53 protein-coding genes (1 of these 53 only partly in view) are annotated in these 56,565 nt (G+C 62.0%); 31 read left to right on the top strand and 22 right to left on the bottom strand.

The genetic code is table 11. The features are described from left to right. The 5 genes from LPA34_RS18565 to LPA34_RS18545 all read left to right on the top strand — a co-directional run. Positions 1 to 251: the 3' end of an alpha/beta hydrolase gene (locus LPA34_RS18565; RefSeq protein WP_228980911.1), read on the top strand. 601 nt of this gene lie to the left of the window's left edge; only the last 251 of its 852 coding nucleotides appear in the window; its start codon lies beyond the left edge, outside the window; its stop codon occupies positions 249 to 251. A gap of 34 nt (positions 252 to 285) precedes the next feature. Beyond that, positions 286 to 1,518 carry an efflux RND transporter periplasmic adaptor subunit gene (locus tag LPA34_RS18560; RefSeq protein WP_228980909.1) on the top strand — a complete coding sequence of 411 codons (1,233 nt, stop codon included), beginning with the start codon at positions 286 to 288 and terminating at the stop codon, positions 1,516 to 1,518. Between the two features lie 70 nt (positions 1,519 to 1,588). Next, positions 1,589 to 4,780, top strand: a complete 3,192-nt coding sequence (locus tag LPA34_RS18555; RefSeq protein WP_228980907.1) for an efflux RND transporter permease subunit — start codon at positions 1,589 to 1,591, stop codon at positions 4,778 to 4,780. An 11-nt stretch (positions 4,781 to 4,791) separates the two neighbouring features. Continuing rightward, entirely contained in the window at positions 4,792 to 6,360 is a 1,569-nt protein-coding gene (locus LPA34_RS18550) for an efflux transporter outer membrane subunit (RefSeq protein ID WP_228980905.1), read from the top strand. Positions 6,361 to 6,565: 205 nt separating this feature from the next. After that, complete coding sequence (locus LPA34_RS18545; protein ID WP_228980902.1) at positions 6,566 to 7,894, top strand: Nramp family divalent metal transporter; 1,329 nt, start codon at positions 6,566 to 6,568, stop codon at positions 7,892 to 7,894. Between the two features lie 131 nt (positions 7,895 to 8,025). Here the strand turns inward: LPA34_RS18545 and flhC are convergent, their stop codons facing one another. The 4 genes from flhC to LPA34_RS18520 all read right to left on the bottom strand — a co-directional run bounded on the left by flhC (position 8,026) and on the right by LPA34_RS18520 (position 11,485). Further along, positions 8,026 to 8,589 (bottom strand): flagellar transcriptional regulator FlhC, encoded by a 564-nt coding sequence (gene flhC / locus LPA34_RS18540; RefSeq protein WP_228980899.1) that lies wholly within the window; start codon positions 8,587 to 8,589, stop codon positions 8,026 to 8,028. 11 nt (positions 8,590 to 8,600) lie between these two features. Then, complete coding sequence (gene flhD, locus LPA34_RS18535; protein WP_228980887.1) at positions 8,601 to 8,921, bottom strand: flagellar transcriptional regulator FlhD; 321 nt, start codon at positions 8,919 to 8,921, stop codon at positions 8,601 to 8,603. A gap of 767 nt (positions 8,922 to 9,688) precedes the next feature. Beyond that, complete coding sequence (locus LPA34_RS18525) at positions 9,689 to 10,483, bottom strand: 2OG-Fe(II) oxygenase (protein WP_228980884.1); 795 nt, start codon at positions 10,481 to 10,483, stop codon at positions 9,689 to 9,691. Between the two features lie 102 nt (positions 10,484 to 10,585). Continuing rightward, positions 10,586 to 11,485 carry a helix-turn-helix domain-containing protein gene (locus tag LPA34_RS18520; RefSeq protein WP_456093796.1) on the bottom strand — a complete coding sequence of 300 codons (900 nt, stop codon included), beginning with the start codon at positions 11,483 to 11,485 and terminating at the stop codon, positions 10,586 to 10,588. A gap of 167 nt (positions 11,486 to 11,652) precedes the next feature. Here LPA34_RS18520 and LPA34_RS18515 point away from each other — a divergent pair, with 167 nt between their 5' ends. The 4 genes from LPA34_RS18515 (at position 11,653) to LPA34_RS18500 (ending at position 13,709) form a co-directional block, all read left to right on the top strand. Beyond that, positions 11,653 to 12,021, top strand: a complete 369-nt coding sequence (locus LPA34_RS18515) for a nuclear transport factor 2 family protein (protein ID WP_228980878.1) — start codon at positions 11,653 to 11,655, stop codon at positions 12,019 to 12,021. 203 nt (positions 12,022 to 12,224) lie between these two features. Beyond that, positions 12,225 to 12,740: an RbsD/FucU family protein gene (locus tag LPA34_RS18510; protein WP_228980874.1), complete on the top strand. Its 516-nt coding sequence runs from the start codon at positions 12,225 to 12,227 to the stop codon at positions 12,738 to 12,740. A 153-nt stretch (positions 12,741 to 12,893) separates the two neighbouring features. Beyond that, positions 12,894 to 13,325: a DoxX family protein gene (locus tag LPA34_RS18505; protein WP_228980871.1), complete on the top strand. Its 432-nt coding sequence runs from the start codon at positions 12,894 to 12,896 to the stop codon at positions 13,323 to 13,325. Between the two features lie 111 nt (positions 13,326 to 13,436). Further along, complete coding sequence (locus LPA34_RS18500; RefSeq protein ID WP_228980868.1) at positions 13,437 to 13,709, top strand: hypothetical protein; 273 nt, start codon at positions 13,437 to 13,439, stop codon at positions 13,707 to 13,709. Positions 13,710 to 13,830: 121 nt separating this feature from the next. On the opposite strand, the gene LPA34_RS18495 is transcribed toward LPA34_RS18500, so the two are convergent. Then, a complete protein-coding gene (locus tag LPA34_RS18495; protein ID WP_407672530.1) occupies positions 13,831 to 15,288 on the bottom strand; it encodes an MFS transporter in 1,458 nt (485 codons plus the stop codon). 205 nt (positions 15,289 to 15,493) lie between these two features. On the opposite strand from LPA34_RS18495, the gene LPA34_RS18490 reads away from it, so the two are divergent. After that, positions 15,494 to 16,210, top strand: coding sequence for a response regulator transcription factor (locus LPA34_RS18490; RefSeq protein WP_228980861.1), 717 nt, complete (start codon positions 15,494 to 15,496; stop codon positions 16,208 to 16,210). 80 nt (positions 16,211 to 16,290) lie between these two features. Here LPA34_RS18490 and LPA34_RS18485 read toward each other — a convergent pair whose 3' ends face one another. Continuing rightward, complete coding sequence (locus tag LPA34_RS18485; protein WP_228980859.1) at positions 16,291 to 17,196, bottom strand: dihydrodipicolinate synthase family protein; 906 nt, start codon at positions 17,194 to 17,196, stop codon at positions 16,291 to 16,293. Between the two features lie 243 nt (positions 17,197 to 17,439). Between LPA34_RS18485 and LPA34_RS18480 the strand changes: the two genes are divergently transcribed. The 6 genes from LPA34_RS18480 (at position 17,440) to LPA34_RS18455 (ending at position 22,306) form a co-directional block, all read left to right on the top strand. Continuing rightward, on the top strand, positions 17,440 to 18,387 hold the full coding sequence (locus LPA34_RS18480) for a 4-hydroxyproline epimerase (protein ID WP_228980856.1): 948 nt from the start codon (positions 17,440 to 17,442) through the stop codon (positions 18,385 to 18,387). Further along, a complete protein-coding gene (locus LPA34_RS18475) occupies positions 18,384 to 19,511 on the top strand; it encodes an NAD(P)/FAD-dependent oxidoreductase (protein WP_228980996.1) in 1,128 nt (375 codons plus the stop codon). Before LPA34_RS18480 ends, LPA34_RS18475 begins: the two co-directional genes overlap by 4 nt. Next, a complete protein-coding gene (locus LPA34_RS18470) occupies positions 19,504 to 19,770 on the top strand; it encodes a 2Fe-2S iron-sulfur cluster-binding protein (RefSeq protein ID WP_228980853.1) in 267 nt (88 codons plus the stop codon). The genes LPA34_RS18475 and LPA34_RS18470 overlap by 8 nt, the downstream gene beginning before the upstream one ends. Next, positions 19,767 to 21,065 carry an FAD-dependent oxidoreductase gene (locus tag LPA34_RS18465; protein ID WP_228980850.1) on the top strand — a complete coding sequence of 433 codons (1,299 nt, stop codon included), beginning with the start codon at positions 19,767 to 19,769 and terminating at the stop codon, positions 21,063 to 21,065. Before LPA34_RS18470 ends, LPA34_RS18465 begins: the two co-directional genes overlap by 4 nt. Positions 21,066 to 21,192: 127 nt before the next feature. Then, positions 21,193 to 21,960 carry an AraC family transcriptional regulator gene (locus LPA34_RS18460; protein WP_228980847.1) on the top strand — a complete coding sequence of 256 codons (768 nt, stop codon included), beginning with the start codon at positions 21,193 to 21,195 and terminating at the stop codon, positions 21,958 to 21,960. Positions 21,961 to 21,970: 10 nt separating this feature from the next. Next, entirely contained in the window at positions 21,971 to 22,306 is a 336-nt protein-coding gene (locus LPA34_RS18455; RefSeq protein WP_228980844.1) for a hypothetical protein, read from the top strand. A gap of 93 nt (positions 22,307 to 22,399) precedes the next feature. Here the strand turns inward: LPA34_RS18455 and LPA34_RS18450 are convergent, their stop codons facing one another. From LPA34_RS18450 to LPA34_RS18440, 3 genes are all read right to left on the bottom strand, one after another. Further along, positions 22,400 to 22,663, bottom strand: coding sequence for a hypothetical protein (locus LPA34_RS18450; protein ID WP_228980842.1), 264 nt, complete (start codon positions 22,661 to 22,663; stop codon positions 22,400 to 22,402). Positions 22,664 to 22,850: 187 nt separating this feature from the next. Beyond that, on the bottom strand, positions 22,851 to 23,180 hold the full coding sequence (locus LPA34_RS18445; protein WP_228980839.1) for a hypothetical protein: 330 nt from the start codon (positions 23,178 to 23,180) through the stop codon (positions 22,851 to 22,853). 198 nt (positions 23,181 to 23,378) lie between these two features. Next, positions 23,379 to 25,298: a bifunctional sugar phosphate isomerase/epimerase/4-hydroxyphenylpyruvate dioxygenase family protein gene (locus LPA34_RS18440; protein ID WP_228980837.1), complete on the bottom strand. Its 1,920-nt coding sequence runs from the start codon at positions 25,296 to 25,298 to the stop codon at positions 23,379 to 23,381. 280 nt (positions 25,299 to 25,578) lie between these two features. Between LPA34_RS18440 and LPA34_RS18435 the strand changes: the two genes are divergently transcribed. Next, entirely contained in the window at positions 25,579 to 26,433 is an 855-nt protein-coding gene (locus LPA34_RS18435) for a shikimate dehydrogenase (protein ID WP_228980834.1), read from the top strand. A gap of 6 nt (positions 26,434 to 26,439) precedes the next feature. Here LPA34_RS18435 and LPA34_RS18430 read toward each other — a convergent pair whose 3' ends face one another. The 3 genes from LPA34_RS18430 to LPA34_RS18420 all read right to left on the bottom strand — a co-directional run bounded on the left by LPA34_RS18430 (position 26,440) and on the right by LPA34_RS18420 (position 29,997). Beyond that, a complete protein-coding gene (locus tag LPA34_RS18430; protein WP_228980832.1) occupies positions 26,440 to 27,681 on the bottom strand; it encodes an esterase/lipase family protein in 1,242 nt (413 codons plus the stop codon). 247 nt (positions 27,682 to 27,928) lie between these two features. Beyond that, on the bottom strand, positions 27,929 to 28,609 hold the full coding sequence (locus LPA34_RS18425) for a TetR/AcrR family transcriptional regulator (RefSeq protein ID WP_228980830.1): 681 nt from the start codon (positions 28,607 to 28,609) through the stop codon (positions 27,929 to 27,931). Positions 28,610 to 28,719: 110 nt separating this feature from the next. Next, complete coding sequence (locus LPA34_RS18420; protein WP_228980828.1) at positions 28,720 to 29,997, bottom strand: NAD(P)/FAD-dependent oxidoreductase; 1,278 nt, start codon at positions 29,995 to 29,997, stop codon at positions 28,720 to 28,722. A gap of 343 nt (positions 29,998 to 30,340) precedes the next feature. Between LPA34_RS18420 and LPA34_RS18415 the strand changes: the two genes are divergently transcribed. Together LPA34_RS18415 and LPA34_RS18410 are read left to right on the top strand one after the other, a co-directional pair. Then, a complete protein-coding gene (locus tag LPA34_RS18415) occupies positions 30,341 to 31,351 on the top strand; it encodes a zinc-binding alcohol dehydrogenase family protein (protein WP_228980827.1) in 1,011 nt (336 codons plus the stop codon). Between the two features lie 48 nt (positions 31,352 to 31,399). Further along, on the top strand, positions 31,400 to 32,332 hold the full coding sequence (locus LPA34_RS18410; protein ID WP_228980825.1) for a LysR family transcriptional regulator: 933 nt from the start codon (positions 31,400 to 31,402) through the stop codon (positions 32,330 to 32,332). On the opposite strand, the gene LPA34_RS18405 is transcribed toward LPA34_RS18410, so the two are convergent. Continuing rightward, positions 32,299 to 33,399, bottom strand: a complete 1,101-nt coding sequence (locus LPA34_RS18405; RefSeq protein WP_228980823.1) for a LacI family DNA-binding transcriptional regulator — start codon at positions 33,397 to 33,399, stop codon at positions 32,299 to 32,301. The two genes, LPA34_RS18410 and LPA34_RS18405, sit on opposite strands and share 34 nt — an antisense overlap. Before the next feature lie 196 nt (positions 33,400 to 33,595). Here LPA34_RS18405 and LPA34_RS18400 point away from each other — a divergent pair, with 196 nt between their 5' ends. The 5 genes from LPA34_RS18400 (at position 33,596) to LPA34_RS18380 (ending at position 39,931) form a co-directional block, all read left to right on the top strand. Continuing rightward, positions 33,596 to 34,783, top strand: coding sequence for an ABC transporter ATP-binding protein (locus LPA34_RS18400; protein WP_228980820.1), 1,188 nt, complete (start codon positions 33,596 to 33,598; stop codon positions 34,781 to 34,783). Between the two features lie 9 nt (positions 34,784 to 34,792). Continuing rightward, positions 34,793 to 36,754, top strand: coding sequence for a beta-galactosidase (locus tag LPA34_RS18395; RefSeq protein ID WP_228980818.1), 1,962 nt, complete (start codon positions 34,793 to 34,795; stop codon positions 36,752 to 36,754). Between the two features lie 27 nt (positions 36,755 to 36,781). Continuing rightward, positions 36,782 to 38,044 (top strand): ABC transporter substrate-binding protein, encoded by a 1,263-nt coding sequence (locus LPA34_RS18390; RefSeq protein ID WP_228980817.1) that lies wholly within the window; start codon positions 36,782 to 36,784, stop codon positions 38,042 to 38,044. 88 nt (positions 38,045 to 38,132) lie between these two features. Further along, positions 38,133 to 39,068, top strand: coding sequence for a carbohydrate ABC transporter permease (locus LPA34_RS18385; RefSeq protein ID WP_228980812.1), 936 nt, complete (start codon positions 38,133 to 38,135; stop codon positions 39,066 to 39,068). A gap of 11 nt (positions 39,069 to 39,079) precedes the next feature. After that, positions 39,080 to 39,931 carry a carbohydrate ABC transporter permease gene (locus tag LPA34_RS18380; RefSeq protein ID WP_228980810.1) on the top strand — a complete coding sequence of 284 codons (852 nt, stop codon included), beginning with the start codon at positions 39,080 to 39,082 and terminating at the stop codon, positions 39,929 to 39,931. A 33-nt stretch (positions 39,932 to 39,964) separates the two neighbouring features. Here LPA34_RS18380 and LPA34_RS18375 read toward each other — a convergent pair whose 3' ends face one another. The 5 genes from LPA34_RS18375 to LPA34_RS18355 all read right to left on the bottom strand — a co-directional run bounded on the left by LPA34_RS18375 (position 39,965) and on the right by LPA34_RS18355 (position 45,521). Continuing rightward, entirely contained in the window at positions 39,965 to 41,185 is a 1,221-nt protein-coding gene (locus LPA34_RS18375) for an ROK family transcriptional regulator (protein WP_407672531.1), read from the bottom strand. A 28-nt stretch (positions 41,186 to 41,213) separates the two neighbouring features. Then, positions 41,214 to 42,011: an ATP-binding cassette domain-containing protein gene (locus tag LPA34_RS18370; protein WP_228980805.1), complete on the bottom strand. Its 798-nt coding sequence runs from the start codon at positions 42,009 to 42,011 to the stop codon at positions 41,214 to 41,216. Positions 42,012 to 42,029: 18 nt separating this feature from the next. After that, entirely contained in the window at positions 42,030 to 43,007 is a 978-nt protein-coding gene (locus LPA34_RS18365) for an ABC transporter permease (protein ID WP_228980804.1), read from the bottom strand. A gap of 120 nt (positions 43,008 to 43,127) precedes the next feature. After that, a complete protein-coding gene (locus LPA34_RS18360; RefSeq protein ID WP_228980803.1) occupies positions 43,128 to 44,123 on the bottom strand; it encodes a sugar ABC transporter substrate-binding protein in 996 nt (331 codons plus the stop codon). Positions 44,124 to 44,561: 438 nt separating this feature from the next. Further along, on the bottom strand, positions 44,562 to 45,521 hold the full coding sequence (locus LPA34_RS18355; RefSeq protein WP_228980801.1) for a LysR family transcriptional regulator: 960 nt from the start codon (positions 45,519 to 45,521) through the stop codon (positions 44,562 to 44,564). A gap of 130 nt (positions 45,522 to 45,651) precedes the next feature. Between LPA34_RS18355 and LPA34_RS18350 the strand changes: the two genes are divergently transcribed. From LPA34_RS18350 to LPA34_RS18340, 3 genes are all read left to right on the top strand, one after another. Further along, positions 45,652 to 46,818: a mandelate racemase/muconate lactonizing enzyme family protein gene (locus LPA34_RS18350; RefSeq protein WP_228980799.1), complete on the top strand. Its 1,167-nt coding sequence runs from the start codon at positions 45,652 to 45,654 to the stop codon at positions 46,816 to 46,818. Between the two features lie 163 nt (positions 46,819 to 46,981). Then, complete coding sequence (dctA, locus tag LPA34_RS18345; protein WP_228980797.1) at positions 46,982 to 48,337, top strand: C4-dicarboxylate transporter DctA; 1,356 nt, start codon at positions 46,982 to 46,984, stop codon at positions 48,335 to 48,337. Positions 48,338 to 48,893: 556 nt separating this feature from the next. Continuing rightward, complete coding sequence (locus LPA34_RS18340) at positions 48,894 to 49,379, top strand: universal stress protein (protein WP_228980795.1); 486 nt, start codon at positions 48,894 to 48,896, stop codon at positions 49,377 to 49,379. A 139-nt stretch (positions 49,380 to 49,518) separates the two neighbouring features. Here LPA34_RS18340 and LPA34_RS18335 read toward each other — a convergent pair whose 3' ends face one another. Further along, complete coding sequence (locus LPA34_RS18335; RefSeq protein WP_228980994.1) at positions 49,519 to 50,427, bottom strand: LysR family transcriptional regulator; 909 nt, start codon at positions 50,425 to 50,427, stop codon at positions 49,519 to 49,521. A gap of 174 nt (positions 50,428 to 50,601) precedes the next feature. Between LPA34_RS18335 and LPA34_RS18330 the strand changes: the two genes are divergently transcribed. Next, a complete protein-coding gene (locus tag LPA34_RS18330) occupies positions 50,602 to 51,306 on the top strand; it encodes an SDR family NAD(P)-dependent oxidoreductase (protein WP_228980792.1) in 705 nt (234 codons plus the stop codon). Between the two features lie 79 nt (positions 51,307 to 51,385). On the opposite strand, the gene LPA34_RS18325 is transcribed toward LPA34_RS18330, so the two are convergent. From LPA34_RS18325 to LPA34_RS18315, 3 genes are read right to left on the bottom strand one after another with little or no spacing between them, the layout of a single operon-like run. Further along, entirely contained in the window at positions 51,386 to 51,817 is a 432-nt protein-coding gene (locus LPA34_RS18325; RefSeq protein WP_228980790.1) for a carboxymuconolactone decarboxylase family protein, read from the bottom strand. A gap of 51 nt (positions 51,818 to 51,868) precedes the next feature. Then, positions 51,869 to 52,513 (bottom strand): FMN-dependent NADH-azoreductase, encoded by a 645-nt coding sequence (locus LPA34_RS18320; RefSeq protein WP_228980788.1) that lies wholly within the window; start codon positions 52,511 to 52,513, stop codon positions 51,869 to 51,871. Next, positions 52,510 to 52,968: a GNAT family N-acetyltransferase gene (locus LPA34_RS18315; protein WP_228980786.1), complete on the bottom strand. Its 459-nt coding sequence runs from the start codon at positions 52,966 to 52,968 to the stop codon at positions 52,510 to 52,512. The genes LPA34_RS18320 and LPA34_RS18315 overlap by 4 nt, the downstream gene beginning before the upstream one ends. A gap of 90 nt (positions 52,969 to 53,058) precedes the next feature. Here LPA34_RS18315 and pdxR point away from each other — a divergent pair, with 90 nt between their 5' ends. From pdxR to LPA34_RS18300, 3 genes are all read left to right on the top strand, one after another. Continuing rightward, entirely contained in the window at positions 53,059 to 54,483 is a 1,425-nt protein-coding gene (pdxR, locus tag LPA34_RS18310; RefSeq protein ID WP_228980783.1) for a MocR-like pyridoxine biosynthesis transcription factor PdxR, read from the top strand. 74 nt (positions 54,484 to 54,557) lie between these two features. Continuing rightward, positions 54,558 to 55,472, top strand: coding sequence for a LysR family transcriptional regulator (locus LPA34_RS18305; protein WP_228980781.1), 915 nt, complete (start codon positions 54,558 to 54,560; stop codon positions 55,470 to 55,472). Between the two features lie 211 nt (positions 55,473 to 55,683). Further along, a complete protein-coding gene (locus LPA34_RS18300) occupies positions 55,684 to 56,451 on the top strand; it encodes an SDR family NAD(P)-dependent oxidoreductase (RefSeq protein ID WP_228980779.1) in 768 nt (255 codons plus the stop codon). The last annotated feature ends 114 nt before the right edge of the window (positions 56,452 to 56,565 follow it).

The raw sequence follows: 56,565 nt of genomic DNA, 5'->3' as shown, positions 1-56,565 counted from the left end.
ATCCGTATGCCGCGCCGCTTGAATCGTCACGTCTTGCCGGCTTGCCGGAGACGCTGATCATTACCGCGCAAAACGACGTGCTGCACGTCGAGGCGGAGAAATACGCAAGCAGCCTGATCGATGCAGGCGTGCTGACGCAGGTCGTCCGCTACCCCAGTGTTTCGCACGCGGCGCTGGCAGAACATCCGGCTGCGTTGCAGGAAGCAGTCCGGTTTCTGCAATGCCGTTTCGCCGCGCGCACCCAAAGATAACCACAACTTCAATCAACGAATCCGGGAGTCTGTCATGTCCATCTTCAATCTTTCTCGTTCGCGTCTAACGATCGCTGTCGTTTCAGTTCTCGTTATTGCCGGCCTCGGTACGCTCGGCGCGATTCGCGTCGATGCGCGCGCACCCGCGCAGGCCGCGCCGACCATCGTGCCCGAGGTCGACGTCGCAACGGTTATCGAAAAGACCATTACCGACTGGCAGACCTATTCCGGCCGGCTCGAAGCAGTCGAAAAGGTCGAAATCCGCCCCCAGGTGTCGGGCACGATCGTCTCGGTGAACTTCAAGGACGGTGCGCTGGTGAAGAAGGGCGATACGCTCTTTGTGATCGATCCGCGTCCGTATGCCGCTGAAGTCGATCGTGCCGAGGCGCAGCTCGCCGCGGCGCAGGCGCGCACGGGCTACACGCAAAGCGACTGGGAACGCGCACAACGCCTGATCGCCGATAACGCCATCGCTAAACGCGATTACGACGAGAAGCAGAACGCGGCGCGTGAAGCGAGCGCGAACCTGAAGGCCGCGGCCGCCGCACTCGAAACCGCGAAGATCAATCTCGGCTATACGAACATCGTCGCGCCGGTGTCGGGCCGTGTTTCGCGCGCGGAAATCACGATGGGCAACGTCGTCTCGGCCGGTGCCGGTGCTGCGCCGCTGACGACGCTGGTCTCCGTTTCGCCGATCTACGCATCGTTCGACGCCGATGAGCAGACGTATCTGCAATACATCAGTCACGTCAAGGACGGCCGCAAGGTGCCGGTCGATCTCGGCCTTGCTGACGAAAGCGGCTATTCGCGCTCGGGTTGGATCGATTCGGTGGATAACCGCCTCGATACGTCGTCGGGCACGATCCGCGTTCGCGCGCGTTTCGATAACAGCGACGGCGCGCTTGTACCCGGCCTTTACGCGCGCATCAAGGTGGGCGGCAGCGCGCCGCATCCTGCGTTGCTGATCGATGACGCTGCCGTGGGTACGGACCAGGACAAGAAGTTCGTGTTCGTCGTCGACAAGGACAACCATGTTGTGTATCGCGAAGTGCAGCTGGGCGGACAGCAGGGCAATCTGCGTGTCGTCACGGGTGGCCTCAAGAGCGGCGATCGCATTGTCGTGAACGGTACGCAACGCGTGCGTCCGGGTGCGGAAGTCCGCGCCCACATGGTGCCGATGACCGGCGATACCGACCCGAACGACGCACCGCTCGCGCAGACGCAAACGCAAACGCCGGCACACGCTACGGCTGCGAAGAAGTCGTGAGCGAAGACCTGAACGCGATCCGCGCATTCGCTTTCATTTCGCGCAAGCTCTCCAATATCAAGAGCCCTCAATGAACATATCCAGATTCTTCATCGACCGGCCCATCTTCGCGGGTGTGCTATCGGTCCTGATCCTGCTGGCAGGCGTGATTGCGCTCTTCCAGCTGCCGATTTCCGAATATCCGGAAGTGGTGCCGCCTTCTGTCGTCGTGCACGCGCAGTATCCGGGTGCGAACCCGAAGGTGATTGCGGCAGCCGTGGCTGCACCGCTCGAAGAGCAGATCAACGGTGTCGAGAACATGCTGTACATGCAGTCGCAGGCGAATAGCGACGGCAATCTCACACTGACGGTCACGTTCAAGCTCGGCACGAACCCCGACCTTGCGACGCAGCTCGTGCAGAACCGCGTCAACCAGGCGTTGCCGCGTCTGCCGGAAGACGTGCAACGCCTCGGCGTCACGACGATCAAGAGTTCGCCGACGCTGACGATGGTCGTCCACCTGATCTCGCCAAACAACCGCTACGACATGACGTACCTGCGCAACTACGCGCTGCTGAACGTGAAGGACCGGCTCGAGCGGATCCAGGGCGTCGGGCAGGTGCAGCTGTGGGGCGCGGGTGACTACGCGATGCGCGTCTGGCTCGACCCGACGAAAGTGGCGCAACGCGGGCTGACCGCGACCGAAGTCGTCAACGCGATCCGCGAGCAGAACATCCAGGTGGCCGCGGGCACGATCGGCGGGTCGCCCTCGGTGCCGGGCACGGCGTTGCAACTCTCGATCAATGCGCGTGGACGTCTGACGACGGAAAAAGAATTCGGCGACATCATCGTCAAGACCGCACCCGATGGCGGCGTGACGTATCTGCGCGATCTGGGCCGGGTCGAACTCGCGGCTTCGGAATATGGCTTGCGTTCGCTGCTGGATAACAAACCGGCGGTTGCGCTCGCGATCAATCAGGCGCCGGGTGCGAATTCGCTCGCGATTTCCGATGAAGTCCGCAAGCAGATGAAGGAGCTGCAGGCAGACATGCCGGCAGGCGTCGCCTACAAGATCGTCTATGACCCGACGCAGTTCGTGCGTTCGAGTATCGAGGCGGTCATTCACACGCTGCTTGAAGCCATCGCTCTCGTCGTGATCGTTGTGATCGTGTTCCTGCAAACGTGGCGCGCGTCGATCATTCCGTTGATCGCCGTGCCGGTGTCCATTGTCGGGACGTTCTCGCTGCTGCTGGCGTTTGGCTTTTCGATCAATGCCCTGTCATTGTTCGGCATGGTGCTGGCAATCGGCATCGTGGTGGACGATGCGATCGTGGTCGTCGAAAACGTCGAGCGGAACATCGAAAGCGGGTTGAGTGCGCGCGAGGCGACGTACAAGGCGATGCAGGAAGTGAGCGGGCCGATTATCGCCATTGCGCTGACGCTCGTTGCCGTGTTCGTGCCGCTTGCCTTCATGACCGGTCTGACCGGACAGTTCTACAAGCAGTTCGCGATGACCATCGCGATTTCGACGGTGATCTCGGCGTTCAACTCGTTGACGCTCTCGCCTGCGCTCGCCGCCATGCTGTTGCGTGGCCACGGTGAAAAGGAAGACTGGCTGACGCGTGTCATGAACCGTGTGCTTGGACCGTTCTTCCGCGGCTTTAACAAGGTGTTTCATCGCGGTTCGGAAGGCTATGGCCGTGGCGTAAAGGGTGTGCTCGGCCGCAAGGGCGCGATGCTCGTCGTTTATGCGGTGCTGCTGGGCGCAACGGTGCTGGTCGCGCGCATCGTGCCAGGCGGCTTCGTTCCGGCGCAGGACAAGGAATACCTGATCGCTTTTGCGCAATTGCCTAACGGTGCAACGCTCGACCGCACGGAAAAAGTGATTCGCGAAATGAGCGATATCGCGCTGAAGCAGCCGGGCGTTGAAAGCGCGGTGGCGTTCCCGGGTCTTTCGGTGAACGGCTTCACGAACAGTTCGAGCGCGGGCATTGTGTTCGTCACGCTCAAGCCGTTTCATGACCGCGGCAGCAAGACGCTTTCGGCAGGTGCGATCGCGGGCGCGCTGAACGGCAAGTACAGCGCGATCAAGGACTCGTTCGTTGCCGTGTTTCCACCGCCGCCGGTGCTGGGACTCGGCACGCTGGGCGGCTTCAAGATGCAGCTGGAGGATCACGGCGCGCTCGGCTACGCGGAACTGAACAAGGCCACCGAAGCGTTTGTGAAGCGTGCAGCGACCGCACCTGAACTGGGCCCGACGTTCTCGAGCTATCAGATCAATGTGCCGCAGCTGAACGTCGATCTGGATCGCGTCAAGGCGAAGCAGCTGGGTGTGCCGGTGACGGACGTGTTCGACACGATGCAGATCTATCTCGGCTCGCTGTATGTGAACGACTTCAACCGCTTTGGCCGTGTGTATCAGGTGCGGGTCCAGGCCGATGCGCCGTTCCGTCAACGTGCCGACGACATCCTGCAACTGAAGACGCGTAACCGGAATGGCGACATGGTGCCGCTGTCGTCGCTCGTGACAGTCACGCCGACGTTCGGCCCCGAAATGGTCGTGCGCTACAACGGCTACACCGCCGCGGATATCAACGGTGGTCCGGCGCCTGGCTACTCATCGGGCGAAGCGCAGGCCGCGGCTGAGCGCATCGCGGCGGAGACGTTGCCGCACGGCATCAAGCTCGAATGGACCGATCTGACGTATCAGCAGATTCTGGCTGGCAACGCTGGCATGTGGGTGTTCCCGATCAGCGTGCTGCTCGTGTTCCTCGTGCTCGCCGCACTGTACGAAAGCCTGACGCTTCCGCTCGCGGTGATCCTGATCGTGCCGATGAGCATGCTGTCCGCGCTGACCGGTGTGTGGCTCACGAATGGCGACAACAACATCTTCACGCAGATCGGTTTGATGGTGCTCGTGGGGCTCGCGTCGAAGAACGCGATCCTGATCGTCGAGTTCGCGCGCGAACTCGAACACGACGGACGCACGCCGCTTGCCGCCGCAATCGAGGCGAGCCGGATGCGTTTGCGCCCGATCCTGATGACGTCGATTGCTTTCATCATGGGTGTGGTGCCGCTCGTGCTGTCGTCGGGTGCGGGTTCGGAAATGCGTCACGCAATGGGTATTGCCGTGTTCTTCGGCATGCTGGGTGTCACGCTGTTCGGCCTGATGTTGACGCCGGTGTTCTACGTGGTGCTGCGTACGCTGGCCGGGGGCACGATTCACGTCGCGCAGAAAGACGCGCCGCGCTTCAAGGGCGGCGTGCCGGCGACGGACGCTTGAGGGAGAAAACAATGAAACGGTTTGAATCCATGCGCGGGTGGGGCCGCGCGGCAGCGAGCAGCCTGTTGATGATGCTGCTCGTGGCCTGCTCGGTAGAGCCGACGTACAAGCGTCCTGATGTACCGATGCCTGCTGCGTTCAAGGAAGCGCCTGTGATCGATGCAAAGGACGCGGGCACGTGGATGCCCGCGCAACCCGCCGACGACACACATCGCGGCGAATGGTGGACGATTTTCGGCGATGCGACGCTCAACGATCTGGAGAAGCAGGCCGCTGACGCGAACCAGGATCTGAAGGCGGCTGCGGCACGTGTGCAGCAATCGCGTGCGTTGCAGCAGTCCGCACGCGCTGCGTGGTTCCCGCAGGTCGACGCAGGTTTCGGCCCGACGCGCGAACGCCTTTCGCCGATATCGCAAGGCTTGCCGCAGAACGCGAACGTGCCGACGCAAACGGTGTGGCGTGCGCAGGGCACGGTCGCGTATGAGGCCGATCTGTTCGGCCGGGTCAGCTCGAACGTCAACGCCGCGCGTGCGGATGCGCAGCAAAGCGAAGCGCTGTTCCTGTCGGTGCAACTTGCATTGCAGGCTGACGTTGCACAAAACTACTTCCAGTTGCGTGAGCTCGACACGGATCAGGATCTGTACCGTCAGACGGTCGTGCTGCGTGAAGACACGCTGAAACTCGTCCAGCAGCGCTTCAAGGAAGGCGATATCAGCGAACTTGACGTATCGCGGGCAAAGAACGAGTTGTCGAGCGCACGTGCCGATGCAGTGGGCGTGGCACGTCAACGCGCGGCGTCCGAACATAGTCTCGCGATTCTGCTTGGCAAGGCGCCGGCCGATTTCTCGTTCCCGGAAACGCCGCTTGCGCTTGTCACGGCGCGTGTGCCGGCTGGATTGCCTTCGGCCTTGCTCGAACGCAGGCCGGATATTGCCGCGGCGGAACGCGCGATGGCCGCGGCGAATGCACGGGTGGGTCTTGCGAAGTCGGCGTTCTTCCCGAAACTCGACATCACGGGTGCGTTCGGCTTTGAATCGGCGACGCTAGGCGACCTGTTCATGTGGTCGAGCCGCGCGTTCCTGCTCGGCCCGTTCGCCGGTACGGCGCTGACGTTGCCGATCTTCGACGGCGGCCGTCGTCAGGCCGGGCTGGACCAGGCGCGCGCGAAGTACGACGAGGACGTCGCGCAGTATCGTCAGCAGGTTCTGGTTGCGTTCAAGGAAGTGGAAGACAACCTGGCCGACCTGCGTCTGCTCGACGACCAGATGCGCGAACAGAACGATGCGGTAAGTGCATCGCAGCGCGCATCGCATCTGTCGCACACGCAGTATCAGGAAGGCGAGGTCAGTTATCTCGACGTGATCGACAGCGAGCGCCAGGTGTTGCAGTCGCAACTGCAGTCGAGCCATCTGGCAGGCACGCAGGCCGTTTCGACGGTCAACCTGATCCGTGCACTGGGTGGCGGCTGGGGTGATGTGAAGGCGGATGCGAAAACCGACATCGGCTCGAATGGCACGCCGCAGCAGATCGCGAAGCGCCAGGCGCAAAGCGGTTCCAGCAGCCTTGCATCATCGCAGTAGAAACCGGTCACGCAGCAGCGTAACGGGCGGAATCTCCGGATTTCCGCCCGTTTTTTTCGGACGCGTTCGACATGAGCCTTGTCGCTTTAGCGTGCTCGCGTTAGCGCTTGCGCCGGGCGGGACATTGCCGGACGTTTCTTTGTACACTTGAGGTCGCCCCGAACGCCTGCTGGCACGCGTTCATCCACCTCGAGAGACAACCGGCTTGCCATACAGATTACCCACCACCGCTACCGCACCGTTCTGTCCATCCGAGGTCAAGGGATCGGTCGAGGTGCCGCAGGGCGCACCGTTCTGGAAAAAGATCCTGCAATTCGCGGGACCAGGCCTGCTGATTTCGATCGGCTACATGGACCCGGGCAACTGGGCGACCGATATCGAAGCCGGCTCGCGCTACGGTTACAACCTGTTGTTCGTCGTGATGCTGTCGAGTCTGGCGGCCATGGCATTGCAGTGTCTGAGCATGCGTCTTGGCATCGTGACCGGGCAGGACCTCGCGCGGCTTTCCCGCGCGCGCTATTCGCCGAACGTCGCGCGCGCGCAATGGCTGCTGGCGGAGCTGTCGATTGTCGCGTGCGATCTGGCTGAAGTGCTGGGCGGTGCGCTCGCGTTTCATCTGCTGCTCGGGTGTTCACTGACGACCGGCGTGATGCTCACCGCGTTCGATACGCTGATCGTGCTCGGCCTGCAGGGCAAGAACTTCCGTTCGCTCGAAGCGATCATCCTCGGATTGATCGCGACCATCGGCGTCGGTTACATCATCGAGCTTGTACTGGTGCAGCCGCACTGGCCTTCGGTGGCGCGCGGGCTGGTGCCGTCGTGGCACGCTGTCGGCGAGCGCGAACCGCTTTATCTTGCGATCGGCATTCTCGGCGCGACCGTGATGCCGCATAACCTGTATCTGCATTCGTCGATCGTGCAGACGCGCGTCGTCAGGCGCGACAGGCGCAGTATCGCTTCGGCGATCGGTCTGTCGCGCATCGATACGATCGTTTCGCTCGTGCTTGCGCTCCTCATCAACGCGGCGATCCTGATTCTTGCCGCAGCCGCGTTTCACGCAACCGGTCATAACCAGGTCACCGAAATCGAAGATGCGTACAAGCTGCTCGCACCGGTGGTCGGCAGCGGGCTCGCGGCGGTGCTGTTCGCGGTGACGTTGCTCGCGTCCGGGCAAAGCTCGACCTTCACCGGCACCGTGGCCGGACAGGTCATCATGGAAGGATTTCTGAATCTGAAGATTCCGTGCTGGCAGCGCCGTTTCATCACGCGTGCGCTGGCGCTGGTTCCGGCCCTGATCGGCGTGCAGATGATGGGGAGCGGCGCAGTGGGCAAACTGCTCGTCGCGAGCCAGGTGGTGCTGAGCCTGCAATTGCCGTTTGCGCTCTGGCCGCTGATCCGTATGACGAACGATCGTACGTTGATGGGCGACTTCACGAACCGGCTACCCACACGTCTGCTTGCGTGGCTGCTGTTTGGCGTGATCAGCGCGGCGAACCTCTGGCTCGTGGTGCAGACCGTCGGCTGGATTGCCTGATTCATGCCGGTCACATTGCGCCGGTGTCGCGCCGAAGTGACGCAGGCGTTGCATGGAAAACCTGGCGTACCAAAACAAAAGCCGACGCACGGGCGCCGGCTTTTAAAGGCACTTCACTTCACACGCTGAACTCAGGCAGCTTCAGCGATCTGCGCCGTTTCCAGCTTTGCCGCAGCGGCGGCTTTCTTTGTCTTTCCCGCACGCGAAGGCGGCTGGCATGCGCCACACACAACGTTGTGCTGCAGATCGTGACGATGCGCCACGAACTTGCCTGTGCAACGGCAGCACGGCGTGAGTTGCAGGATGTCCGCATCGAAGAAACGCACGAGCGTCCATGCGCGCGTCAAATCCAGAACCGGTTCGGAATCGCTGTGCCGGCAATGTTCCAGATACAGCCGATAACCTTTGGTGAGCGCCTCCAGATGCGAGCAGCGCGCTTCGTTCTTCAGAAACAGGTAAGTGTTATAGAAGAGCGATGCATGAATATTGGCGAGCCACGTCATGTACCAGTCCGCCGAGAAAGGCAGCATGCCCTTCGGCGGCGATACACCTTTGACCTCGCGATACAGGCGGATCATGCGGTCGCGCGAAAGCGTCAGTTCGCTTTCGAGCACCTGCATGCGCGCGCCGAGTTCGATCAGCGCGATGGCGCGAAATACGTCCTGCGCATCTTCCGTCAGACTTCGCTTGAGCATCGCTGTCACCTTTATGCAAACTGCTCAGCGGGTTGGCCCGCAAGCAGGATAGCAGCGTGAGTCGGTGCGACTTCCGCGTGTTTCGTCGTTTGCGTCAACGCCGACAACATGACGTGGTCGTTGAAGCGGAAAAAACATAAAAGCTGATCGGAAGCGGCCAGCTTGACGATCTGCGCGAGCGACAGCCCCGCCAGTAAATCAGCCAGTTCCGATGACAGTCCCAACCGGAACATGCCGATCGGTTTGTCCTCACGCAGCATACGTTGCGCAAGCATGATGTAAGACAAGTTAATCTCGCGGATTGAATCCAGCGTCTCGCTGCTACGGTCCATTTTCGTTTTCCGAAGCCCCGAATTACATTTTTTCGGCATTTTTTGCCGTTATGTTTTGTACCCACGCCTGGACACTGAAGATTTCCGGCGTCATCACAACTTTGATACAAGGTGTTACATCTCGTAACACCTTGGACCGAATTGTATGAAGGCATTTCCCGGAAATCAATCCTTTTCGTAAAAAATATCTCAAAAAACTGACACCATTTTCGGTAACTTTTTCATCTGCTTGAAATACTGGCCGTGCAGTGTGTTTAATTCGTCCGATTAAAAGCCTGATTTGCCGCAAAGCCTTGTGTTCTGGGCATCCGGGAAAATACTGAGGAAAGCGGAAAGAGACAGGATGTGGGACGGGGACAAAACACGACTGAAATGGGTTCGGTAAAAAACACCTTTCAATTCGGAAAAAAATACGGGGCCGTCTGGCGGTTCCGTTTGTGACGATCTGTAACGCATAGCTTACAGTCGACTGTTACAAATCACCTCGAGTTTGTAACTGACACCAACGGGTCTGGCAGATTCGGTCTGCTTCATGCTCAAAAGAAGGCCCAACCGGGTGCCGAAAATGTTACCGGCGAACGCGGCGATCAGTCCGCGTCCCCTTATGCAGGCTGCCTGACACGGTGCCACTAAAACAGGCATTAATATTACAACCGTAGACCAGACGGGCCCCGTAGCCGGGAAACAGGCCACTAACCAGCGCGCCTGCTAGCGAGAGAGGGTGGGATCGATGTCGAGGCGATAGAGGCCAGCAGAAGCATCGTGCCTTATTGTGCGTCGTGAAAGATCACGCCCAGCGTGTGCCGGCGCCCCGAGCGCAAGCGGCTGACGCCATGCCGCAGCTTCACGCGATACGCACCGCGTGTGCCTTGCACCGGGCGCTCGTTGACCGCGAAGATCACCGCGTCGCCCTGCGCGAGCGGCACGACTTCGGCGCGCGACTGCATGCGCGGCCGCTGCTCGGTCAGCACGAATTCGCCGCCGGTGAAGTCGCGCGCCGGCGCCGACAGCAGGACTGCCACCTGGATCGGAAACACGTGTTCGCCGTACAGATCCTGATGCAGGCAGTTGTAGTCGCCGGTGGCGTACTGGAGGATCAATGGCGTGGGGCGCAACTGCCCCGCCGCGTGGCAGCGGTGCAGAAATGCGTCGTGCGCAGCCGGATAGCGCGTATCGAGATGCATGAGCGCGTTCCAGCGATTGGCGACCGGCACGAGATGCGGATAAAGCGCGGCTCGCAGACTGTCGACCACATTCGGCAACGGATACGTGAAGTACTGGTACTCGCCGCGCCCAAACCCGTGGCGCGCCATCACAACGCGGCTGCGATACAGCTCGCCTCGTGTGTAACCGGCCGTCAGTGCCTCGCATTCGGCGACGGTAAGCAGTTGCGGCACGGTGGCGCAACCATACTGGTCGAGGTTGTCTTCGATGTACGTCCAGTCGATGGCCGCGACGCGCTGTGCAATCGAGCCGGCCGGCTCCGGACGATCACGTCGTTCACGCCTGGCGTCAGGGGACGCCGGTTCACGCTCCGGCTCGAAGAGTGTTGTCTGATCCATGTCCGGTCCGGTTCCATTCAGCGATGTCATGGCGACAGTCTACGGAACCCGACCGTGCCGCACACTCCGTGTCTTGCTGTCTGATTCGTTGATTCCCGTGCGTCACGTGCCGGCGCGCTGCGCGGCGATCGCCTCGGCGTGTGCGCGTAGCGCCTGCGCGGTTTGTGGATCAGCCGGGAAAAACGCTTCGATCGCGAGTTCCGACAGGGTGACGTCGACGGGCGTGCCGAATACCGTCGTCGTGCTGTAGAACGACAGGACGCCGAGGGCGGTGCGCACGCGCAGCGGCACCGCGATCAGGCCGGCGTCGGTGAGGGGATTATCTTCGGGCGCGGCGTCTGGCGGCGTCGGACAGGCCGCGAGTTCGTCGCGCAGGGCGGCGAGTGTGGCGTCGCCGCTTACGTCGATCTGGCGTTGCAGCCGCGCGAGCACATGCGCGCGCCATGCATGCCAGTTGACGATCGACGCAGCCAGTCCGTCCGGATGCAGGCTCAGCCGCAACGCGTTGACAGGCCCTGCGAGCAGCGCCGGGCTCGCATTGCCGGCCAGTACCGCGAGCGCACTGTTGGCGGCGACGATTGTCCAGTGCCGGTCGACGGCAAGTGCCGGGTAGGGTTCATGACCCTTCAGGACGAGATCGACAGCCTCGCGTGCCGCCGCAAGCTGCGGATCGGTCAGCGGGCGCTCGCGAAAAAGCGGCGCGTAGCCCGCTGCGACGAGCAGCGTGTTGCGCTCGCGCAGCGGCACCTCGAGGCGCTCGGCGAGATGCATCACCATTTCGCGGCTCGGCACCGCGCGCCCCGATTCGACGAAGCTCAGATGCCGTGTCGAGATGTCCGCCTCGGTCGCGAGCAGCAGCTGGCTCATGCGCCGCCGCTGGCGCCATTCGCGCAGCAGTTCGCCCACGCTGCGACGAGCCGCCGGTGAGACGGATGCAGCGGGCGGCGTACCGTTTTGCGCGGGGCCCGGGAAACCGGTCTGGAAAGCGGAAAGTGTGTTCATGCTGTCGATGATAGCCAATCGGGGCCGCGGTTCCATTACCTCCCGCGTAATCGACCTGCTGCTCCGCATCGCCGAATCTTCAGTCCGGGCCTGCCGTGCGTATCGTCGCGCGGCGCTGGTGCCCTTTCCCTTTCCCTTTCCCTGTAAACCCGCTGAAGGAGTCTGACATGAGCCCACATACTCAACTGATCGACCAGTACTTCGACGCCTGGAACGAAACCGACGCCGCGCGTCGCCGCGAGCTGATCGCCGCGACGTGGACCGACGACTGCGCCTACGTCGACCCGCTGCTCGCCGGTAACGGCCACGATGGCATCGATGCGATGATTCGCACGGTGCACGAGCGTTTTCCGGGGCACACGTTTCGTCGCGCGTCCGACGTCGACGGCTTCGCGAACAACGTGCGCTTCTCGTGGCGGCTCGAAACGCCCGATGGCACGCCGATCGTGAAGGGTTCGGATTTTGGCGTCGTCGAGACGGGCGGGCGGCTCTGCACCGTCACCGGTTTCCTGGACCAGGTGCCGGGCGGCGTGTAACGGCCGGCGTCGGCGTGGAGTCCGGGTCCGGACAAGCGCGTGACAGCCACATGTTCAATATGTGCGCGCCGGCACGATCTGTCGGGTATCGTTACCATGCGGGACCGGGCGCCGGCGTGCACGGCGCGAGGCCGCGCGCCTTCGCAGCCGGCCGGACCGCGTGCGAAGGCGCCCACCGTGCTAACTGAACCGAAGGAGAGGACGTGCTGAAGAACCTGGACCCACTGTTGAACGCTGACATTCTGCATGCGCTGCGCGCGATGGGGCATGGCGATGAACTGGTCGTCTGCGATGCGAATTTCCCGTCCGACTCGGTTGCGCGCTCAACGGTACGCGGCACGTTGCTGCGTCTCGACGGTGTCGATTCGGCGCGCGCGGTTCGCGCGGTACTTTCCGTGATGCCACTCGATACATTCGTCGACGATCCCGCGCTGCGCATGGAAGTGGTGGGCGAGCCGGACACGATTCCTGTCGTGCAGCGCGAAGTGCAGGCCGAAATCAATGCCGCCGAAGGCCGCGACGTACCGCTTGCCTCGCTCGACCGGTTTGCGTTCTACGAACGTGCGCGCAACGCGTATTGTGTGATCGTGACGGGCGAAGCGCGAGGCTACGGCTGCTTCGTCTTCAAGAAGGGCGTACTCCTCGCACCGGACGCCCCGAAGGAAGTCCCCTTGGGGGGCGCCCCGGAGGAAGTCCCCCTGGCGAGCGCCTCCCGATGAAATGCACCGCGCCAGGTTCGCGGCGCGGACGTAACGTCAACACACGTCTTTTCGCTTGGAAAACGGCGCCAATACACATATTCTGACGATCAACGTCCGGGAACTGTCGCGCTTTCGCCCGGTCTTCTGCCTATTCTTCCCAGGAGCCCTCTCATGATGCGTCCCGTCGATTCCGGCGTAATCTTCATCGCACGTATCGCCCTCGCTGTGCTGTTTCTGTGGTCGGGCGTCATGAAGCTGACCGGTTACGCAGGTTTCGTCGGATACCTTCAGTCGAAGGGCGTGCCGTTCGTGCAGATCGCGGCGCCGATCGCGGTTGCCGTCGAAACGCTCGGTGGCCTCTTTCTCGTCCTCGGTTTCAAGATCCGTCCGCTTGGCATCATCATGGCGCTGTACACCGTCGCGACGGCGATCACAGGCCACGATTTCTGGAATATCACCGATGCCGCGCTCCAGCACGACATGATGATTCATTTCTGGAAGAACATCGGAATTGCCGGCGGTTTCCTGCTGCTGTTCGTGACGGGCGCCGGGCGTATCAGCATCGACGGCGCGCGTGCGCCGCATCGCGGGCTGGGTCTGTAACTTGCTGGTCCGGTTGTGCCGGTCCCCTGGTGGATGCGGCACGCGGGCGCCAGCGGAAATTCACTGGCTGTGCGAGGATGGTTTCAGGCATATTCATGCAGGGAGCGGACAATGATTCAAAGTTTCAGTCAGACCGTCGGCGGCAAGGTATTTCAGCTTTGCGCGAGCCTCGGCGAAGGACCGACGCCGCATCGCGTGATCATCAGCGATGCCGGTTCGGCGAAAACGCTGGTCATATTCGACGCGTCCGGTTTTCTCGGCGCGCTCAAGGCGGAAATCGAGGACCCGGCAAAACTCCTTGAAAACGCAATCCGCAAGGTGCAGGAAGAAGGGCTTGTCGAACGCGCACTCGATACCGGCGAAATCCAGGAAGCCTCGCTTTGACGCCTGACTGACAGGAGATTTCGCGAGGCGCTACAACGGGCTACATCAAGCGGTTCGCGCGATGACAACCCCCACGCTGCTCACGCATCGTGGGGGTTGTGCTTTTGGCGGTTCCTGGAAGTCACGATTCGCCGTCGGCCGCAAGATTCAGGCGGTCTGGTTCGCGCGCGTGCGGTTCGGGATGCACGAGACACCCGAGCGCCGCACCCGCGAGCAGCAGCGCGGTGCAGATGGCCGCCGACGCCTGCAATCCATCGACGATGTTCGCGGCCCGCGCACCGCTCGCAAGTGCGCCGAACGCCGCCACGCCTATTGCACCGCTTGCCTGGCGCACGGTGTTGAGCACGGCGGATGCCGTCGCCGCGCGTCGCGGTTCGACCGAAGCGAGAATGGCTGTGGTCATCGCAGGAACCGCGAGTCCCATGCCGGAAGGAATCAGCAGAAACGGCAGGAGTATCGCGATGAGCGGCGTCGACGCGCCGACAAAATGCAAAAGGCCGTAGCCGAGCGCGCCGACACACGCGCCCGCGATCATCGGCAGGCGCACGCCGTAGCGGCCCACCACCCAGCCGCTCGCCACGTTCGAGACGAGAAAGCCGGCTGTCAGCGGCAGAAACGCGAGGCCGGCCTGCAACGGGGTATCGCCGCGAACGCGCTGCAAATACAGGCTCAGCACGAACACCATCCCGTAGTACGTCAGATTCACGCAGCTGCCGAACAGTACGGCGGCGCTGAACGTGCGGATGCGAAACAGCGACAGCGGCAGCATCGGCTCGCGAATGCGACTTTCGATAGCCACGAACGCAACCCCGGCGACGAGCGCAAGCGCCAGTCCGCCCGCTACCAGCGGATGGGCAAGACCGAGCGGCCGCCATTCGATCACGGCGCCGGTGAGCGCGGTCAGCATGACGACAGCGAGGAGTTGCCCCGGCAGATCGATACTGTGTGGCCTTGGCGCGTTCTGGCTGGATGTCTTCGATTCAGTGTCGCCGTGCGGAATCCACGCGAAGGTCGCAAGAAGTCCGCCCGCACAGATCGGCAGGTTCACGAGGAAAATGCTGCGCCATCCGAACGCGGCGATCAGCGCGCCACCGAGGACCGGGCCGGCGGCGATCGCGATGGCGCCGGCAGCCGTCCACAATCCCACGGCACGCGCCCGAAGTTTGGAGTCGTGCCCGCATGCCGTGTTGAGCAACGCAAGCGAATTGGGCAGCATCGCCGCCGCGCCGATGCCCTGCGCGGTGCGCGCGGCGACCAGCATCGCGCCGTTCACCGACAGTCCGCAGGCAAGCGAGGCGAGCGCGAACAGCATCATGCCGGACGCGTACAGACGACGTGCGCCGAAGCGGTCGCCGAGCACGCCGAACGACAGCATCGTCACCGCGAAGGCGAGCGTGTACGCATCGACGATCCATTGCAGGCCCGATACGCTTGTGTGCAGGTCGGCGCCCAGTTTCGCGAGCGCGATATTGACGATGGTCACGTCGAGCTGCGTGACGACGAAGCCCACGCTGACCGTTGCGACGATGCGCGCGAGTGTGGGAGTGAAAGTTGTGTTGGGCGAGTTCATACGAAACATCGTAGACCTTCTCGTGTCGCGATGTTTCGTGCTGCCGTGAAGTATGGATGCGCTACCGTTCATCATGCGAAAACGCAGGCGCCGCGTCGCGCGCGTGCGCCGTCTGGCATTGCTGCGTGCGTGTCGAAATTCGGACTGTTCTTATGGGCTGGGGGAGAGCACGCCAACAGAATCGCGGGCGAATCCACCTGTTAAGAGTTCTCTCATGCGTATTGCCATCCTCCAGCGCGACCCGGTTCACTCCAAGATCATCGAAAGGATCATCACTGAGGCAGGGCATACGTGCCTGACGTATCAGGACGGCATGAGTTTTTCAAAGGCGCTGGCGCGTTCGAGCGTCGACATGCTGGTGCTCGACTGGCATGGATCGCGTCTGTCGGGTGCCGACATTCTGAAATCGGTGCGCTCGGTGGGCGGCGAGCAGTTGCCGGTGATGTTCGCCTCGACCGATGGCTCGGAGGAAAGCATGGTGCGCGCCCTGTCGTTCGGCGCGGACGACTATATAACGTTGCCGGTACGTCCCTTCGAATTCCGCGCGCGCGTTCGTGCGCTGCTGCGCCGTGCGTATCCGGAGCGGCACGGCGCGGCGCGCTTCGACTGTGGACCGTACCATTTCGATACGCGTCGCCAGCTGGTGACGTTGCGCGGCGACCCGATTCATCTGTCGGGGACGCAGTACCGGCTCGCGTCGCTGTTCTTTTCCAACATCGGCCGCGTACTGTCGCGCGATCACATCTTCGCGATGGTGTGGGGGCGCGAGTTCCGCGAGTTCACCCGCACGATCGACAGCCACGTGTCCCGCCTGCGCGTGCTGCTCGCGATCGATCCGCAAAACGATTTCCGCCTGCAGCCGGTGTACAAAAGCGGTTACCGGCTGCTCTATCTGCGCCCGGGCGAAGCGGACCAGCAAAAGGCTGCTTGAGCGCAATACCCTCGAATCATGACGCACGCGAGCGTCGCCACGCGTGCTTCACCGCACGGCCTTCGCCGTGCGAAACACACTCAAAGCGAAGGCAGTGTCGGGCGCGTCTCGATCGAACGGCGGATCAAGGCTTCGACGGATTTGCGCTCGTCGCCCACAAGCGGAAGGCGTGGCGGCCGGACCGGCTCCGTTCCGAGCCCGACGATAGTCTCGGCGAGCTTGATGTTCTGCACGAGTTTCGCCGACACATCCAGCGCGAGCAGCGGCGCGAACCAGCGGTAGATGGCGCGCGCTTCCTCGGTACGGCCCGCCTTGATCAGCCTGTAAATCGCGACCGTCTCATGCGGGAACGCGCACACGAGGCCCGCGACCCAGCCATGCGCGCCCATCAGAACCGCTTCCATCGCCAGATTGTCGACGCCACACAGAATCGCGAAGCGATCGCCGACCGCGTTGATCAGGTCTGTCACACGCCGCACGTCGCCGCTCGATTCCTTGATCGCGACGATTTTCTTTTCGTCGGCGATTTCCGCGAACATGTCGGGCGTCATGTCGACGCCGTATGCGAGCGGGTTGTTGTAGACCATCAGCGGCAACGCGCTCGCGTTCGCGATCATCCGGAAGTGGTTCAACGTCTCGCGCCGGTCCGACAGATAACGCAGGCCTGGCAGCACCATATAACCCGCCGCACCGCGCTTCGTACCGGCTTCGGCCTGACGGCAGCCGTCGAGCGTGCTGTTTTCGGCGATGGTCAGCAGCACCGGCACGCGTCCGCGGGACGCATCGACGGCAATGTCGAGCACGTCGAGCTTTTCATCGAGCGAGAGCGTCGACGCTTCGCCGAGCGAGCCGCACACGATGATGCCGTCGACGCCGGCATCGATCTGCGCTTCGATATTTTTCTTCGTCCACGCGCGGTCTATGCTGAAATCCGCGTTGAATTTGGTGGTGACTGCGGGCAATACGCCTTCCCAGATATGTGCCATGGCGGCTCTCCTGATGATGATCTGAGCCAAGTCTAATCGCCGAAAATGCCGGGGTCTTGCGCGATTCCCGCGTACCGGATGACGATTTCAGCACAGGGCGAGCACGCGTCGGCCCGCCGCGCGCTGGCACAGGGCGGCGCCCGCGATGCGACAACGCGCAGATCCGTGCGCTATGCTGAAATCGTCATTGTGTGCGTCGAATCATGCCAAGACTCGCGGGGGCTTCGTTTCTACCATGGCGACATGAAAACCCTCAATGTGATTGACTCGCACACGGGCGGTGAGCCGACCCGTCTCGTCGTGTCGGGTGGCCCGGATATTGGCAGCGGTACGCTCGCGGAGCGTTTCGACGTGCTGCGCACGCGCTTCGACGACTGGCGCGCGGGCATCGTCACCGAGCCGCGCGGATCGGATGTCGTGGTCGGCGCGCTGCTGTGCGAACCGGACGACCCCGAAAACGCGGCGGGCGTCATCTTCTTCAACAATGTCGGCTATCTGGGCATGTGCGGGCACGGCACGATCGGGCTCGTCGTGTCGCTTGCGCATATGGGACGCATCGGGCCCGGTCAGCATCGCATCGAAACGCCGGTGGGCGTCGTCGACGCGACGCTCAATGACGACGGCAGCGTTTCCGTGCGCAACGTGCCCGCGCGCCGGCATCGCAGTGCCGTGACGGTCGACGTGCCCGGTTACGGTCCGCTGACGGGCGACGTCGCCTGGGGCGGTAACTGGTTTTTCCTCGTCGCGGGTCATGGGCGCACGCTGGTGCCGGCCAGCATCGTGGAACTCACGACGTTCACCTCGGCGATACGCGACGCGCTGATCGCGCAGAACATCACCGGCGCCGACGGCGCGTTGATCGACCACGTCGAACTTTTCGGACCGCCTGCGCAGCCGGGCAACGACAGCCGCAGCTTCGTGCTGTGTCCGGGCAACGCCTACGACCGCTCGCCGTGCGGCACGGGCACGAGCGCGAAAGTCGCGTGTCTGGCGGCGGACGGCAAGCTCGCCGAAGGCGCGGTGTGGCGCCAGGAAAGCATCATCGGCAGCGTGTTCGAGGCGAGCTGGCGCGCGGGCGATGCCAGCGATACGGTCATCCCGACGATTACCGGTCACGCGCACATCATGGCCGAGGGCAAGCTGTGCTTCGATGATCGCGATCCGTTCGCGTGGGGCATCCGGACGCAATGACGGCGGATGCGTTGATCGTCGGCGCGGGCATTGTCGGCGCTGCGTGCGCGGCGGAGCTGGCGGCGCGCGGCATGCGCGTCGACGTGATCGACGCGGGCGGCATCGGTGGCGGCGCGACGGCTGCCGGCATGGGTCACATTGTCGTGATGAACGACACGCCGGCGGAATTCGCGCTGAGCCGGTATTCGCGCGACCTGTGGCTCGACCTCGCGCCGCGGCTTCGCACGCGCGACACGTTCGCGCGCTGCGGCACGCTATGGGTCGCCGCCGACGATGAGGAACTGGCCGCCGCCCGCGCGATGCACGACGCGTTCGCGGCGCAGGGCGTCGCGGCGCAAATGCTGGACGCGCAGGCGCTGCATGCATGCGAACCGGCGCTCGCGCCATCGATGACAGGCGGCTTGCGCATTGAACACGACAGCGTTGTGTACGCGCCGACCGTTGCGGAATGGTTGCTCACGCAATCGCCGTCCGCGGCGAACATCAACGTGCGGCTCAGCACCGAAGTGGCAAACGTCGACGCGCGGCATGTGACGTTACGCAGCGGCGAGCGGATCGGCGCGGCGCATGTGATCGTCGCGAACGGGATCGCGGCGCACCGCCTCGTGCCGTCGGTGCCGTTGCAGCCGAAGAAGGGCCATCTCCTGATCACCGATCGATACCCCGGCGTGATCCGGCATCAGCTGCTCGAACTCGGTTACATCAAGAGCGCGCATCACGCGAGCGGCACGTCGGTGGCGTTCAACGCGCAGCCGCGTCCGACGGGGCAACTTCTGATCGGCTCATCGCGCCAGTTCGATTCGATCGATCCGGCTGTCGAAATGCCTGTCCTCGGGCAGATGTTGCGGCGCGCGGCGCAATATCTGCCCGCGTTGCCGGCGCTGAACGGCATTCGTGCGTGGACCGGATTTCGCGCGGCGTCGCCGGACGGCTTGCCGCTGATCGGCCCAGCCGGCGACATGGCGCCCGGCGTGTGGCTCGCGCTTGGACACGAAGGTCTTGGCGTGACGACTTCGCTCGCGACCGCGAAGCTCCTGGCCGCGCAAATCACGCAGAGTGCGGCGCCGATTCCGGTTGAGCCGTATTTGCCCGCCCGCTTCAGCGAGGAAAAGCATCATGCGTGAAGCCAACGCCACGCTGGTTCGGGTCACGGTGAATGGCGACACGATTGCGATTGCCGAAGGCGCGACAGTCGCGGCCGCGCTCGCGATTGCGGGCGCGCGCTGTTCGCGCACCTCGGTAAGCGGCCAGCCGCGTGCGCCGCTTTGTGGAATGGGTGTTTGCCAGGAGTGTCGCGTGACGGTCGATGGCCGCGCGCATGTGCTCGCCTGCCAGACCCTGTGCCGCGAAGGCCAGATCATCGAAACGACGGGGCCGCGATGACAGCGCACTACGACGTCGTGGTCGTGGGCGCCGGTCCGGCGGGACTGGACGCGGCGCGCACGGCCGCGCGGCAGGGTGCACGCGTCGCCGTGCTCGACGACAATCCGCGCCCCGGTGGCCAGGTCTGGCGGCAGGGCCCGGCGCATGCGCCAGGCGCATTGCTGGGAGATGTACTTGCCGCGCTGAAAGGTCATGCCAACGTCAGCCTCTGGCCTTCGACGCGTGTCGTCGCGCCGTTACCTGAACGTGGACTATTGATCGAATCGGGCGTGGAAGACGGCGTCACGTTGCATTACGACCAGTTGATCCTCGCGACCGGCGCGCGCGAGCGCTTCCTGCCGTTCGCGGGCTGGACGCTCCCCGGCGTGACCGGCGCGGGCGCGTTGCAGGCGTTGATCAAGGGCGGCACGCCCGTGCGCGGCGAACGGGTCGTGATCGCGGGCAGCGGGCCGCTCCTGATCGCGGCGCTTGCCAGCGCGCGCGAAGCGGGCGCGCATGTCGTCGCGGTGATCGAGCAGGCGTCGGCCGCCGCGGTCGCGCGGTTTGGCGTGGCGCTTGTGCGAACACCGTCGAAACTGCTGCAGGCCGCGCAACTCACGCGCGGCTTCGCGGGGTTGCGCTACTGGACGAACAGCGTGGTGAAGGAAGCGCAAGGTCACGGCCGCGTCGAGGCCGTCGTGATCCGGCGGGGATCGAAGGAAGAGACGCTGGGGTGCGAGCGCATCGCGTGCGGTTACGGTCTCGTGCCAAACGTGACGCTCGCACAGTCGCTCGGCTGCGTGCTCGATGCAACGGGCGCGATTGCCGTCGACGACGCGCAACGCACTTCGGTCGATGGGGTGCTGGCAGCGGGCGAATGCACGGGAATCGGCGGTATGGAACTGGCGCGTATCGAAGGGCGGATCGCGGGCTTCACCTCTGCAGGGGTCGCCACGCAGGAGGCTGTTTCGTTGCTCGCACAACGTGATCGCTGGCGACGCTTCGCCCGGTGCGTCGAAGACGCCTTCACGCTAACCGACCGGGCGCGCGTCCCGCCGTCCGGCGATACGCTGCTGTGCCGCTGCGAAGACGTCACGGTGGGCGAAGTCCGCGCGCACGCCAGCTGGCGCGACGCGAAGCTGCATACGCGCTGCGGCATGGGCGCGTGTCAGGGGCGCATCTGCGGCGCGGCCGCGCAGACCTTCTTCGGCTGGGATGCCGCCCAGTCCCAGCCTCGTCCGCCGTTCAGTCCCGCGCGGATCGCGACGCTGATCGCCGCCAGCGATGATAGACACGACAGCGAATCCGCCCGCTAAAGTTGAAACGCCGCTGCGCCGAAGCGTCGATCCGCTGCTTTCACCGATTTTTTCCATGCACCGTGCGGCCCTATAATCGAGCCGACTCGACCTGCCGCACCGTTATCGACCTCACGGGACCCCTACGATGAACACGCTGGCTGCAACGCTCGAGCCGGCCGCCGCGACACTGGCCGGCATGCTTTCGCATTTCACGCTGCTGGAGCCGGTATTCGACGCGATGCCGGACGTCGTCTTCTTCATCAAGGATACGGAGGCGCGCTACGTCCTCGTGAACCGCACGCTCGCTTCGCGTTGCGGTTTCAAGGAGAAGGCCGCGCTGCTGGGCAGAACCGCCGAAGACGTGTTTCCACGGCGCTTCGGCCGCATCTATACCGAGCAGGACAAGGCGATCATCCACATCGGCAACCAGATGCTCGACCAGCTCGAACTGCATCTGTACCCCGGGCGGCAACCCGGCTGGTGCCTGACGTGCAAGCAGCCGCTGCACGATCCGCAAGGCCACGTCGTGGGTCTCGCGGGCATCTCGCGCGATCTCAGGGCCGACGAGAGTAGTCATCCCGCGTACAGCAAGCTGGCGGCCACCGTGCAGTACATCCAGGACAACTACGTGCAGCCGCTCAACCTCAAGCAACTGGCGGAGATGGCGGACATGTCGGTGGCCCAGCTCGAACGGTATTTTCACAAGGTCTTTCATCTGACGCCGCGTCAGGTGCTGCTGAAAACGCGCCTCGACGCCGCGACCGCGCTGCTCGTCACCACCGACAAGGTCACCGATGTCGCCGCGCTCTGCGGTTACACCGATCACAGCGCGTTCACGCGGCAGTTCAAGGCGACGGTCGGCATCACGCCGACTGAATACCGGATGCTGCTAAACGACAGCGCGCGCGGCTGAAGCAGGGCACATGGCGCGCCTGAAGAAGACACATCATTACTATGTGTACGTCGTCGAACTCGAAGAAACCGTGTGGAATGAAGCGCGCTTTCGCCGCGCGAATCCGGATTACCGTTTCGATAAACCGTGCGTCTATGTCGGGATGACCGGGCTCGACCCGGACTTGCGCTTCGACCGGCACAAGGCCGGCATCCAGTCGAACCGCTACGTGCGCGACTATGGTCTGCGGCTGCTGCCGCATCTGTATGAGGTGTACAACCCGATGCCGTACGACGGCGCGGTTGACATGGAAGTGGAGCTTGGAATCGGACTGCGTGAGGCAGGGTACGCGGTATGGCAGGCCTGATGGTCCTGTCTGCACCTGAAGGCGCCAACGTAGACCCTCAGCGTTTGAAACCGTGCCTGTGGTTTTCTCGCGCGTACAGGCGCTTACGGGCGCTTATTTGACACCCAGGCCTCGCAGAATCGCGTTGCCTTCCGGCGTCAAACGGAAACGCGGCGTACTCGTGTCCGCGGATGCAACCTGCTCGACGAGGCCAGCTTCCTGCAATCCGGGAATTTCGGGCTTGGCCATTGCATCGACCGGCGAGTGCAGCAGGAGCAGCAATGTGGCGAGCTCGTGATGGCTCAGCAGCCGGCGCAATATCGTCGGCCGCTTTGGGCTAGCGGGAGCTACGCCAGGATTCGTGTTTTGTTCGTTCATTGGGCGCACCTTGTCTACGTTGGTGTCCGGCGAATCCTACGGAGCGATTCTTAAACGATTATTAAGGGCCCGCGCTGCATCCGTCGATGTGACCCGGCCCGCATTACCCGCGCTTACACGTAGCCGCCGACCTTGCTACCGGTATCCGTCGCCGCGCATGAGGCGCGGGTATGCGATACGTGGTAGATCAGGGCGCGCAGGTTCTGGTGGCGCTTTCGAGCCACAGGTTGTCCACGTGGCGCTCGCCCGCGTAGAAGCGGTATTGCGTTGCGCCATTGTCGGCGCGCACCTTCACGATGTTCGAATCGCCGAAGTCGAGCATCGAGCCTTGCGGAATCGACGTCGTCTTGAACTGGGCGTTATGTTTCCGGGCCTGTTCGGTCAGGCAATTGACCACGTCGCTCACGGAGCGTTGTGTCGGTTGATCGGCGACCGGATCGCCGGCATCGGGGTTCTGGAACTGCGCGCAGGCAGCGAGAAAAAGAGGGATCGACAGGGTTGCGACAATTTTCTTCATAACTCTCCTGGCCTTTTCAGTCCGCGCGGGCTGTGTTCGTGACGCCAGGATGGCGCCGTCAGGCCGTATTTCAGCGTGAACACCGGCAGGCGCGAGGGTGCGGATTAACCGTCATTATATCGGGCCCGGCCTGGGCAGCCTCCGGGCGGCCAGGCCGCGGCCGTCCGGACGCCGTGCTCAAAGGGCTTAAACGGTTTCTCAGGCAGGGCCAGAAGGGCGGGCCGGCTTCTTCTTCTGCTGCGCCTGCGCGGCGAGCCTGACGGCCGCATTTGCCGCGCCGTAGCCGTCGTAGCCGCCGCGCCGCTCGACGATTTCGAGGAAGAACCGGTGGTCGAACTGTTCCGTATACGCGTGAAAGAATTCGCCGCCGCGCTCGTCGCGGTCATACAGGATGTTGTGCGTCCGTAACGCTTCGAGCAGATCGTCGGCGAGGCCGTAACGCGCGGCAAGGTCGTCGTAATAGTTGCGCGGGATGCGCAGCAGCGGCAGGCCGTTCGCGATGAACCCGGGGAGGGTGCTGAAGATGTCGGCGGTGCCGAACGCGACGTGGTTCAGGCCCGACCCGCGATACATCGACAGCGATTCTGAGACCGCCGTATGCCGGTCCATCGAAGCATTGAGCGCGATGCGCACCGAGCCGTCCCGACTGCGCACCGCGCGGCTGCGCACGAGACCATACGGATCGGGAACGAGCCAGTCGGCTTCCGCCTGAAAGCCGAACGCGGTCTTGAAGAACAGCACCCACGCGTTCAGCGAATCGGCCGGCAGCGACAGGCACACGTGATCGATTCCAGTCAGCGCCCCTGCGTCGCCGGGGCCGTTCACGTCGGTGAGCACGAAATCGGCTTCGAAAAGCGTCGGCTCGTCGGGGGCTTCGTCGACGAAATAGTTGAGACTGCCATCCGGTCCCTGCACCGCCGGCAACACGCGTTCGTTCGGCCCGACGCGGCCGGAGAACGGCGCGTACCGGAAGCCGGCGGCGCGCTGGAACGCGAGCTTTGCATCGTCGACGCGAAACGCCGACGCGCACAGCGAAAGCCCGTGCTGGTTGAAAAACGCACTCGCGAACGAATCGGCCTCGGCGTTCAGCACGATCGACGCGGCGCCGTGCTGGTACAGCGCGACGTCCTTCGAGCGATGCTGGCCGGTGCGCCGGAAACGCAGCCGCGTCAGCCAGTCGATGAGCTGATTGCGTGCGGTGTCGTCGACGGCGAATTCGAGGAACTGGAAGCCGACGTGAACGGGCGCCGGCGGTGATTCGTACAGATGTCCGGTCTCTTCGACCGGCTTGCCTTCGCGCTCCAGCACCGCGCGCGTTTCTTCTTCGAGGAAGAGCAGCGAGCGGTAGCCGTCGACGGCGGTAATGGCCGTCGGGGCCGCGCGAAAGCCGTCGTTGAAGATTTCGAGCGACAGTGGGCCGTCGTAGCCGGTCTCGATCACGCGCGCCGTGAAGGCGGCCAGATCGAAATCGCCCTGACCCGGAAAGCAGCGGTAGTGACGGCTCCATTCGAGCACGTCCATGGCGAGCTTCGGCGCGTCCGCGATCTGCACGAACGCGATGCGCTCGCCCGGAATGGCCGCGATTTCGCCGACCGGATCGTCGATCGACAGCGTGTGGAAGCTGTCGAGCACGAGCCCGAGATTCGGATGATCGACTGCGTCGACGAGCCGCCATGCGTGGCGGTACGAATTCACGTGTCGTCCCCATGCGAGCGCCTCGTAACCCGCGATCACGCCGGCTTCCTGCGCCGCGCGCGCAAGCGCGCCGAGCTGGTCGACGATCAGGGCGTCGTCGCCGATCGTCTCCGGCGACACATTGCTGCAGACGAGAATCCGGTCCGTACCCAGTTCGTGCATCAGATCGAACTTGCGTTTCACCCGGTCGAGATTGCGCGCGAGACGCTCGGCGCTCACCCCTTCGAAATCGCGAAACGGCTGGAACAGGACGATTTCCAGACCCAGATCGCTTGCGATGCGCCGCACGTCGGCAGGCGAGCCGTCGAAATACAGCAGATCGTTTTCGAAGATCTCGATGCCGTCGAAACCGGCCGCCTGGATGGCCGTCAGTTTCTCGACAAGCGTCCCGCTGATGGACACGGTGGCGATCGAACGCTTCATGTGCGACTCCTGCCTGACTGAGGTGAAAAATGGAACGGGCGAATGACACGGCGGCACGGCCGGCAAATCGCAGTGTCATGACACCGGGGTGTACCCGTCAACTACATACCTGGGGAATACAACGACGCACACCGGCCGGATAACTTGCGCTACACTATAAACAAACTAACTAGATCGTACAAATTCGTAAAAACCCGCGCGCACGCCAGCGACCGCTACAGGCGGGCTGCAGGCACGCAACACAGGGCCACCGGGCCCGGACGAGGGCAGAGGAGTGGAAATGAACGTGCAGACATCGCATCTCGTGGGCCTGATCGGTTCAGGCATTGACGGTTCGCTGAGCCCGGCCATGCATGAGCGGGAGGCGAGTCAGCTTGGCCTGAACTACGTCTATCGCCGGATCGATCTGGCGGCGTTGAAGCTCGACGTGTCCGCGTTGCCGGACCTCCTCACTGCCGCTGAGCGGATGGGTTACAACGGGCTGAATATTACGTATCCGTGCAAGCAGCACGTCATTGCGCTGCTCGACGAACTGTCCGACGACGCGCGCGCGCTCGGCGCAGTGAACACCGTGCTGCTGAAGGACGGCCGGCGCATCGGGCATAACACCGACTGGTCCGGCTTTGCGCGCGCGTTCAAACGTGGTCTGCCGGACGTTTCGCTGGATGACGTGGTGCAACTGGGCGCGGGTGGCGCGGGCGCGGCTGTTGCGCATGCCGCGCTGACAATGGGTGCGCGCGCGTTCACGGTGTTCGATGTCGAACCGGCGCGGGCCACCGCGCTCGCCGCCGATCTGCAAACGCGCTTTCCCAAGGCCCGTGTGAACGCGGGCGGCTCGCTGCCGGACGTCATGGCGGGCGCGACTGGCCTGATTCACGCAACGCCGGTCGGCATGGCGAAGCTACCTGGCATGCCGTTGCCCGCGGAGTTGTTGCGCGCGGGCATGTGGGTCGCCGACGTCGTCTATTTTCCGATCCGCACGGCGCTTCTGCAGGCCGCCGAGGCCGCCGGATGCCGCACGCTGAGCGGCGGCGGCATGGCGGTTTATCAGGCCGTCGATGCGTTCCGGCTCTTTACCGGGCTCGAACCCGACGCCGGGCGCATGTTCACGCACTTTGAGTCGTTGCTGAAATGACCGGCGTCATGCCGGCAACGCGTGGTTGTAGCGTGCGATTTCCTCGTAAAACGCGTTCAGTTCGTCGATCGTGACTTCGTGCAGTGGCATGACGATATTGAAGTGGTCCTTGCCCATCAGGGTAGGGTGTACGTACCAGACGCCCTTTTTCGGTTCGAACGGCATGCCCGGTTCGACGAACGCATGCGCGTGACCGAGCGGAAACTGCGCTGAAGGCACGCTCACGAGGCCGTCGTTGGGGCGCCAGGCCGCGTAGCCGCCACCGAGATCTTTCCTGTTCATGCCCACGGCCGTGCCCGTGGGTTTCAGCAGTGGATTCATGTTGGGTGTCGGCACGCGAATGCCTTGCGGGCCAGGAAACGTGCCGTCGATCGCGTACGACGCGTAGTACACGTTCTCCGACGTCAGCGCCCACGTGTTCTGGAAATGCGCGGCGACGGTGGACAGGTCGTAGATGCACCCGTCATTGGTTTTCCAGATATGGCTTTCGAACACGCGCCGGATGTATTCCTCGTGGCCCTCTCCTTCCTCGCGCTGAAGCCCCCAATGCTGCAGGTTGAAGTCGTAGAGCGGTTCCTTGCCGGCCACGCCCGCGAGCGCCGCCACGCTGTAGAAAATATCCCTGAGAAACGTCGGAAAGTTGAGGTAATCATCCGCCGTGAGCGCGCCGTTCTGCACGCCTGCCACTGACGTGAAGCTATGCACCCACTGCTTGCCGCCCTTGAACAGATCCGAGGTAGGCGCTTCACGTGGGCCCGGATCGAATGCCATCTCGTCGGGGTCGCCGTGTTCCAGCAGCTGGATCAGTGTGCGTCCGGTCGGGCCGCCCATGCTGTGGCCGATCATATGCACCTTGTGCGCTTCACTCCACTGGGGAAGCACGCCAGGGTAGCTGCGCCCGTAGCGCTGATGGCCGTAACGCGCCGAGTGAACCGCGCCGTAATCGACGACCCCGCCCTTGATGAAGCAATACAGCTCGCAGGCGCGGTCCCAGTTGCTCAACAGCGGTCCCATCGATGCCGTGAACGTTGTGTAGCCCTTGCTGTTCAGATACTCCTGGATATCGCCTTTGGCGCCGCCCCAGTAACGGAAAAGCTGTCCGAAGATTTCGTCGCGACCCCAGCCGGCCATGCCGTGAACGAGCACGGTTGGATAAGGATTGTGCGCAGGCGGTTTTTTGTGCGCGTGAGATGCTGCGTGGGAAGCGGGTTGTGCGGGCGAAGTGGCGGCATGACGGGTACTCGGCATCTTCTGGTTCTCGTCGTAGTGGGTTTGGAAGGACTGCGGTGACGGGTACAGCGCTCAACACTGTCCCGCGCGCACCGAAGTGCAGTCAAAGCCGATACGACGAGTCTTTGATAATGATCAGGATAACAAAATATTTGACAAATATTTTCGTAATAGTGTGAACTGTTGAGTAACGAATTGCTTCGGGGGAGGCCAGACGCAAGAAAGGCAGAACGTCCATCGCCCGCGCCGCGCGCTGCCCGACCAGTCAGTCCTCGCGCTTGACGAAGCGCAGTACCGCGTCGACCACCATCGCGCGATGGCGTGCCCGCAGACGCGGGTGCGAGGGATCGCGCCCAAACGCGGCGCCGAACGTATGACGGTTCGCGACGCGATGAAAGCACAGCGAACTGATCATCAGATACAGATCGAACGCGTCGATGTCGTCACGGAACTGGCCGGCGGCCACGCCGCGCGCAAGGAGGTCTTCGATCGTTCGCAGCACGCTCGCATTGCGCTGTTTGAACGTTTTCAACTGCTCGATGTATTTCGCGTCGTGAATGTTCTCGATGTTGATAAGGCGAACGAAGTCACGATTCCTGTCGTGATAGTCGAACGTGAATTCAACGAGCGTATGCAGGCCGCCGCGCGGGTCCAGTTCGCCGATGTTCAGATCCTGCTCGTGCGTGCGGATATCGCCATACACCTTGTCGAGCACAGCCTCGTACAGCCCTTCCTTGCTGCCGAAGTAGTAGTACAGCATGCGCTTCGTGGTGTTCGTGCGTTCGGCGATCGCGTCGACCCGTGCGCCGCTGAGACCCATCGCGGAGAATTCCTCTGTCGCGACTTCGAGGATGTTCCGTCTGGTTTCTTCGGGATCGTACTTGCGCCGGGCTTCAGACGGGATGCCGGTATTGTCGGGCCCGGCTGCCTTGATTCCCTTTTTCATTGTGCATTTCAGCGGCGATGACGGCGCATTCTAGCACGCCGAAAAGCCCCATCCGACGTGGGTTTGCGGCATGTCGAAGCCGGTCTTTCGTGCTTTGCGAGGACGTGCTGCTAGCGTGCCGGCCGGTGGCGTGCAGCGAGTGCGTCGCGCGTTTGCATCGTCGTGTACGTGAGTTGTGCAGCGGCCAGACCGAGTGCGCCGAATGTGCGTGTCAGGCCGAAATGGCTGAACGCTTCGGGAACCGGACGCTCGCCCGAAATCGCCGCCGCGAGCAGTTCGCCTGAAACGGTGGTGGGCGCCATGCCATGTCCGCCGAAGCCGACTGCGTACCAGACGCCGTCGGTGCTCTGGCCGATCTGCGGCATCTTGTGCCGCGCGTAGCTCATCAAACCGCCCCACGCGTAATCGATGCGCACGTCGTGCAGTTGCGGATACACCTTCAGCAGATCGCGACGCAGCAGACGGGCGATAGCCTCCGGCTGGCGATCGCGTATCGAGATGCGCCCGCCCCACAGAATCCGCGTGTCGGGCAGTGGACGGTAATAGTCGAAAGCGAAGCGCGTGTCGTATACCGCTGACTCACAGTCGAGCGCGTTTTTCAGACGCGCGCCGAGCGCCTCGGTTGCCATCACGTAGGTCGCCACCGGCAACACCGCGCGCTCGACCCGGCGGTACACGTTGCGTGCGTAGCCGCCGCCCGCCATCACGACATGCTGCGTGTCGATCGCGCCTTCGGCGGTGGTGACGAGAAAGCCGTTGCCCTGACGCTCGAGGCTCACGACCGGCGAGTGTTCGTAAAGATCCGCCCCGGCTGAAACCGCGGCGCGCGCAACACCGAGCACGTATTTCAGCGGATGAAAGTGGAACGCGTTGTGTTCGAGCAGGCCGCCGTGATAGCGCCGCGATTTCAGTTTTTCAGCGAGTTGCGCTCTGGTGAGGGGTGTCCAGTCGACGCCGAACGAATCTTTCATCAGACGTCGCTGTGTTTCGAGTCGCGCGGGTTCGTCGAACCAGTTCGCGAGAATCACTCCGGCGTGCGTCGTGTCGCAGTCGATGTGATAGCGCTGGATGCGCGCGCGCATCAGGTCGACGGCGTCGGTGGTGAGCGTATAGAGTTCGCGCGCGCGTTGCGGACCGAGTGCCTTCAGCAGGTCCGCGCAATCGAGGCTGTAGCCGCCGAACACGAAACCGCCGTTGCGGCCCGACGCACCGAAGCCCAACTGCTCCGCTTCGAGCACGACGACATCACGAACGCCACGCTCGACAAGCCCAAGCGCCGTCGAAAGTCCCGCCAGCCCGCCGCCGACAATACACACCTGCGCGCTGCGCCGGCCGGTGAGCCGCGCGTGCCCGGGACGCGTGACGCTCGCTTCGTAGAAACTCTGCATAAGGATTCAGGTGTGCGGTGCCGCAGAAGGGCGCTAGACGCTCAACATGGTTTCAGGACACCGGCAACAGCTTGCCGCTGGACACAACGGGCCCGGCTGTCATGGAGAATGGAGTGATGGTATGCGCGGCTATGTTACTCAAGTTTCACGAACCGGCCTACATCGGGTTGACGAGCGGATCGCGCGGTTGCGCTGGCTTCGGGTGCTGAGGTTTGTTCCCGAAGTAAAGGTCAGGCCAATTGTGGGAACTGGTAAATTGGCTTGACCGGATCGTGAGATCGTCGCTACATTGGGCCTGTCAGCGTTTTCGAAACCAGCGGCTTTGCTGGTCATCAAGGCTCCCATGCTTACTGTCGTCTGTGAAAATCCCGGCTCGCTTGTCGCCCAAAATCGTGAGCGGCCGTGTCGCGCAACTGGCGAGGTGTTGCTGCGCGTGAAGCGGGTTGGCGTGTGCGGAACCGATCTGCATATCTTCACGGGCAACCAGCCGTATCTTGCGTATCCGCGCGTGATGGGCCATGAATTCTCGGGGATCGTCGAGGAGGCCGATGAAGCGGACGGGCTGCGCACAGGCGATCCTGTCTACGTGATGCCGTATCTGTCGTGCGGGCGGTGCGTGGCATGCCGGCAGGGCAAGACGAATTGCTGCGTCGATATCGAGGTGCTGGGCGTGCATCGCGACGGCGCGTTCACGGAATACCTGAGCGTGCCCTCGCAGTTCGTACACAAGGCCGAAGGCGTTTCGCTCGACGAAGCCGCCATGCTGGAGTTTCTCGCCATCGGCGCACACGCCGTGCGTCGCGGCGGCGTGAAGACGGGCGAGCGCGTGCTGATCGTGGGCACGGGGCCGATCGGCATGGCGGCGCTGCTGTTCGCACGTCTGCGCGGTGCCACGGTGACCGCGCTCGATACGCGCGCCGAGCGGCTCGATTTCTGCATTCGCGAACTTGGCGCGCATGCGGCGGTGTGCATCGGCGAAAACGACAAAGCCGAACTGTCGAGGCTGACGGACGACGAATTTTTCGATGTCGTGTTCGACGCCACCGGTAACGCGAAAGCGATGGAGCGCGGCTTCGAGTTCATCGCGCACGGCGGGCGCTATGTACTGGTCTCGATTGTGCGCGACACGATTTCGTTTGCGGACCCGGAGTTTCACAAGCGCGAGGCGACCTTGCTCAGCAGCCGCAACGCCACTGACGAAGACTTCGAAACCGTGCTTCGCGCGATGCGCGAAGGCAAGGTGCCGGTCGCCGCGCTCAACACACATCGTTTGCAGCTGTCCGACGTGCCCGCGCGATTTGCCGGTTTGCTCGACGCATCGGCTGGCGTTGTGAAGGCGATTGTCGAGTGTTGATCGCGGTATAGTGATCGTTTCCAGATAGCGATCACTTCTGCGACTCACATGAAAAACACGCTACAGGTGCTGATGTCGAGGCTGCGCATGAAGCAGCTTCAGCTATTGATCGCGCTCGACGAGCATAAATCGCTGCACAAGGCTGCGAGCGCGATGTCGATGACACAGTCGGCCGCGAGCAAGGCGCTGCACGAACTCGAGTCGATGCTCGAAGCACCGCTCTTCGAGCGCGCGAAAAGCGGCCTGATCGTGAACCAGTTCGGTCACTGCGTGATCCGCTACGCACGGCTGGTCGCAACGGACCTCAGCGCGCTGTGCGACGACATGGCCGAGATTCGCTCGGGAAAAGGCGGCCGGCTTGCGGTGGGCACGATCATGGGCGCGATTCCCGATGTCGTCGCGCCCATTCTGGACGAACTGCACGTGAGCCTGCCGAATCTTTCAGTCGAGATTGTCGAGGATACGAGCGCGCGCATGCTGATGCTGCTCGACGACGGCCGGCTCGATCTCGTGATCGGCCGTTCGACCGTGAGCGATGAGCCTTCGCGCTATCACTATCAATCGCTCGGCGATGAACCGCTTTCGGTCGTGGTCGGCTACGCTCATCCACGCGTGGCGAAGGAAATGGATCTGCATGCGCTAGGCGGCTACCGATGGATCACGTATCCGGGCCATATGCCGCTGCATGCGTTGCTTGAGCGCGAACTGGACCTCGCCGGAATCAGCATGCCGACCAATCCGATATCGACGGCATCGACGTTCGTGACGATCACGCTGCTTCAGCAAAGCACCGATCTGGTCGCGCTGCTGCCGACCGACATCGCCGAGCGCTTCGCGCGTCAGAAGATGTTGCGCATCCTGCCCGTCGTGCTGAAATCGCCTTCGCCGACGTTTGGCATCGTCACGCGCAAAGGCGGTGTGCTTTCGTCGCCTGCGCAGCAGTTCATTCAACGCTTGCGCAAGCTGGAACGCGTGCGCTGATCCGGCGTGCGGGGCGGCGCGGTGGAGGCGCGCGGTACCATCACGGGCGCCGACGTGACCCGCATCGGCGGCGTGCCGGTAGTGTCCGGGTTGCCGCGTGACGCGCGCGGCGCGCGGTCGATCAACTCGCGTAGCAGATCGACGGCCATGCGCGCGGCTTCTTCCGTCGGCACGGCGACGGTCGACAATGCAGGGCGCGATTCGCGCGCCAGTTGAATATCTGTGATGCCGACCACGGAAAGATCGTCGGGCACCGAGAGGCCCATGTCGGCCGCTGCATGCATGGCGCCCAGTGCGGGCAGGTCGTTCGTGGCGTAAAGCGCGGTGACTTCAGGATGTGCCTTCAGCAGTTGCCGCGCCGCGTCATAACCGCCGCGTATCGTATCCGCTTCGCAGATGAATTCCGCGACGATCCGCGCGTTGCCGGCCGCGTTGAAGCGTTCGACGAAACCGTCGCGCCGTGCGCCATGAATGCCGAACGGCGACTGGTCATCATGGCTGCTCTTGCTGCCGACGAGCGCGCCCACGCGCGTGTGTCCGAGGTCGAGCAGGTGTTGCGCCGCGAGCGCGCCCGCAAGCCGGAAATCGACCGCCACGCACGGCAGCCCGGGTGGATCGTCCGGACGCTCCCACATGCACAGCACGACCGGTGTGCCGCGTTCGGCCGTGGCGCGCAGGTCGTCGAAAACAAGCTCCGCGTTCGTCACCAGCACGCCTTCCGAAAGCGTGCCGGCGATCTGTTCAAGGTAGGCGCGGCCTGTCTCCTGATCGTCGTTCGTGTTGCAGACGATCAGAAAATGGCCGCTGGTGCGCGCGGCGCGTTCGGCTGCAAGGGTAAATTCCGGGTAGAACGGATTGGCGATGCTCGATACCATCAGCGCAAACGTCGGAGCACGGCCTTCGGCCAGCGCGCGCGCCGCGAGGTGAGGCCGATAGCCGAGTTCCTTGACCGCATGCAGCACACGTTCGCGTGTGGCCGCGCCGACCCGTCCGCGATTGCGCAATACGTTGGATACCGTCGCGGGCGTGACGCCCGCGTGCGCGGCGACTTCGTTCAGTGTGGTCATTAACGTTGACGCCCTGGCATGTGGGATGGCATCCTGACATTTGCAACAACGGCAGCGGTCGCGATAAAGTCGTTGAAACAGAACATACCGGAGACGGCGCAAGATCAGGCGATTGAGTTCCAATCGTCTTTTTCTCTGCCACTTGATTAAGCGCTTAATCTCCTGTTGTGACGCATTAGAACATGGAGGCAAGGCAATGGCCAGCATCTCGTTGAAAGCAGTGCACAAAGCGTACGGCGAACATCCGCCGGTGATTCGCGGCGTGGACCTGGAGATTGGCGAAAACGAATTCTGCGTGTTCCTCGGGCCGTCGGGCTGTGGCAAGTCGACGTTGCTGCGGATGATCGCGGGTCTGGAGGACGTCACCGATGGAGATCTGTACATCGGCGGCCGGATCATGAATGACGTGCCTGCCGCCGAGCGCGGCGTCGCGATGGTGTTCCAGAGCTATGCGCTTTTTCCGCACATGACCGTGTTCGAGAACATGGCGTTCGGCCTGAAGCTCGCGAAAAAACCGAAAGACGAAATCGACCGCAGGGTGAAGGAAGCCGCGCGCGTGCTGCAACTCGAAGCGCTGCTCGACCGCAAGCCGCGTGCGCTCTCCGGTGGCCAGCGTCAGCGCGTTGCGATTGGCCGCGCCATCGTGCGCGAACCCGGCGTGTTTCTCTTCGACGAGCCGCTGTCGAATCTCGACGCCACGCTGCGCGGCCAGACGCGCATCGAAATCGCACGCCTGCACAAGCAGTTCGCGAAGGCGAGCGTGGTGTACGTGACGCACGACCAGATCGAGGCAATGACGCTCGCGGACCGCATCGTTCTGCTGCATGCCGGCAAGGACACGGAGCGCTACGGCAGCATTGCTCAGGTAGGCACGCCGCTCGAGTTGTATCACCGGCCAAAGAGCCGCTTTGTAGCGGGCTTTATCGGTTCGCCGCGCATGAACTTTCTGCCGGCGACCGTCGCGTCGATCAATGCGCAATCGGTGCGGATCACGCTTGCGCACACGAGCGAATCGATCGATGTGCCGGTCGTGGCGGATACGCTGACAGTCGGGCAGGCAGTCACGCTCGGCATTCGTCCCGAGCATCTCGAAGTGAACACGGTTGCGGGTGCGACGAGTGACACGCGGGCGAGCGTCCCTTTGCAAACCATTCAACGCAGTGTCACGCTGATCGAACAACTTGGCGAGCACAGCTATCTGCATCTCGATCAACCCGGCGGCGACGTGCTGATCGCCAAGGCGCCGGGCGATATCGAGGCGCGCACGGGCGAGCGTCTGATGTTCAACGTGCCCGCCGCGTCGTGTCATCTCTTCACCGGGGACGGTTTCGCACTGCCGCATCGTGCGCCCGCCTCGAATCATCCCGTCACTCAGGTCGCGTAGGAGCGCTGCATGCGTTTAGGAGTCTGCTATTACCCGGAACACTGGTCGTCCGATATGTGGAGCGACGACGCCGCGCGCATGAAAGCGCTTGGCATCGAGCGCGTGCGCATCGGCGAATTCGCGTGGAGCCGTATCGAGCCGGAACCCGGCGTGTATCAGTGGGCCTGGCTCGATCAGGCGATCGACGTGCTCGGCTCGGCCGGTCTGAAGGTCGTCATGTGCACGCCGACCGCCACGCCGCCGAAGTGGCTCGTCGACCAGCATCCCGACATCCTCGCCGTGGGCGCGGACGGCCGTGCGCGTGCGTTCGGTTCGCGACGTCACTACGATTTCTCGTCGCCGTCGTACTTCGAGGCGTCGCGACGCATCTGCGAAGCGGTGGCGCGCCGTTACGGTTCGCATCCGGCGGTCGCGTTCTGGCAGACCGATAACGAATACGGTTGCCATCACACTGTGGTCAGCTATTCGCTGGCGGCGGCGAAGCGTTTTCGCGGCTGGCTCGCAAAGCGTTACGGCACGATCGATGCGCTGAACAAAGCATGGGGCACGGTGTTCTGGAGCATGGAATATCGCAGCTTCGATGAAATCGATCCGCCGGTTGCAACGGTGACCGAGGCGCATCCGTCGCACCGTCTCGACTATCGCCGTTTCGCCTCGGACGAAGTGGTGCGGTTCAACCGCATGCAGACGGACATCCTGCGCGAGCATTCGCCGGGGCGCCCGATCGCGCACAACTTCATGCAGCTCTTCACGGAGTTCGACCACTACAAGGTCGCAGCCGATCTCGACATCGCGGCGTGGGACAGCTATCCGCTCGGCGCGCTCGAAGAGCAATGGTTCGCGCCGGATATCAAGGCGCGTTACCTGCGGACCGGTCACCCGGATTTTGCGTCGTTCAATCACGACGTGTATCGCGGCATGTCGAAGCAGCCGTTCTGGGTGATGGAGCAGCAGCCGGGCCCGGTGAACTGGGCGGAGTGGAATCCCGCGCCGTTACCGGGCATGGTGCGCCTGTGGAGCTGGGAAGCGTTCGCGCACGGTGCAGGCTGCGTGTCGTATTTCCGCTGGCGTCAGGCGCCGTTCGCGCAGGAGCAGATGCACGCCGGGCTCAACACGCCCGACAACCGGCTCGATCTCGGTGGCGCGGAGGCAGCACGCGTTGCGGAGGAAATTCGCGCAGTCGTGTCCGCCGATGGCGAACCGAAGGTGCGCGCGAAGGTCGCGCTCGTCTACGACTACGAAGCCAAGTGGCTCTTCGAGATTCATCCGCAGGCCGCCGGTTTCCACTATCCGCGTTTCGCGTTCGAGTATTACTCGGCGCTTCGCTCGCTGGGTCTCGATGTCGACGTGATTCCGGCGGATGCATCGTTTGACGGCTACAGCATGATCGTCGTGCCGCCGTTGCCGGTGGTGGCGAATGACTTCGGCGCCAGGCTCGCGGCAAGTGGCGCGCAGGTTGTGCTCGGACCGCGCACGGGTTCCAAGACGCGCGATCTGCAGATTCCGACTAACCTGCCGCCGGGCGCGCTCGCCGATGTGTTGCCGTTGCGCGTCTGGCGTGTCGATTCGATACGCCCGAACGTCAACGTGCCGGTCACGAGCGATAGTTCGACGCTGCAGGGCGAGTCGCGTCACTGGCGCGATCTGCTCGACGTGCCGGCGAACATGGACGTGCTCGCGCGTTTCGATGACGGTCATCCGGCTCTTGTGCGACATGGCGCGCTGCATTACTGCGCAAGCCTCTTTGACGACACGCTCACGCAACGCATTTTCGCGCAGGTTGCAGCGGCAGCAAGACTTGATGCGGTACCGCTCGCCGACACGATTCGCGTCAGCCAGCGTGGCGCGCTCAAGTACGTTTTCAACTACGGCGATACCGCTTACACGATCGACAACGTCCGTGCGGATGCTTTCGTGATCGGGTCGTCGTCGGTCGAACCGCAGGGCGTGGCGGTTTATCGCGCCGCATAACATTCCATCATCCATCAGGAGACAGGTATGACAAGCACGAGAAGTGCGGTACGTAAGGGGCTGATCGGCATCGCGCTGGCGGCAGCCGGTTTGACAAGCGTCGTCGGCAATATCGCGCAGGCCGGCACGCTCGCGGTCAACATCGCATTCAAGGGCGCAAGCCAGCGCGCGGTCTGGCAATCGGCCATCGACGACTTCAAGAAGGCACATCCGGACGTCGACGTGAAGGTGTCGTTCATCGACGAAGAAGCGTACAAGGTGCAGTTGCCAGGCTGGCTCTCGACGGTCGCCCCCGATGTGGTGAACTGGCATGACGGCGAACGGATGGCGTATTACGCCCGTCGCGGTCTCCTGGAAGATCTCACTAACGACTGGAACAAAAACAACTGGAACAGCATGTACGCATCGACGAAGGAAGCTTCGTCGTATAACGGCAAGCAGTACGCCGCGCCGACCGTGTATTACTCATGGGGTATGTTCTACCGCAAGGACCTGTTCGAGAAGGCCGGCATCGCTGGCGAGCCGAAGACGTGGGATGAATTTCTCGACGCCTGCAAGAAGCTGAAGGCTGCCGGCATCACACCGATTGCCGTGGCCGGGCGCGATGCGTGGACGCTGGCAGGCTGGTTCGACTATCTCGATCTGCGCATCAACGGCAACGCGTTCCACCAGAAGCTGATGGCGGGCGAAGTGCCGTACACCGACCCGCGCGTGAAGAAAGTGTACACGGCGTGGAAGCAACTGCTCGACGACAAGGACTTTATCGACAACTCGCTCTCATACGATCTGGACGCCGTGCAGCCGTTCCTGTTCCAGGGCAAGGCCGCGATGATGCTGATGGGCACGTTCATTACCGGCGGCTTTCCGCCGGACGTGAAGTCGAAGATGGGCTACTTCCAGTTCCCGATCATCGACGCGAAGGTGCCGACCGCCGAGGACGGTCCCGTCGAATCGCTGCATATTCCGTCGAAAGCGAAGAACAAGACGGATGCGCACACGTTCCTCGCCTTCATGGAAACGCCGGATATCAGCTCGAAGCTGGCGCAGGGGTTGGGATCGTTGCCGGCTAACAGCAAGTCGCCGGAACCGGAAGATCCGATTTCCAGGATCGGTTTCCAGATCCTGTCGAATACGAAGGGCGGCATTGCGCAGTTCTACGATCGCGACATGACGAAGGAAATGGCCGACGAAGGCATGAAGGGCATGCAGCAGTTCGTGTCGGATCCGACGAAGCTCGACGAAATCCTCGCGCAGCTCGAACAGACCCGCAAGCGGATCTACAAGAAGTAAGCTGGGCATCGAACGGCGCCGGCATGCGTGACGCGGTTTCACGCATGCCGGCACCGCGGAATCGAAGACGCCGTAGAGGTAATCCGTCATGAAAACTGTCCCGACCCATCGCGTGGCCGTCGATGTGCCGCAGGCTGCGCCGCCGCGTCGCGCGAAATCGCGCCGGGCATCGCCAAGCGCAAGGCAGCAGCGGCGCGCAGCGTTTCTGTTTCTCGCGCCTGCCTGCATCATGGTGGCGATTTATGTCGTGTGGCCGATCATTTCGTCGCTGTCGCTGAGTTTCTACAACTGGGACGGCATGACGGAGAAGACGTTTGTCGGTCTCGCGAACTACGTCGAACTGTTCCATACGCCGACGTTCTATACGGCGCTCAGGAACAACGTGCTGTGGCTCGTTCTCTTCATGCTGTCGCCGCCGATGGGGCTTGCGATCGCGCTGTATCTGAATCAGGCGGTGCGCGGCATCCGCTTCGTGAAATCGCTGTTTTTCGCGCCGTTCGTGCTTTCGGGCGTCGTCGTGGGCCTGATTTTCAGCTGGTTTTACGACCCGACGTTCGGCTTGCTGAAAGTGATCGTCGGGCACGGCGTGCCCGTGCTGGGCGATCCGCGCTACGTGACGTTCGGCATTATCTTCGCCGCGCTGTGGCCTCAAACAGCGTACTGCATGATTCTTTATCTCACGGGCCTCACGTCGCTTAACGCCGAGCAGCTCGAAGCCGCGCGGATGGAAGGGGCGAAAGGCTGGGCGATGCTGTGGCACGTCGTGCTGCCGCAGCTGCGGCCCACGACATTCATGGCGATCGTGGTGACCGTGATCGGCGCGCTGCGCAGTTTCGACCTGATCGCGGTGATGAGCGGCGGCGGCCCGTTCGAAAGCTCGACGGTGCTCGCCTATTACATGTATGACCAGGCGATCAAGTATTACCGCCTCGGTTATTCAGCGGCAATCGCGGTGGTGCTGTTCGCGATCGTGCTCGTCTATATCGTCTTCCAGTTGCGCCGCATGGTGCGCGAAGAGCAGTAAAGGAGATCGCCATGTATCCGCTTCCCGTCGAAAAATGGAAACCGGCCAACCGGGTGCTGTACAAGATGTCGCTGCCGCTCGCGCTCATCATCTGGCTGCTGCCGATGATCGCGGTACTCGTCACGTCGGTGCGCTCGACCGACGAACTTTCGCGCGGCAACTACTGGGGCTGGCCCGAACACATCACGCTGATCGCGAACTATCGCGAGGCGTTGACGGCCTCGCCGATGCTGCATTACTTCTGGAACAGCGTGCTGATTACCGTGCCCTCGGTGGTGGGCTCGATCACGCTGGCCGCGATGGCCGGATTCGCGCTTGCCGTGTACCGTTTTCGCGGCAACATGCTGCTGTTCGGCACGTTCGTGGCAGGCAATTTCGTGCCGATCCAGATCCTGATGATTCCGGTGCGCGATCTGTCGTTGCAACTGGGTCTCTTCAATACGGTCAGCGCACTGATCCTCTTTCACATCGCGTTTCAGACCGGATTTTGCGCACTGTTTCTGCGTAACTTCATCAAGCAGTTGCCGTTCGAACTCGTGGAAGCAGCGCGGATCGAAGGGGCCGGCGAGTGGACGGTATTCTTTCGCATCGTGCTGCCGCTGATCCGTCCGGCGCTTGCGGCGCTTGGCATCCTCGTTTTCACGTTCGTCTGGAACGACTATTTCTGGGCACTGTGCCTGACGCAAGGCGACGAGGCTGCACCGATCACCGTCGGCGTCGCCGCGCTCAAGGGGCAGTGGACGACCGCGTGGAATCTCGTGTCGGCCGGCTCGATCCTGGCGGCGCTGCCTTCGGTGGCGATGTTCTTTGCAATGCAACGGCAGTTCGTCGCCGGACTGACGTTTGGCGCGACCAAGGGTTGATACCGGCCTGCTAAAGCCGCGCAAGGAAGCCGGCTAAAGGGCGGCTTCCACCGCCGGCTTGAGAAACAGTTCATGCACCGGCGCGAAATGCGCGTACAGCGGCAGAATGGCGCCGCCCATCGCGCGCGCGTCGGCACCGATCGCGCCTTCCAGCAGTTGTGGGCGCACCATGCCTTCCCACTCGAAACGATCGAGCACGCGCTCGGTGCGGCGGATGATCTCGCGCAGCAGTTGCCGGTCGAGTTCACCATCGATCACTACTGCTTCGAGATCGAGCAACGCCGAAGCATTCGTGAGCGCAGTGGCGATGGCGGGGCACGCGGTATCGAGCCACTGTTCGGTCAAACGCCACAGTTCGGGGCCCAACGCGCGATGATCGTGCGCGGCCGCGGGCGGCGCGCCAGCGTCCGCGAAAATCCGTTCAAGCACGAAGCCCGATGCCGCGTGCAAAAGCTGTCGCGCGGGTTTTGTGCCGCTGCGCGCAAGCGGAATCGAGCCGACCGCACCTGCGTTGCCGTGTGGGCCGCCATGCAGTCGTCCGTCGATCACGAGGCCGCCGCCAATAAACGTGCCGACGAACAGATACAGGAAATTGTGAATGCCGCGCCCCTGGCCCATCACGAGTTCCGCCGCGCACGCAGCGGTCGTGTCCTTGGCGAACTCGACCGGCAATCCGGTCATCGTCTCGATACGCGCACGGATGTCGATCTCGTTCCATGCTTCGAGCGCCTCGGGCGGCGCACCCAGAAAATCGCGCCAGCCGCCGAGCCACAACGGCGCTGCAACCCCTACACCCACGACCTTTTTCGCGCGTGCGCCGAGCACCGCGTTGGTACGCGCGAGTCTCGCTTCGAGCGCGGGAAACAGCATCGCGGGATCGGGGTAGGTGTACTCGAACACATCGCGGCTACAGACGTTGCCCACGAAATCCATCGCCAGCACATCGAGGCTGCGCCGGCCGACCTTGATGCCGATCGTGAACGCGCCGTCCGCGCGCAACGCGATCGGCACCGACGGTTGCCCGATGCGGCCGCGTACGCGCGGCTGCCTCGCGAGCAGGCCGTCGTCGATCAGACGGTCGACGATCATCGATACCGTCTGCATCGACAGACGCGTGAGCCGTCCCACGTCGGCTTTCGGCAACGGACCGTGCAGCCGTATCGCCTGCAGCACGATCCGTTCGTTGAACTGCCGCATGCCGACCTGGTTCGAACCGACCGGGTGCCTGAGTGGCGAATGCGGGGCGTTATCCATCATCACGCGCCGGCGGTAAGAGTCACTATCATGCGATAGCCTTGACGTCAGCTTCCTTTGCTCCTGTCATGATCGCAACGGCTTCCGACATATGAATGTCCGCGCGATTCACGAGTGCGGCGCGTCGTCCAAGCCGCTGGATATGGATGCGGTCCGCGACTTCGAACACGTGCGGCATGTTGTGGCTGATCAGAATGACAGGCAGGCCGCGATCGCGCACGCGCCGGATCAGTTCGAGCACCATGTTGCCCTCCTTGACGCCGAGTGCCGCGGTCGGTTCATCGAGAATCACGACGTGTCGCGCAAACGCCGCGCTGCGCGCCACGGCTACGCCCTGACGCTGCCCACCGGACAATGTTTCAACGGCCTGACGCATCGAACGAATGCCGATCTGCAATCCTTTCATATGAGCGGTCGCTTCTTCCAGCATGCGGCGCTTGTCGATCATCTTGAGGATCGACCCACGCCAGCCGGGTTTGACGAGTTCGCGTGCGAGGAAAAGATTTTCGGCAATGCTCATCGCCGGGGCGACGGCCAGGTCCTGGTAGACCGTTTCGATGCCGTGCGCACGTGCGTCGAGCGGGCTGCGAAATTTGACAGGCGCACCATCGAGGAACAATTCGCCTTCGTCGGGCACGGTAGCGCCGGAAAGCGCCTTGATCAGCGATGACTTTCCGGCGCCGTTATCGCCGATGACAGCGAGAATCTCGCCGGGCAGCACTTCGAAATCGCAACCGTCGAGCGCGGTCACCGAGCCGTAGCGCTTGATCAGTCCGCGCGCCTCCAGAACCGGTGTGACGGAAGCAGCAGTTTGGGGTGTCGACATGGCAGGCTCCTGATCGCGTTAGCGGCGATGTGACAGTTTGTCGGCAGCAACGGCGAGAATGACGAGAATCCCCGTTATCAGCACCTGATACACCGACGAGACGCCGATCAGCGTGAGGCCGTTGCGAAACACGCCGACAATCAGCGCGCCCAGCAGCGTTCCGACCACGGACCCGCGCCCCCCGAACAGACTCGTTCCGCCGAGCACGACCGCCGTGATGCTGTCGAGGTTTTCTGTCTGCCCGGCTTGCGGATCGCCCACACCGGTACGCGATACCGAAAGCAGCGCGGCGATGCCGTAAAACACACCTGCGATCGTATACACCGTGATCAGGATGCGTTGCGACTTCAGGCCCATCAGGCGCGCGGCTTCCGCGTTATTGCCGAGCGCATAGAGATGCCGTCCCGGCACCGTATCGCGAAGCACGAACCACGTCGCCAGATACATCAGCAAGGTCAGCACGGTGCCGTAGGTGACTTCTGCTGGTCCGATACGGAACGTGTTACCGAAGAACATGATCGCGTTGGGCAGATTCGTGACGCTCTCCGCGTTCGAATAAAGTTGCGTCAGGGCGAATGCGATGTTCAGCGTGCCGAGTGTCACGATGAAGGCGGGCAGTTTGATACGCGTGATCAACAGGCCGTTGAGCAGGCCGAACAGCGCGCTTGCGCCAATGCCGCAGATAATCGCAAGGACCGGTGGTACGCCGAGCACGACGGCGAATTTGGTCATCACGATCGAGCCGAACGCCATCACCATCCCGCACGACAGGTCGATGCCGCTGGTGAGCACGATCAACGTCTGGCCGATCGCGATGACGGCGACGACCATCGTCTGCTGAAGAATCAGCGAGAGGTTCTGGAACGACAGGAAACGGTTGCTCTGCGAGATGAAGAAAGCGCATGCGAGCAGCAGTGCCAGCAATGGGCCGATTTCAGCGAGAGACGGCAGATGATCGCCGAAACGGCGGGCGCCGGAGGCCGACGGAGTAGACATGATGTGTTCCTCGATGCGATCGCGTGATGGGTGGCACGCGCGACTTCGCCGGGACCCGCGGGCGCGGGTCCCACCAATGCATGAACGTTGCGTTCGCCTGCTACGTGGCGTCAGGGCGTGTTACTTGCCCCAGCAATTCTCAAGACCGAACTTCGAGTCCTTGCTTTCGACGCCAGGCATCGCCTTGTCGGTGATGAGCGTGACGCCGGTGTCGTGATAACCGGTGGCCTTCTTGCCCGTCTTCACATAGTCGACGCCCGCGCTCACGCCAAGCGCGGCCATCTTGAGCGGATACTGCTGGGAGGTCGCGGCGATCGCGCCGTCTTTCACGTTACGCACGCCTTCACAGCCGCCGTCGATCGAGACGATCATCACGCCCTTTTCCTTGCCTGCTGCCTTGAGCGCGCGATATGCGCCAGCCGCGGCCGGTTCGTTGATCGTGTAGACCACGTTGATGTCAGGCGCTTTCTGCAGGCAGTTTTCCATCGCCGTCTGGCCCTTGGCCTGATCCCCGCGCGTGTCCTGGCTGCAGACGATGGAAGGGTCGCCTTCCTTGATGCCCATGCCCTGAATAAAGCCGTTATGGCGAAGAACACCGACCGACACGCCAGGCGCCAGGTCGAGCGTCGCGATCTTCGCGGGCTTGCCGGCAAGCGCAGCTTTGGCGTACTCGCCGATAAGCACACCCGCCTTGAAGTTGTCGGTGGCGAAGAGGGCGTCCGTTGCACTCTGCGGCTCGGTCGGTGTGTCGAGCGCAATCACGAGTGCGCCGGCCGCCCGTGCCTTCCTGATGCTCGGCACAATCGCCTTCGTGTCGCTTGGCGTGATCAGAATCGCCTTGGCACCCGCCGTCAGCATGTTTTCGATCGCGGTCACCTGGCTTGCGTTATCGCCGTCGAACTTGCCCGCGGCCGTAAGCAGTTTCGCCCCGTCTTTCTGCGCCTGGGCTTCGGCGCCCTCGCGCATCTTCACGAAGAAGGGGTTGGTGTCGGTTTTGGTGATCAGCCCGATAACAGGCTGGTCGGCAGCGTGGGCCACGCCTGCGCACCATATGGCGCTGGCAGCGACGCACATCGATACGACACGCTTCACGACGGGATGCTTGCTGGAATTCATGGATCGCTCCTCCGGGTTATTGGCAACGACGTTTCGACTTCAAGGTCGATTCAATGACATGCGGGACGCTGTGCGCGTCTCCTTGCTGGTTGATTCGCTGTCTCGCCTTTGCGTAGCCGCACGGAGAGACTAAATCAATTGCCTTTATTTAGTACAGCAGGTGGGTGGTGAAGTGTCAATGAAGATTGTCGTGAGCGTGCGCACAAGACTGGCGTACGTACAGGCGGTGCTGTGCATAAGCAGCAAGGCCTGAAGTGACTTGTGCAATGCAATATTAAAAGAGGCTGACGCGGGTAAATCCCTGGGTGGAATGCAGCCGGGGAGACGGCCAGGTTGCAGGCGGTGCGCGTCGCGTCATCGGCTGTGTACTGCCTGAACCGTTCGCACTGCAAGGGGTTCCGGTCGCAAGCTGGGCAACGACTTACCAGGGTGGAAAACCTATGATTTGCGACCGGCTCTCTTTTTTTGATCGTAGATCAAAGCTCCAGTTTCGACCGGGATGAACGGCGCGTGAAAATGGCCGGTCAGAAAGTCGATGAATGCCCGGGCGCGTGCTGTCTGGTTTCGCTGGCTGGGATAGTAGACAAACAGGTCGGCCGACGGCAGTACTGTATCCGGCAAAACCAGTTTGAGCCGCCCACTCTGGACGTATTTCGCCAGATCCCATTCGGAGCGGATCAATATCCCATGCCCGTCGAGCGCCCACCGCAGCACGATATCGCCATCATTGCTTGAGAGCGCGCCCTTAACTTTCAACGCTTCGGTGTGATCCCCCTGCATGTACTTCCACACGCCATAGGCGTCATCGTTTTGTCGATGAATGATGCACCGGTGTCGAACGAGATCTTCTATCCGCTCCGGTGTCCCAGATCGCTCGAGGTATTTCGGGGAGGCGCAAAGAAAACGGCGATTGCTCATGATGCGCCTGGCACTAAGCCGGCTGTCGGGAAGCGTCCCAAAACGGATCGCCATATCGAACCCTTCCTCAACCAGATCGATGGGCCGGTCCGTTACTTCAAACTGGATCTCGACATTAGGAAAGCGCTTCGCGAATTCAGACACTAGCGGTGCGATGGTGGTGCGCCCAAAGCCGAGGGTCGCATTGACGCGTAACAGGCCGTGGGGATCGGACGTGGCCCCGGAGATCTCATCTTCCATCTGCCGGACTTGCCCGACGATCTGCATCGCGTAGCGCAAGTAGGTCTCGCCTTCTGGAGTCAGGCTGACACTCCGCGTCGTCCTGTTAACGAGCCGGGCCCCCAGCTTTTGTTCCATCAGACCGAGGCGTTTTGTCGCCGCCGGTGGCGTGAGATCGAGTGCCCGTGCCGCTCCCGACAAGCTTTTAAGCCTCGCAAGGAGGATGAAAAATTCGAAATCGGAAGCTGAGCCGGTTGTCACCTCAGTTGTTCACCTAAAGTAAAAAATGAAATGAATTCAGGTGAATTTTAATCCTTTGCTTCGCGGATAAGCTAGTTTCCATTGCAACTCGACGCATGCAATACGTGCAAAAAATTCAGGAGACACCGCTGTGAGAATCGTTGAAATCCGCGAAAAAACCGTTCCAATCAGTTCCCCGATCCGGAATGCTTACATTGACTTCAGCAAGATGACGCTGAGCCTCGTCGCCGTGGTGACGGATGTCATCCGGGATGGAAAGCCGGTTGTGGGTTATGGCTTCAACTCTAACGGCCGCTACGGCCAGGGCAAGCTGATGCGTGAGCGTTTTATTCCGCGCATCCTCGAAGCCGACCCCACCACGCTCGTCAACGATGCCGGCGACAACCTCGATCCGCACAAAATCTGGGCGACCATGTTCACGAACGAGAAGCCAGGCGGCCACGGCGAGCGTTCGGTAGCGATCGGTACGATCGACATGGCGATCTGGGATGCGGTGGCAAAGATCGAAGGCAAGCCGCTGTTCCAGCTGCTCGCGGATCGCTATGGCAATGGTCAGCCCGACCGCAGGATTTTCGTGTACGCGGCGGGCGGCTACTACTACCCCGGCCAGGATCACGGCAAGCTCAAGGACGAGATGCGCAGCTATATCGACCGCGGCTACACGGTCGTGAAGAAGAAGATCGGCGGTGCTTCGCTCGACGAAGATCTGCGCCGTATCGACTCGATCCTGAGCGTGCTCGGCGACGGGCAAAAACTTGCTGTCGATGCCAACGGTCGCTTCGATCTCGACACGGCGATCCAGTACGCGAAGGCACTCTCGCAATACGACCTGTTCTGGTACGAAGAGCCGGGCGATCCACTCGACTTCGAACTGCAGGCGACGCTGCGCAACTACTACGACAAGCCGATGGCGACCGGCGAGGACCTGTTCTCGATGCAGGATGCCCGCAACCTGATTCGCTATGGCGGCATGCGTCCGGATCGCGACTGGCTGCAATTCGACTGTGCACTGAGCTATGGCCTCGTTGAGTATCTGCGCACGCTCGACATGCTGCATCAGCACGGCTGGTCGCCGAGCCGCTGCATTCCGCACGGCGGACACCAGATGTCGTTGAACATCGCGGCCGGCCTTGGCCTGGGCGGCAACGAATCCTATCCGGATCTGTTCCAGCCTTATGGCGGCTTCCCCGACGGTGTGAAGGTGGAAAACGGCTTCATCACCATGCCCGATCTTCCCGGCATCGGCTTCGAAGGAAAGGCCGATCTTTTCGCCGAGATGCAAAAGCTGTCCGCATAAGCCGTCGACCGGCAAAACCGCCGACAAAAAGCGTCGGCGTAGCGTTCATAAAACAGACAAAAGGAACGCAGGCGAAATCGGTCCGTGCTCACCGCAGCGGTAGATCACGTTGCGGTTGCCCGACCTGATTTTCATAAAAAGATGCCACGCATAGGAGACAGTCATGCGGGTTTCAAAGATCAGAAAATCTCTTTCCAGACTCTATGTACAGGTTCTGATTGGTATTGTTGCCGGCATTCTCGTCGGCCATTTCTACCCTGACATCGGTTCTCAACTTAAGCCACTCGGCGACCTGTTCATCAAACTGATCCGGATGCTGCTTGCCCCGATCATTTTCGCATCCGTTGTCGTCGGTATTGCCCGCATGAACGATCTTCATGAGGCCGGTCGCGTTGGCGTCAAGGCGATCGTTTACTTCGAAATTGCATCAACGATTGCGCTCGCCGCCGGCCTTGTCATCGTGAATGTCATCAAGCCAGGCAGTGGCATGAACGTCGATCCCGCACAAATCGACAGTTCGTCCATTTCCAGCTACACCCACGCGGCACAGCAGCACGGCATGCTTGAGTTCTTCATGAGTATCGTTCCGAACAGCATTGTCGGAGCGTTTGCGAATGGAAATATCCTGCCCATCATCTTCTTTTCGGTTCTGCTCGCAATCTCGCTTGCGAAGCTGGGGCCCCGCACTGCGCCTTTCGTCGACATGCTCGACATGTTCCTTCAGGGCATGTTTGGCGTGGTGCGGATCGTGATGTATGTCGCGCCGATCGGTGCCTTTGGCGGCATGGCGTTCACCATCGCGAAGTACGGAATTGGCACGTTGGCGTCGTTCGGCGAATTGATGGTGTGTCTTTACCTGACCTCGATTTTCTTCGTGGTCGTCGTGCTTGGCCTGGTGCTGCGGATGAGCGGACTGTCGCTGTGGAAGTATCTCCGTTACATCAAGGATGAAATCTTCATTACCCTCGGTACGGCTTCGACTGAAGCGGTGCTCCCACAGATGCTGATCAAGATGGAGAAGCTGGGGTGTTCACGGCCCGTAGTCGGGATGGTGTTGCCGACGGGCTATACCTTCAATGCCGATGGTACGGCGATCTACCTGACCATGGCCTCCATGTTCATTGCGCAAGCGATGAATATTCACCTGACGATCTGGGACCAGTTGCTGCTTCTCAGCGTGCTCCTGCTGACATCCAAAGGGTCCGCGGGTGTGGCCGGGGCCGGCTTCGTGGCGCTGGCTGCCACGCTGGCCTCGATGCACAAAATCCCTGTTTCGGGACTGGTGCTGCTGCTCGGCGTTGACCGGTTCCTTAACGAGGCCCGTGCAGTCACGAACCTGATCGGCAACGGCGTGGCAACCATTGTGGTAGCGCGATGGGAGGGCGCGATCGACATGAGCAAGGCCCGCGCAATGCTCGACCGTATCGACACGAGCATTGACGCGCTGGAGTTTGCCGACGAGGCACGTGCAGAGCGGGTGCCTCCGAAAGACGCCATTATCCGGCCTCGTACGCATTGAATCGTCCAGTCAGCCCTGGCGCCGGTTGCAGCCTTCGCAGGGAAGTCAATTCAACGATCGCGCCGGATGGCGACGCCTGCAAACACAACCAGGCCGGGCGAACGTTGCGTTGCCCTGGTTGTGCATTGCCGCAAAACGTAGCCGCCGGCACGGCTTTCGCACAACCCCGAACTCAATGCGGTCTATCATGGTAGAAGCAGCATTCATCAGCGCAGGAGCAAACCATGTCCTCCGATCCGTCCGCTGAGTCGACTGACAAGCCTCTCGACCCCACGCAACCCTCATCCGGGACGACCCGCAAGACCGGCTCACCGGGATCGTCAAATCCCGCGAAAGACGATCTTCCCGACGCCGACGCGGCAGAGCCGGTCCCTCACGAGCATCTTCCAGTCCGGAGCGACGATAACTGATTTAACGTCACGGACGTCGTCCGCATTGATTCACGCGACATGCCCGGAAGATGATTACACGCGCTTTTCCGCCGACGCCGCGATGTCGAGGAACGGTCGCAGGTCAATCGAAGCATGTTCCGGTTCGAACCGGACGGGAGCAGATCATGCAGAACGTGCTGGCAGGTTATGACGGGTCGCCATCCGCGCGACATGCTGTTACTTTTGCGGTCGATCTCGCGAAGCGCTTTGACGCACATCTGCATGTCCTCGTCGTGGCGCGCGCGCCGGATTGGGGCGCGATAGAGCTGGAAAAAAAGGCAATGATCGATTTTGAGTTGCGCCATGCCGGCGAGGTTCTCGACGACATCAAGGCGAAGCTCGCCTCTGATGGCGAACATCCCGAGTTTGATCTCATAGTCGGGCAGCCCGCGAAAGAGATCGTGCTGTACGCGGAGCGTCACGATATCGATCATCTTGTCGTCGGGCATCGCGGTCATACGCCGTTCGATCGCTGGCTGATCGGTTCAGTCGCCCGCCAGGTTCTCGCCTATGCACCGTGTCCCGTCACGATCGTGCGCGACCCGGCGATGGTTAAAAAGAGCCACGCGAAGACCGGGCAACAGTCGACGGACGAAGCACCGTTTGCCTGAACGCAGGCGCCGGGCCGGATCACCTGTCGCCCGGCGCAATTGCTCGACGACAGCGGATAACTGGGCACGCAACTGCAGGCGCCCGGCCCGGTGATTACCGAAAAGGCAGCCGCGCAACGCGGATCGCGCCCGGCTGGGTTCAGAATGGCACCCGCTGACGACATATTTTGAGAACCAGCTGCCGAAACCAGCGATGAACAGGGTCATTCTCTAAACGAGGATGCCACATTTGTGAAACCGTAAAACCATCAGTCGCCACAGGAAGCTCAAAAGAGTAAACGGATGCGGCGTGCTGGGTGTTCATAAAAGATGCAGGCAGGAGCGCCACCAGATCGGACGCTCGAGCCACCGCCAACGCGGCCGGAAAACCTGGCACGATCGCTACGGTCGTTCGTTCCAACCCTTCCAGAGCAATCGCAGCGTCAAGAGAATCGATTATCTGGCGACCGTGCGGAGTGGCGACATGACCAGACGCTGCGTATTGCCCGATCGTCACTTCCTGTGTCATTTCGAGGGGATGCCCCTTTCTGACAACGCCCAGGTAGCGGTCTCGAAACAATGCCTGGACGCGTATTTCAGGTCCCATTTCCTCCAGCACACCAATCTCAAGATCGGCGGAACCGTTTCGCAGATACTCCGGATTCTTCTCCGGTTTGGACGAGAAGTGCAAACGCACAAGCGGCGCAAGTGCAGTCACTTCAGCAATCAGTGGTGCACCGAAGGCTTCCACGAAAGCTTCATTGGCACGAATCTTAAGCGTTCTCCGCAGCGTTGAAAAATCTGGCACCGCCATCGACGGACGGAGCAGGGAACGCGCGTCGTGAACAATATTTTGTGTTCGCTCACGAATCTCATCGGCATACGGCGTCAGCACCATATGGCGCCCGGCCCGGACCAATAATGGATCGCCGGTTACAGCACGAAGGCGGGCAAGCGTGCGACTCATTGCCGAGGCACTTAAATGCAACGACCGGGCAGCGCGCGTCACGTTTTTCTCGGTGAGCAATGCATCGAGCGCGAAAAGAAGATTGAGGTCCGGTTCAGGCATTTCCTGATCGCAGTAAGTGGAGGCGGGATATGGCGTCTGATGCATATATTAGTTGCATTCAGCGCCGCTTCCGCCATCCCTTGCATACCGCTATATTGGCTTGCACGATTTACTTAAGAGGATCGCTCCCGTTACTTTCAGGTTCGGAAGCGGCTTCATCTACCGGGGATGCCCATGCAAAGCACACTTTCGCGGAAAACCGTTCTCCTTGTCGGCGCCTCTCGTGGCCTTGGATTTGCGATGGTTGAGGAGTATCTGAAGCGCGGCTACCAGGTCATCGCCACCGGGCGCGCTGCCTCTACGGAAAAGCTTCAGCATGTTGCAGAAGCCTCCGCTGGCGCGCTCGAAGTCGAAACTGTCGATATCACGATTCCAGAGCAGATCGCAGCTCTGCGCACCCGTCTTGCAGATCGACGTATCGATGTGCTTTTTGTGAACGCAGGGGTCGTGAACGACGATCGCGAAACGATAGCGGACGTCTCGACCGGGGAATTTGTACGGGTGATGGTAACGAACTCGCTGAGTCCGATGAGAGTCATTGAGGCGTTTCAAGACCTTGTCCCGCCGACTGGAACGATCGGTGTGATGTCTTCGGGGCAGGGCAGTATCACCAATGCCACTAACGCGAATTATGAAGTCTACAGAGGGAGCAAGGCCGCACTCAATATGTTTATGCGCACCTTCGCGGCACGCAGCGCCGGGTATCCGCGGAGCCTTCTGATCATGGCGCCTGGATGGGTCCAGACAGACATGGGTGGTCCCGCGGCGCGCCTGACGATCGAGGAAAGCATTCCGAGCCTGGTCAATACGATCGAGGCTTATGAAGGGCGCTCCGGCTTGCATTACCTTGACTATCTCGGGAGGACCGTTCCCTGGTGACGGGCCATATAACGGAAATATTTGTCTGATGGCTTATGGTCCGACGCGCTGCCCGGCGCCGGATCGATGCACCTGCTTCCTACAGCAGCATGCCAATAGCGAGACGATTGAAAGCATTCATCAGCGCGATGGCCAATGTCAGATCCGAGATTTCCGCATCGGAGAAGAGTGCCTTAAGCGGGGCATAGCATTCGTCGGGAGCCCCTTGTCCGGAGACGTGCGTCAACGTTTCTGCCCATGCGAGCGCGGCGCGTTCCCGAGCGTCGAACAGTTCGCTGACACGCCAGCCCGCGAGCTGGTCGAGCTTGCGTTGCGTGACACCGGAATCACGGAGCGTCGACGAATGTTTGCCCAGACAGAATGCGCAACCATTGATCTGCGAGATGCGCAGATAGATCAATTCGACCATTGGCAGACCGAGGCTACTGTCGGAAAGCGCTTTGCTTGTCGCCAGAAGACCTTGATAAGCGGCCGGAGATAGCGTGGTAAACGGAAGGCGAAGTTGGCTCATGATCAGACTCTGAAATCGTGGAAAAAGTGGAACAGAGGTAAAGGAAGAAACTTACACCGACGAAACCAGCGCGCTCGACATTGGCTCGATACCGGCAAAGAGTGGCGTTTGTGATAACTGCTCGTGCGCGCTGGCAAATGCTGCTGCCACCGCTCCTTCGCCTCCGACCAACCCCTGCAGATAAATGAAGTGGCAGTCACTGATGCCGATTGTCCGCAATGCAAGTCTCAGGTAATCGGACAGGCAATCAGGTTGTCGCGCCTGCGGTCCACGGTGAAATCCGCCTGAACTGACGATGATGTAAGTGGGACGATCGGCTAGCAGGCCGACTTTTCCGTCGGGCCCTGGGGAAAAAGAGCGTCCAATCCGGAGCACGTGATCGATCCACAACTTGAGCGTTGCCGGCAGCGTGAAGTTATGCATCGGCGTTGCGATCAGCAGGTGGCTGCTGCGCTCCAGCTCGGCAATCAAGTGTTCCGATTGCCGGAAAGCGGGATCATCGAGCGGAGTGTGTTTTGTGAGCGCCGCCCCGTATGCAGCACTTAGCGGCGGCAGCGGGTTTGCCGCGAGGTCACGTCGATTCACGCTAGCCGCCGGATGCTTTTTGCTAAAGCTTTCGAGCAGCGCGTCGGCAAAACGGTACGCGATAGAAGTGCGTTGATTCGGACTCGCACTTAAAAATAAAAAATCATTCATGCTGTCCCTCCTGCAGTTGCGTCCAACGCCTGGACAAAATGCATGCCGCGCGCCAGCAAGCCTTGACGGAAGTAGAAGCGCTGTGCCAATGCCATATGGAGGCCGGTATCGAGGACGAGATGCTGACATCCCAGGCGAATCGCTTCGTTGCGCACCGCTGCGATCAGGGTTGCACCGAGACCGTGTTGACGTTCACCTGCGTCGATTACCAGATCGTCGACATAGACAAAGCGGCCATATAGCAGGTTTTCCATCGCGCGATAACCGGCCAGCCCCACAATTCGCGCGCCCATATATGCACCGAGCAGCCGATATCCGTGCATGTGCTGACGCGCGAGCTGTTCGCTAAACGCTATCGGGTCGGTCAAATGAGGGCGTAGCTCGCGCATCAGCGCGAAGCCTTCCCGCTGCAGCACAGGGTTGTCCAGTTCCCGAAGTTCCGTGGCCGGTGCCATCGCTATACCTCTTCATTCGTTATCGTCGACGTACTTTAAGCGATCGATGTCATACACTACAGAGCCAAGAAATGTAAATTCGAGTGGGACATGACTCTGCCATTTAGCCCCATCAATGCCGCTACCGACAGTCCGCTGTATCGCCAGATCTATCTGCGCATTCGCCAATCCATTGCGGATGGGGTGTTGCGGCCGGGAGACCGCGTGCCGTCGGTGCGGGGACTGGCATCAGAATTGAATCTGGCACGCGGTACTGTCGAATCGGCTTATCAGCTCTTGATCGACGAGGGCTATCTGATTGCACGCGGGCCAGCGGGTACGGTGGTGTCACCGCAGATCAGGTTGCCTGAGCCGGCCGGGCAGGCCATCGTGGTGCCAGAAACCGTGCCGTCGCTAACGCATACCGGCTTGATGCCGTTGCCGCTGGAGATGGGCCTTCCCGCGCTGGATGTTTTTCCAGGCAAGGTCTGGAACCGCCTGGCAGCGAGTGAGATGCGCCAAAGCGGTCTGTACGATCTGATTTATCCCGATCCCCAGGGTTATCCGCCGCTACGCGCGGCCATTGCCGGGTATTTAGGCGTTTCGCGTGGCGTTGCCTGCTCACCGGATCAGGTTTTTATTTGTGCCGGATATCGCGCCAGTCTGGGTCTGATCTGCCATAGCGTGCTGCGCCATGGAGACACATGCTGGTTTGAAGATCCCGGCTATCTCATCGCGCGGCGCTTCCTGAACCAGGCGGGGATGAAATTGCAGCCGGTTCCAGTCGATCAGGACGGTCTGGATGTCGAGGCCGGTATAAAAATGGCCGCGAATGCACGTTTTGCAGTGGTCACCCCCAGTCACCAAAGTCCGTTGGGCGTGTCGTTATCCCTTCCACGCAGACACGCGTTGCTGGACTGGGCGAGAGCCGGCGACCGCTGGATTATTGAAGACGATTACGACGGTGAATTCCGGTATCGCGGGCGACCCCTGCCCGCTTTAAAAAGTCTTGATACCGCCGGGTCAGGAAGCGTGCTGTACACGGGCACCTTTAGCAAGGTGCTCGCGCCGGGGCTGCGTCTATCGTATCTGGTCGTGCCACAAGAGCAGGTCGTCCGATTCGCCGAAACCGCCGGTCGAATGCAGAATCAGTGTCCGCGTTTGCTACAGGCAACCCTGGCCAGGTTCATCGAAGAGGGCTATTTTGCGAGGCATATCCGCAAAATGCGGAGCATCTACGCGGAGCGTCGCGCGGCGCTCGCGGATGCGCTGTCCGCCGCCTTGGAACCGCGCGTGCAACTTCATCTGCAAGCCGGTGGCATGCATCTTCTTGCGATGCTCGAAAACGGCTCGGATGATGGTGCGATTGCGATGCGTGCGCGAAGCCTTGGACTGTCGATACAGGCGTTGTCGACCTGGTACGCCGAAGCAACATCAAGACGAGGACTGTTGATTGGATTCACCAATATCACGTCTACCCAGGAGGCGAGCGCATTGTCTCGAACCCTCGCTAGTGCTTTCCGGCCAGGAGCGTAGATGAGGCGGCGCGCTGTGATCCCGACACCGAAGATGTGCTATCTCATTCTGAACAGTTCGCGGGAGAGGAACGCATGGACCGCATGACGGCGATGGAAACGTTCGTTACGGTGGTGGACGCGGGTTCCTTTTCCGCCGCCGCTCGCCAGTTGAAGTTGGGCCAGCCGGCGATCTCCAAGTCGATTGCGCAACTGGAAGCGCATCTCGGCGCGCGGCTCCTGCTCCGCTCAACGCGAGGCCTGACGCCGACAGATGCGGGTCAGCGATTCTACGAGCACGCCCGCCGTGCGATCGATGAGGCGGATCAGGCCGAACAGGTGGTACGCGAATCGTCGGACGGGCTCTCGGGACGATTGCGGATCAGTGCGGCAGTCACATTCGCGCGGCTGCATGTTTTGCCCGCGCTCAAGACCTTCCTCGACCAGCATCCGAATCTGAGTATCGACATTATCCTCGACGACCGCTCCATTGATCTGCTGGAACAGGGCGTCGACGTGGCGCTCCGCATGGGCACGCTCGACGACTCGACGATGACCGCGCGACGCATCCTGCGAGGACGGCGTCTGGTTGTCGGAACGCCGCGCTATTTCGAGGAAGCTGGCATTCCGGCGACACCGGCCGAGCTGAGCCGGCACCAGGCGATCGTTTACTCGCGGCGAGGCGGCGGTGAGTCGTGGTCATTCAGCCGCAACGATGGCGTCGAGGTCGCCGTGGCCGTGTCGGGCCGGGTAAGCGTCAGCGCCGCCGAGGGCATGCGCACGGCGGTGCTCGGGCATATGGGTCTCGCCGTGGCGTCGGAATGGATGTTCTCCCCCGAACTCGCCGACGGCACCGTGCAAGCCGTTCTCACCGAGTGGACGCTGCCGCCCATCGACGTCTGGGCAGTCTTCCCGTCCGGCCGCATGGCGACGACGAAGGCGCGCGCCTTCGTCGCTTTCGTCGAGCACCTGTTTGATGGGCAGGGCGGCCGCACTTCGTTAAGCGCCTGAAGTTCAATATCGCGGTACGGACACCCCGGTTCGGAAAAGCGCACTGCGAAGGAATAGAACCTATTCCTCGCCGGTTACTACCGCGCATGCAAACACCAGCGGACGATACGCATCAACCAGTGCATGAACGCATTGGCGCACATGCAGCAGTTCGCTAATCCCTGCACTCGGGCTGTGAGCGGACCCTTCAAAACTCATCATCGAGGTAATCGTGACTCAAGCCCTGAAAGGCAAACTCGCGCTCGTAACCGGCGCTTCTCGTGGTATCGGCGCTTCCATTGCAACCCGTCTCGCGCGGGACGGCGCATCGGTCATCGTCCACTATGCGTCGAATCGGGCACGCGCGGAGGCCGTGATCAAGGCAATCCGCGATGCGGGCGGCGAGGCTGAAGCAGTCGGTGCCGATCTGTCGAAGGCCGAGGGTGTGACGGCGCTGATCGATTCATTGAACGGTGTCTTCGGCGGCAAGTTCGAAGGCCGGCTCGACATCCTCGTCAACAACGCGGGTACCGTCGAATACGGACCGTTCCTCGAGTCGTCGGAGACGTCGTACGACACGCATTTCAACCTGAATGTACGGGCGCCGGTCGAACTGGCGAAGGACGCGGCACAGCGCATGATCAAGGCGAGCTGGGGACGCATCATCAATGTCGGCTCCGCTTTCGGCGAAGCAGCGCCGCTGCCTGGCGTAACCCTGTACATCGCTTCGAAATTCGCCATTCGGGGTTTCACACGTGGTCTTTCGCGCGAGCTCGGGAAGTACGGCGTGACCGTCAATGCTGTTCAGCCCGGCCCGATCGACACCGAACTGGCGCCCCAGCCCGGGACGGAAGACCACGCCACGATGACCAGGCTTGCCAGCGTGGGCCGCTTTGGCAAACCTGAAGAAATCGCCGCGGCGGTAGCGTATCTGGCGAGCCCCGAAGCAGGCTACACAACCGGTGAGAGTCTGACGGTCGATGGTGGGTGGATTGCCTGAAGAAGCCGAAGAGCGGTTTCGCTGGCACGCTGCCAGGCGCTGATTGACTGGCAGAAGCGGCTGCGGTGTGGCAAGCAAACCCCAGCCCGCCCGCGGCGCGGCGAGGGGCCGGAT

The organism is Paraburkholderia gardini (assembly GCF_907164575.1).
Classification (GTDB): Bacteria; Pseudomonadota; Gammaproteobacteria; order Burkholderiales; family Burkholderiaceae; genus Paraburkholderia; species Paraburkholderia gardini.
The sequence above is the reverse complement of the archived record's forward strand: the minus strand, read 5'-3'. Positions and strand labels throughout refer to the sequence as shown.

Excerpts from the sequence above, each read along its gene's own strand:
- LPA34_RS18430 (WP_228980832.1), bottom strand. The coding sequence starts at position 27,681 with ATGCCGAGTACCCGTCATGCCGCCACTTCGCCCGCACAACCCGCTTCC.
- LPA34_RS18420 (WP_228980828.1), bottom strand. The coding sequence starts at position 29,997 with ATGCAGAGTTTCTACGAAGCGAGCGTCACGCGTCCCGGGCACGCGCGG.
- LPA34_RS18460 (WP_228980847.1), top strand. The coding sequence starts at position 21,193 with ATGAACACGCTGGCTGCAACGCTCGAGCCGGCCGCCGCGACACTGGCC.
- LPA34_RS18335 (WP_228980994.1), bottom strand. The coding sequence starts at position 50,427 with ATGCCTGAACCGGACCTCAATCTTCTTTTCGCGCTCGATGCATTGCTC.
- LPA34_RS18330 (WP_228980792.1), top strand. The coding sequence starts at position 50,602 with ATGCAAAGCACACTTTCGCGGAAAACCGTTCTCCTTGTCGGCGCCTCT.
- LPA34_RS18305 (WP_228980781.1), top strand. The coding sequence starts at position 54,558 with ATGGACCGCATGACGGCGATGGAAACGTTCGTTACGGTGGTGGACGCG.
- LPA34_RS18515 (WP_228980878.1), top strand. The coding sequence starts at position 11,653 with ATGAGCCCACATACTCAACTGATCGACCAGTACTTCGACGCCTGGAAC.
- LPA34_RS18455 (WP_228980844.1), top strand. The coding sequence starts at position 21,971 with ATGGCGCGCCTGAAGAAGACACATCATTACTATGTGTACGTCGTCGAA.
- LPA34_RS18340 (WP_228980795.1), top strand. The coding sequence starts at position 48,894 with ATGCAGAACGTGCTGGCAGGTTATGACGGGTCGCCATCCGCGCGACAT.
- LPA34_RS18315 (WP_228980786.1), bottom strand. The coding sequence starts at position 52,968 with ATGGCACCGGCCACGGAACTTCGGGAACTGGACAACCCTGTGCTGCAG.
- LPA34_RS18405 (WP_228980823.1), bottom strand. The coding sequence starts at position 33,399 with ATGACCACACTGAACGAAGTCGCCGCGCACGCGGGCGTCACGCCCGCG.
- LPA34_RS18500 (WP_228980868.1), top strand. The coding sequence starts at position 13,437 with ATGATTCAAAGTTTCAGTCAGACCGTCGGCGGCAAGGTATTTCAGCTT.
- LPA34_RS18365 (WP_228980804.1), bottom strand. The coding sequence starts at position 43,007 with ATGTCTACTCCGTCGGCCTCCGGCGCCCGCCGTTTCGGCGATCATCTG.
- LPA34_RS18425 (WP_228980830.1), bottom strand. The coding sequence starts at position 28,609 with ATGAAAAAGGGAATCAAGGCAGCCGGGCCCGACAATACCGGCATCCCG.
- LPA34_RS18525 (WP_228980884.1), bottom strand. The coding sequence starts at position 10,483 with ATGGATCAGACAACACTCTTCGAGCCGGAGCGTGAACCGGCGTCCCCT.
- LPA34_RS18560 (WP_228980909.1), top strand. The coding sequence starts at position 286 with ATGTCCATCTTCAATCTTTCTCGTTCGCGTCTAACGATCGCTGTCGTT.
- LPA34_RS18375 (WP_407672531.1), bottom strand. The coding sequence starts at position 41,185 with ATGGATAACGCCCCGCATTCGCCACTCAGGCACCCGGTCGGTTCGAAC.
- LPA34_RS18550 (WP_228980905.1), top strand. The coding sequence starts at position 4,792 with ATGAAACGGTTTGAATCCATGCGCGGGTGGGGCCGCGCGGCAGCGAGC.
- LPA34_RS18445 (WP_228980839.1), bottom strand. The coding sequence starts at position 23,180 with ATGAAGAAAATTGTCGCAACCCTGTCGATCCCTCTTTTTCTCGCTGCC.
- flhC (WP_228980899.1), bottom strand. The coding sequence starts at position 8,589 with ATGCTCAAGCGAAGTCTGACGGAAGATGCGCAGGACGTATTTCGCGCC.
- LPA34_RS18320 (WP_228980788.1), bottom strand. The coding sequence starts at position 52,513 with ATGAATGATTTTTTATTTTTAAGTGCGAGTCCGAATCAACGCACTTCT.
- LPA34_RS18325 (WP_228980790.1), bottom strand. The coding sequence starts at position 51,817 with ATGAGCCAACTTCGCCTTCCGTTTACCACGCTATCTCCGGCCGCTTAT.
- LPA34_RS18505 (WP_228980871.1), top strand. The coding sequence starts at position 12,894 with ATGATGCGTCCCGTCGATTCCGGCGTAATCTTCATCGCACGTATCGCC.
- LPA34_RS18465 (WP_228980850.1), top strand. The coding sequence starts at position 19,767 with ATGACAGCGCACTACGACGTCGTGGTCGTGGGCGCCGGTCCGGCGGGA.
- LPA34_RS18410 (WP_228980825.1), top strand. The coding sequence starts at position 31,400 with ATGAAAAACACGCTACAGGTGCTGATGTCGAGGCTGCGCATGAAGCAG.
- LPA34_RS18400 (WP_228980820.1), top strand. The coding sequence starts at position 33,596 with ATGGCCAGCATCTCGTTGAAAGCAGTGCACAAAGCGTACGGCGAACAT.
- LPA34_RS18415 (WP_228980827.1), top strand. The coding sequence starts at position 30,341 with ATGCTTACTGTCGTCTGTGAAAATCCCGGCTCGCTTGTCGCCCAAAAT.
- LPA34_RS18480 (WP_228980856.1), top strand. The coding sequence starts at position 17,440 with ATGAAAACCCTCAATGTGATTGACTCGCACACGGGCGGTGAGCCGACC.
- LPA34_RS18520 (WP_456093796.1), bottom strand. The coding sequence starts at position 11,485 with ATGAACACACTTTCCGCTTTCCAGACCGGTTTCCCGGGCCCCGCGCAA.
- LPA34_RS18440 (WP_228980837.1), bottom strand. The coding sequence starts at position 25,298 with ATGAAGCGTTCGATCGCCACCGTGTCCATCAGCGGGACGCTTGTCGAG.
- LPA34_RS18555 (WP_228980907.1), top strand. The coding sequence starts at position 1,589 with ATGAACATATCCAGATTCTTCATCGACCGGCCCATCTTCGCGGGTGTG.
- dctA (WP_228980797.1), top strand. The coding sequence starts at position 46,982 with ATGCGGGTTTCAAAGATCAGAAAATCTCTTTCCAGACTCTATGTACAG.
- LPA34_RS18485 (WP_228980859.1), bottom strand. The coding sequence starts at position 17,196 with ATGGCACATATCTGGGAAGGCGTATTGCCCGCAGTCACCACCAAATTC.
- LPA34_RS18495 (WP_407672530.1), bottom strand. The coding sequence starts at position 15,288 with ATGTTTCGTATGAACTCGCCCAACACAACTTTCACTCCCACACTCGCG.
- LPA34_RS18385 (WP_228980812.1), top strand. The coding sequence starts at position 38,133 with ATGAAAACTGTCCCGACCCATCGCGTGGCCGTCGATGTGCCGCAGGCT.
- flhD (WP_228980887.1), bottom strand. The coding sequence starts at position 8,921 with ATGGACCGTAGCAGCGAGACGCTGGATTCAATCCGCGAGATTAACTTG.
- LPA34_RS18450 (WP_228980842.1), bottom strand. The coding sequence starts at position 22,663 with ATGAACGAACAAAACACGAATCCTGGCGTAGCTCCCGCTAGCCCAAAG.
- LPA34_RS18370 (WP_228980805.1), bottom strand. The coding sequence starts at position 42,011 with ATGTCGACACCCCAAACTGCTGCTTCCGTCACACCGGTTCTGGAGGCG.
- LPA34_RS18380 (WP_228980810.1), top strand. The coding sequence starts at position 39,080 with ATGTATCCGCTTCCCGTCGAAAAATGGAAACCGGCCAACCGGGTGCTG.
- LPA34_RS18395 (WP_228980818.1), top strand. The coding sequence starts at position 34,793 with ATGCGTTTAGGAGTCTGCTATTACCCGGAACACTGGTCGTCCGATATG.
- pdxR (WP_228980783.1), top strand. The coding sequence starts at position 53,059 with ATGACTCTGCCATTTAGCCCCATCAATGCCGCTACCGACAGTCCGCTG.
- LPA34_RS18470 (WP_228980853.1), top strand. The coding sequence starts at position 19,504 with ATGCGTGAAGCCAACGCCACGCTGGTTCGGGTCACGGTGAATGGCGAC.
- LPA34_RS18390 (WP_228980817.1), top strand. The coding sequence starts at position 36,782 with ATGACAAGCACGAGAAGTGCGGTACGTAAGGGGCTGATCGGCATCGCG.
- LPA34_RS18360 (WP_228980803.1), bottom strand. The coding sequence starts at position 44,123 with ATGAATTCCAGCAAGCATCCCGTCGTGAAGCGTGTCGTATCGATGTGC.
- LPA34_RS18490 (WP_228980861.1), top strand. The coding sequence starts at position 15,494 with ATGCGTATTGCCATCCTCCAGCGCGACCCGGTTCACTCCAAGATCATC.
- LPA34_RS18475 (WP_228980996.1), top strand. The coding sequence starts at position 18,384 with ATGACGGCGGATGCGTTGATCGTCGGCGCGGGCATTGTCGGCGCTGCG.
- LPA34_RS18435 (WP_228980834.1), top strand. The coding sequence starts at position 25,579 with ATGAACGTGCAGACATCGCATCTCGTGGGCCTGATCGGTTCAGGCATT.